Raw genomic sequence first — 56,652 nt, forward strand, 5'->3', positions numbered from 1 at the left:
CGCTCGGTGCCGTTGATGACGAAGGTGCCCTTGTTCGTCATGAGCGGGAAGTCGCCCATGAAGACCGTCTGGGACTTGATCTCGCCGGTCTCGTTGTTCGTGAACTCAGCGGTGACGAAGAGCGGGGTCAGCGACCGGCGCCGAAGTTCTGCGTCCACCAGGGGCCGCCGTCGCCGAAGTGGACGCCCACGCCCAGCTCCTTGAAGGAGCAGTTGAGTATGTTCGCGCGGTGCCCGGGGCTGTTCATCCAGGACTTCATCACCGAGGCGGCGTCCGCCTGACCCTGGGCTATGTTCTCGCCCAGGGTCGACCACTTGTACCCTGCGGCCTCGACCCGGGTCGTCATCGTCGAGCCGTCGGGGCCGGTGTGGGACATCACGCCGCTGCTCGCCATGACGTCGCTGTAGTCGTCGGCGGCCCGGGTGAGCCGGTCGTTCGCCGTGACCGGCGAGCAACCCGCCGCGGCCCGCTCCTTGTTGACCAGCGCGAGCACCTGCGCCTCGGGCCCGCCATCGGACTGCGAACCCGACCCCGAGTCCGACCCGTTGCTGCCCGGCCGCGTGCCGCCGGAACCGCTCGCCGACCCGCCGCCGCTGCTCTTCGCCGTCGTCCCCGCGGAAGCCTTCGACGCGGCGGCGGTCGTCTTCGGCGCACGGGGAGTGGGACTCGCCGACTTCTTCCGCTTCTCCTTCGGCTTCGCGCTCGGCGAGCTGCTCGCCGTGGTGCTCGGGCTCGCCGAAGCGGAGGCGAGCGGTGCCGCACCGCCGGCGGCGTCCCCGGCGCCCGGCGTTCTGTCCGTGCTGTTCGCGACCACCCGGTCCGACGCGTCGCCGTCCTCGCCGCTGACGACGGCCACGGTGATCCCGACGCCGGCGATCGCAGCGACGGCGCCCATGGCCAGCGCGGGACCACGCCTCTTCGCCCCGCTGCGGGGGCGGGCGTGGAAGCGGGACGGGCGAGCGGCTCGGCGGGAACCCATGCAGGACACCTCGGTTTGTCGGTCGGCTGACTCGGCCCCCGCGCCCGGTGGCCGCGAGATCGCGGCCACCGGACCTGTGGGGGGTGCTCGAGAGCCTAGGACCCGGCCGGGGCGGAAACCTGTGTTCGAAGGTCATCTTCAAGAAGCCTTAAGAGAGCCGCCAAAGTCCGCTGAGGAACGGCCGGAAGCATCCCGGCCCGGCCTGTCACGCGCCGGCCTGGTCTTCACCGTCTGCTCAACCAGGACCTCACCTGTCTGCGCAAGCCCTCACGCAACGGAGCCGCGGCATGGCCCGCCTGGTCAGCGCCAAGAGGTGGCCGAACTGTCCCGTAGGGCGGCGGCGCTGCGGAAGCGGCGGGTCGCCGCCCTCAGCTCTTGGACGCGAGGTATGAGGTCTCTTTGTCAGGCCGCACCACTACTGGCGGCTTGGGGCAGGAGCGGTCGGTGACTGAACTGGAGGTCGGGAAACCCAGCGCGGGCACAGGCGACGTCCGCCCTCCACCGGGCCGAGGACCTCGATGGGGGTGAGGCTTGGCACGGGCTAGTGGGCGACCGACCCGTTCCGGGCGTCGGACGCGGACTGCCACGCCCGTACACCCGCTCGGGACGCCTCCTTGGCCTGCTGCCACTTCGCGGCCGCCTGCTGGGACGGGGGCACGTCCATCTCGCGGATCATGCGCCGACCTGCTGTGAACACGGCGAACGCTCCGATGGCCATGCCGGTCCATGCCGTCACGGCGCCGGCCGCGGTGAGCACGGCACCGATCCTGACGAGCCGCGTGTCGATCTCGATGGTCGGGTGGGACTGCTGGTGGTGCTGGTTCATGACTCCACCATCCAACGGGGGGAAACAGCCTCGCATCCCCGCCGACGGCTCAGGTCGCCCTGAGCGATCAGGCGGACATCGCCGCGATCAATGTCGGCGCGCTCGGGAGTACGCGGTCCACGGACACAGGGCCTCGCTGCAAACCCTGGCTGAGCTGGCTTGCGTCGCCTGTGGAGCCGTAGTGGCCGCGGTGCTCAACCGGCAGGGGCCCGGGTAACGGTCACCTCGTCGACGCCGTCGACGAAGTGAAACGGCGCCTCGGAGCCCCAGCCGTCGGGCTCCGGCCGGTGCTATCGACGACCACGTGGCCCATCCCGCCCGAGGCTTTGCGTCCCAGCCGTCCGTCAGGTCGAAGACGCGGCGGCGACTGCTGCTGACACCGGCTGCCACGCTCAGGTCGCCGATTGCCACCGTCTCGCCGGTCCCTGCGATGACGCGGCTCGTACGGCAGCCCAGCTCCAGACCGGCGGTCTCGTGCAGCCGTCGCCTTAGCTCCTCCTCCCCCTAGCTCCTCCTCCAGCAGCGTCAGCATCTCGTGCGGTCCGTTCGAGCAACGCCCGGCGGGCGGTCGGGGCCCGCACCGCCTGCGCTGCGCAGCGCCGTTCAGTAGCTTGGCCGTCGTCCTCCGAGCGCCGGCGCCCCCCAGGTGGGACTGGGTATCGCCGCACCACGGAGGGTCGGGTTCCCGACGAACTTCACGCCCGTGGTGTGGGGCTCGACCCACGGGCGGGCGCTGTGCCAGAGTCACTGCCCTGACACATGCGGCGCCCGCCCGTCGGGGCCGCCGCGGGTCGGCGACCGGTCGCCGACCCCGGCACCAAGGGAGAGGTGAGGGCCATGGAGGAGACGAGGAGCGTCAGCGAGGCACGGGTCGGAACGGCGGCGCCGGGCGAGGCAGGGCTCGCGAACTGCGGGCAGCCGTCGAGCACCCCAGAGCCGCGGAACCAGGGGATTGTCCCGGAGCCGGAGGTCGCATCGGAGGGCTCGCCCCTGGCGGAGCCCGTGGCGCGCACCGCCAAGGCCCCGGGCGGCGAAGGGACGACGCTGTCACCGGGTCTCGACCTCGCGATACGGGACACTGCGGCGGACATCGCCGCCCTGCTACGCGGCGCGACCGACACCGGCCGTTCCGTGCCGGGCCTCACCTGGACGGTGGGGGAGACCGCCGCCCATCTGGCCCAGGCAAACGTGTTGATGGCGGACGTGGCCGCGGGCCGGGAGCGGGTCCACGGGGACGGCACGCCAGGGGGCATCGCCGAGGCCAACGCCCGCGTGCTCGCCACGTACGGCGAACGGGCCGCCGGGCCGCTCGCCGACCTGATCGAGGCCGGAGCGACGAGCTTCCTCGCTGCCCTGGCGGAACGGCGACCGGACGAGACGCTCCGCACCCCCATGGGGCCCATGGACCCTGCGACGCTCGCCTCGTACCTTCTCACCCACATGCTGGGGCACGGCTACGACCTGGCCCGGGCCCAGGGCCGGCCCCACATGATCGACCGGGGGCGGGTGGAACTCACGCTGCCTTTCATGAAGACGGTCATGCCGCGCGTCGTCGCACCTGCCGCCGTCGCCGGACTGACCGCGCGCTTCACCGTCCGATTGTGGGGCGGCGCCGCGTTCGGTGTCACGGTGGCGGACGGCGGCGTGACGGTGCATGACCGGCCCGAGGCGGGGGCGGACTGCACGATCCTCACCGAGCCCGCCGCCTTCCTGCTGATGGCCCTGGGCCGCGGCGGACCCTGGGGCGCCATCGCCCGGGGGCGGGCGCTTGCATGGGGCCGCAAGCCGTGGCTGGCGCCCCGCTTCCCGACGTTGTTCACCGCCCCGTAGGGTCTTCGACGCGCTCGGCCGCGAGACCTCGTCCTTCTCCGTCTGGGGCGCCATCGAGCATCTGCTCGTGGACGAGTCCGGCCATATCTGGGTCGGGCACCTCGATGAGAATCCGGTCGCAATCCGCCGCTGGAGCGCCACGGGGCCTACGTCCAGGCCACGACGTTCACCGCGTGGGGCGTTTTCGACCACGGGCCGATCACCGGTCATGCCGGCAGCGGGGTAGGTCAGCGGTGGCCGCCGTCGAGACGGTGGCCAAGGAGGCGTTGTCGAAGAAGCGGCCGCGGTAGTTGACCATGCGTCACCACCCACCCCACGGACCACTCCTCAACGCAAGGTAGGGGCGAAGCCACTCCTGAGCGCCGATCACATGGAAGTACCGGGCGGCGGTGCGGCGCCGCGACCAGCGCTGCGCCCCCGTCGTCTACACGGCATCGCGTAACGCATACGGCCTTCGTCGGCGACGGTGTGGGTCATCGGTCGGTGGTGCGTGCCGAGCCCCAGGTGCTTCCGCGCGCCGTGTTGCCGGCCCTTGCCCGCACCTCCTGTCGGGGGAAGAGTCGGGGCCCGCAATCGGACGTCGCGCATCCGCGACCGTCCGTTCAGCGTCCCCGTGAGGAGTCGCACCATGAAACGACCGCGCCCCAGAGCCTGGCTCCTGGCCGTCTTCACGTCCGTGCTGACTGCAGCACTGGCGTTATCGCCCGCACAGCCGGCGGCTTCCGACCCCATCGGCGTCCTGCGCACCCTCGACTGGGAACAGGCCGCCGACCGCACGCTCCCAGCCACCGCCCCCGCCAACTTCCTCAAGCAGTGGGGAACTTCATACGGCGCCACCAACGTCACCGGCCCCACGCGCGACGGCTCCCACGCGGCCCGTTTCGAGCTGCGCAAGACCGATCCGATCGTCTCCAGCAGCAAACGGGCGGAGATATCGCAGCGTGATGAGCAGCCGGCGAACGCCGAGCGGTGGTACGGCTTCAGCATCAATCTGGCGTCGAGCTGGGCCTACGACACCTCGGCCGAGATCGTGAGCCAGTGGCACCAGTGCGACACCGCCTGCCCGGGCGGCTCACCGCCCCTGGCGCTCCTGACCGACGAAGGGCGCTGGAAGATCGACTTCCGCGGCCAGTTCCTCGATCTGGGTGCATACACCACCGGTGTCTGGGTGGACTGGGTCTTCCACGTCACCTGGCGCACCGACAGCAGCGGTGTACTGCAGGTCTGGAAGAACGGCGAACGTGTCGTGACCCGCACCGGCGCCACCCACGACGGCGGCCCGCGCTCGCCCTACTTCAAGTTCGGCATCTACAAGTGGGACTGGAACACCGGTGCCCCCTCCAGCACCACCCAGCGCGTGATGTACTACGACGCCCTGCGCCTGGGCGATGAGCGCACCGCCCACAAGGACGTCGCACCGCAACGGACCTGCACACGCGCCGCACCGGTTACCTCCGCGACCGCCACCACCCACGAGGCGGCGAACCCGCCCGCCAACGCCGTCGACGGCGATCTGACGACCCGCTGGTCCGGCCAGGGCTTCGGCGCCGCCCTGATCCTGGACACCGGCGCGACACGCCACCTGTGCGGCGCGACGGTGGCCTGGCACCGCGGCGACCTGCGCTGGAACGACTACACCATCCACGCCTCGCCGGACGGCGTCTCCTACACCAAGGTATGGGAAGGCCGCAGCTCGGGAACGACCACCGCGCCCGAGACGGTTCTCTTCACCACCGGCCCCCTGGACGTCCGCTATCTGAAGATTTCCTTCTGGGCGAACCCCGAGAACGACTGGGCGAGCATCACCGAAACCAGCCCCCTCAGCCTCTGATCGGGGTCAGATCCACCTGGCGGCACGCACCCCCTTCGCAGACGCGAAGCGGAGCGGACGCCCACCGAGGCGGCCTCGCCCCAGGCGGTGGCCGACTCGGTGGCCGGATCGAGAGGGGTAACAGACCGCGCGGGGCGTTGCCCTACCGCGCGGCTCGATGAGCGCCGGCGTCGCCTCCACCACACGGAGAGCGGTGGGGAACATCTTGCCGTCCGGCACGCGTGCCCGCGGAAGCTCCCGCGGAGTTGCGACCGACTCGGCAACCGCCCTTGCTGAGTGCAGATGCCCGGCGAAGGCGTGGGGGAGCGCGACGCCTCTCGCCCTCGCCGCGTCACCACAGCCGGGTGCCCGGGGCGCCCTTGAACGGTCCCCGCACCTCGGTGGTGATCCAGCCGCCGTAGAAGTCGCCCTCCTGCGCCGTGACCTCCTCTCCGTCGACCGTGCAGCGGTCCACGCGGCTCGGGTAGAAGGCGAAGAAGCCGGCGAGGGAGGCGTAGGCGGGCTCGGGACGGGGATAGCTCCAAGCGGCACGAGCGCGTACGTCGTCTCCCACGATGACGTCCCAGTACCGGGCAGAGCCCTTCCATTCGCACCAGGTCCGGCCCGCGACCGCCGGGAGCAGCAGCTTCGTACGGACGTCCTGCGCGGGGATGTAGAACACGGGGGGATGGCTGGTCTCCAGTACCCGGACGGCTCCGCGGGTCTCGGCCACCACCTGGCCGGCGCACTCCACCCGCACGCGACGGTCGTCCTCCCGCACGACGGGCGGCCGCGGGTAGTCCCAGACCGACTCGGGCGACCGCGGGGCGGAACGCGGCACCGGCTCTTCCAGCGGGTCCAGATACAACTCGTCCTCGTAGCACCAGGCCCATTCCCTCCCATGTGCCAGGGTGCGTGCCACCGGGTGGGCGCTGGATTCGAAGTGGACCGTGGCGTGAGCGCCGGGGGAGCTATCGCTGCAGCCCACGTGTCCGCAGGTCAGGCACAGCAGCAGGCCGGCCGGTGCGTGTCCGGGCGCCGTGCAGGACACGCACGTCTCACTCAGTGGGGGAGGGTCCGCCGTCCAGGTGTGAGAGCAGTCTTTCCCCGAGGGCCGCCCGCCATCGGGCCGGGGCGTCCATCTCGTCATCGGTGATCACCGGCCTGTCCCGTCGACCTCACGCTTCTTGGCAGCACTGCGCCCCGGCCGACGCCCGTGCCGGTCACGCTCTCTCCTCCCTGGTCCTTGTTCTCCACCTGCTTCGCCCCGGCACCGCGCGAGGGATGCAGACCACCGGGGGCCTTTCTCACATCCCACTTGCCATGGAGTGCGCTCGAAGTCATAGCGTCGAGGACAACGGCGCACGAGGCCGTGTCAGTGCCCGCTCCTCCTGGGATGCCGGGCGACGGCATCTGTGCCTGGATGGACGGGAGGCTTCATGCCGCCCGAAGGACGATCAAGCGTGCAGGGAAGGCTGGAACACAGCATGCAGAAGCGTAGTCTGCGGGAATTGCAGGTATCAGCCATCGGGCTGGGGTGCATGGGCATGTCGGCCTTCTACGGAACCGCCGACGAGGCGGAGGGCATCGCGACGATCCGGCACGCCCTCGACCTCGGGGTGAACTTCCTCGACACCGCGCAGATGTACGGCCCGCTCACCAACGAGTCCCTCGTCGGCGAGGCGATCCGGGGGCGCCGCGACGAGTATGTGATCGCGACGAAGTTCAACTACCGGATGGACGACGCCGTACCGGGCGACATCAGCACGGTCGGTCCGCAGGACGGCTCGGCCGAACACGTCCGCAGCTCCGTCCACGGCTCGCTGAAGCGACTGGGAACCGACCACATCGACCTGTACTACCAGCACCGGGTCGACCCGAACGTGCCCATCGAGGAGACGGTCGGCGCGCTGGGCGAACTGGTCGCCGAGGGCAAGGTGCGCCACATCGGGCTGAGCGAGGCGAGCGCCCAGACCATCCGGCGGGCGCACGCCGTGCACCCGGTCACGGCCGTGCAGAGCGAGTACTCGCTGTGGTCGCGGGACGTGGAGGCCGAGGTGCTGCCGGCCTGCAGGGAGCTGGGCATCGGCTTCGTACCGTACTCACCCCTCGGCCGTGGCTTCCTCGCCGGGCGGTTCACCTCGCCGGACGACCTGGACGCCAACGACTGGCGCCGACAGAACCCGCGCTTCCAGGACGCCAATCTGGAGGCGAACCTGCGGCTGGCGGCGAAGGTGAAGGAGATCGCCGCCGAGAAGGACGTGACGCCGGCTCAGCTGGCCATCGCGTGGGTGCTGGCCCAGGGCGAGGACCTGGTGCCGATCCCGGGCACCAAGCGCCGCACCTACCTGGAGCAGAACGCCGCCGCCGTGGACATCGAGCTGACGAAGGACGACCTGGCCCGCATCGACGCGGAGCTGCCCGAGGCGGCCGGTGAGCGATACGACGAGGCAGGGATGCGGTCCGTCAACCGGTAGGCGGAGGGACGCACACACCACACGGGGGCTCGCAGGAGCGCGGGGTGGTCATCGACCTCCTGACCGCCGGAGGAGGCGACCGTCCGCTGTGCACGGCCGACTCCGAGCCGGCCGTGCAGGCAGCGGGTTCAGCGCGGGGCGAGTTCCTGGCGCAGGTGAGTGGCAGGCCGGTGATGCCTTCGCGGCGCGAGTCACAGCACGTCAGGGCCAAGGGTGCGACGATCGGTCCTGGTCACCGTCACCGACACCCTCGGCCTGCGCGTCGCGGTCTGGTCGTCGCCGCCATCGTCCAGGACCGGGACTGCGCCCGGAACGAGATAGTGATCCGCCGGGCGACGATCAGCGCTCCGCGAGGTTGTCCAGGTGTGGGCGCACAGACCGGCCGGGTCGGTCCCCTGCACTGCGGTATGCCGCTGTCCGAGGCCGAGGCTCTCCTCGGACCAGGGCGCCCGCACCCGGATTCGGATGAGGGGGCCGGACCTCGATGGCTACCCCCGGGTCGAGGCGACTACATGCCCCATCGTGAGCACCACTATTTTGGCGTCATCTACAAACACACCGTGTGACATCGTCGATGCCACGAGGGGGAGCGATATGAGCTCGGCGCTCGGCACGATCGGGCGGATATGGCGGTACCCCATCAAGTCCACCGGCGGTGAGTCGTTGGACGAAGCCGCCGTCGACGCCCGGGGCCTTGTCGGTGACCGGCTCTACGCGGTGCGGGACGCCGAGGGCAAGTTCGGTTCGGGTAAGAACACACGCCGCTTCCAGCGCATGCCCGGGCTGTTGCAGCTGCGGTCCCGGTACCCCGGAGGAGTGGTCACGAAGGGGCCCGAGCTGCTGGACCCGGACGGCGTGCCGGTGCCGGACCCCAGCGTCTACGTGCGGTGATACCTGGACCGCGACGACGTCGAAGTGGCACGCGAGGACACCGTCTCGCACTTCGACCAGCTCCCGCTCAGCCTCCTGACCACTGCCACCCTCGACTGGGTCCGCGCAGCCGTTCCCGGTGTGCCCGTCGACGAGCGCCGGTTCCGGCCGAACCTGCTGGTGCGGACACCGCCTGGCACGCCTGCGTTCGTGGAGGACGAGTGGTTCGGCGGTACCGCCCGCATCGGCGACACCCTGCGTATACGGTTCGAGCGCTCCAGCGAGCGGTGCGTGATGACCAACGAGGCCCAGCAGGATCTGCCGCATTCGCCGCTGATCCTTCGAGCCGTCGCGCAGGCACACGACATGCGGCTGGACGCGCTGGCCACGGTCGCACAGCCGGGATGCGTACGACTCGGCGACACCCTTGAGCTGTCCTGATACACAGGCCGAGACCAGCCCCCGACGATTCCACCTCGACTTCGCGGTCCAGGAAGTGGACGACGAGGCCGAGCCCCGGCTGCTGCAGCCGGGGCTCGGCCGGGCGTTACTCGGTGCGCAGGGCCGTGACCGTACGTGCCCTGGCGGCCCGCCCTGCCGGGATCAGCGCGCCCAGCATGGCGATCAGGACCCCGCCGCCCCCGAGCAGGAGCAGCTGGAGGAAGGGCCCGTACACATCGAGGACGAGCGACGGCAGGCCGGTGCCCACGGCACGCCCCATCATCGGCATGACGACGTGGTGGAGCGCGTATCCCGCAGGGACGCCGAGCAGCCCGCCGATCACGCCGATCAAGGCCACCGAGGCGAGCACGAGGCTCAGGGTCTGCCGCGGCGACATGCCGATCGCCTTGCAGACGCCCAAGTCGTGGATGCGTTCCCGGGTGTCGAGTACCACGGAGTTGAGCACGCCGAGACCTGCCACGGTGATCAGCATGAGGGTGAGCAGCACCGCCATCGCCGCCATGATGAGGATGACGCCGTCCTGCCCCGACTCGGAGGCGGTCGTGGCATCGCCCCCCAGCGGTTGTACGACCGCGGCGACGTTCCGGGCGTACTCGTCCGCGGAGACACCGGGCTTCGTCTCGACGAGGAAGGTGCTGGGCTCGGCCGACCTGAAGTCGCCCATGTCCGCGTGGACCTCCAGCCGGCTGCCCCCCCTGGCAGACCTGAAGAAGCAGAACGGCAAGCTGGTCATCGGCGCGGCGCCGGAGGTGAAGAAGCGCCAGGTGGGTGTGGTCGGCCTCAAGGAGGTCTACGGGGTGGAGTTCAAGGAGTTCAAGTCCCTCGACTCCTCCGGTCCCCTGGTCAAGGGCGCCCTGAAGAAGGGCGACGTCGATGTGGCGAACCTGTTCACCACGGACACCGACATCCGGGCCAACGACTGGGTGGTGCTGACGGACCCCGAGAACCTCATCCCCGGCCAGCACGTCGTCCCGCTCATCGCCGACCGCAAGGCCGACTCCGCGGTCCGCAAGGCCCTGGCCCGTCTCGGCAACGTCCTCACCACGGCCCAGCTCACCGAGCTCAACCGCCAGGTCGACAAGGACAAGAAGGACCCGGAAGACGTGGCGAACACATACGCGAAGCAGCACGGGCTGGCCTGAGACGGTGTCCTACGTGGTGAGGCGGACGTATCGCTTGCAGCGGCACAGGGCGGCTGCGAGGCCGAGAAGGGCCAGGTAGTTGCTTGGACGGCGTTCGTAGCGGGGGCTGAGTCTGCGACAGCCGGACAGCCACGAGATCGTCCGCTCGATCACCCACCTGCGGCGGCCCGGCCGTTCGCTGGACTCGATGCCTTTGCGGGCGGTGCGTACGCCGATGCCGCTTGCCCGGTGACTATCTCCGCAGGTGGGGGAGGTCTATGCCTCGTCGGCGTGCAGGCGCTGAGGTTTGAAGTGGCGGCCGCTGAGGGGCAGTCCGTTCGCGTCCGACAGGACGTGCATCTTGGAACCCGGCTTGCCCCGGTCCAGGCCGGGGAGAGCGAGGGGCGGGCGCTACGGACGTGACTGACAGATCTGACATCGGCGTCCACCTGGGGCCGGATTGGCCGCAAGGGTGAACACCACGCCACCCGAGGAGAGCAGCACGGGGCGCGGTGCACGCTCGACTCCGTCATGCGGGTGGCAACGGGTCCGACCGGACCGAAATCCGACCGACCCTGCTCAGCGGATCCAGAATCCACCCGATGACGGAACCGGACGGCTGCACCAGGTACCCATGCGCCTACGCTGCTGTCCAGATCACGTTCCGTTGCACCTGCGTGCGCGGTGCTCCACCACCGGTGAACAGGGGCGTCCCGGCGCCCAGCACGACGGGCGCGAGGTGCAGCGTCAGCACGTCGACCAGCCCGGCGCCGAGCGCCGAGCCGACGGTGGCGCCACCGCCCATGAGGACGACGTCGAGGTCCTTGCCACTGTCCGACGACGCCGCCTCGGCTCTCTCGCGCGGCGGTGACGGCGTCGGGCAAACCGGTGGGGACGAACGTCCAGTCGAGGTCGGTGACCCGCATCGTCACCGGCGGTGAACTGACCGCCGAGACTCTCACCGTCACCTCACCGGCGCCGGGCACTTGTTCTGGCCGCCGACCACCGCTGCTGCGCGCGCCGGCCCCGTCTCACCAATGTGGGATTACGGTCTCAGGGCGCTGCGGGGTCTGCGGCGTCGATGATCTTCTTCACGATGTCCTGGTGAAAGCCGCGCACATGTGCCTCCACCAGATCGCCGGCCGCCTCCGTGTCTCCGGCCGCGATGGCTTCGTAGATCGCGTGATGTTCCGCCCGCAGCCGGGAGGCGACCTTCTCCCAGTCGTCGAGCTTGTTGAACACAGTGAGCAGGGTGTGCCGCACCGCATTGCGGACCGCGATGGTCATGTCAGCGATCAGCCGGTTGCCCCCGGCCTCGGCGATGGCAACGTGGAAGTCCGTGTCGCAGTCGTTGAACTGCTCTCGGGGCAGACTTGCGTCGTCCATCCGGAGCAGGGGATCGCGGATGCGCTCGAGACCGTCCTTCGTGACGAGTTCCGCGGCCAGGCGAGCGCTGGCCCGCTCCAGCGTGGCGCGGGCCTCGACGACGTCGCCCATCGGAAAGTTCGCCAGCGCGATATGCAGCCGCAGCAACTGGGTGAGACCGGCGTCCGGCATGGCCGCGATCACGGTGCCGGAGGACGGCCCGGTGCCCACGCGTGAGCGCAACACCCCCTGGGCCTCCAGGACGCGCAGCGCCTCGCGCACCGCGGCCCTGCTGACACCGAGCATGTCGACGAGCTCCCGCTCGGGCGGCAACCGGTCACCGACTCGCAGTCGGCCCGCGAGGATCTGCTCTTCGATCCGGGCCAGCACGAGTTCGAAGGTGCGCGAGCGGGGCACTGGCTCCCAGGCAGCAGCCATGTCAGCCATAGAAAGCCCTTTCCCGCGTCTCAACTCCCTGAGTGTTGATCATAGCTTGAGCGCCCCGCTCTTTGGTCCGACCAAGCCGTAATTCGGTCGTTCGAAGCTCTGGACAAGCCCGCTGTCCGCTGCCTAGCGTGAGAAACCAAGTAATGGTCTGACCAAGCCCCCAATGTGAGGGTTCATGTACAAGCCAGATCTCTCTCCCGTGGCCGACAGCCTCGCGCTCTCGTCCCTCGTTGCCGTCCTGCCGCTGCTCACGCTCTTCGTCCTGCTCGGCGGCCTGAGGATGAAGGCTCACTGGGCCGGACTCGCCTCACTGGCCGTTGCGATTGCGGTGGCCGTGACCGCTTACGGCATGCCTGCCGACCTCGCCCTGCTCTCGGCGAGCGAAGGAGCGGCTTTCGGGCTGTTCCCGATCATGTGGATCGTCGTCACTGCCATCTGGGTCTACCAGCTCACCGTCGTCAGCGGCCGCTTCGCGGACCTGCGCCGGGCCTTCGGCCTGATCAGCGCCGATCCGCGCGTCCAGGCCATCATCATCGCCTTCTGCTTCGGCGGACTGCTCGAGGCCCTGGCCGGGTTCGGCGCGCCGGTGGCAATCACCGGGGTGATGCTGATGGGACTCGGCTTCGCCCCGGTCAGAGCCGCCGTCACCGTGCTGGTCGCCAACACCGCTCCCGTCGCGTTCGGCGCCATCGCCACGCCCATCATCACGGCCGGCAACCTGACGAAGATCCCGTACACGGAGATCGGCGCATACGTCGGCCACCAGACACCACTGGTCGCCTTCTTCGTGCCGCTTCTTCTCGTCGCCCTGGTCGACGGCCGCCGCGGAGTGCGCCAGACCTGGCCGGTCGCCCTGGTGTGCGGCGCGGTGTTCGGACTGGCTCAGTTCGTCAGCGCCACCTACCTCTCGGTGGAGCTGACCGACATCATCGCCTCGCTGCTCGCCCTGGCCGCTGTCGTCCTCTTCCTCCGTGTCTGGCGACCGCAGGGCGGTGAGGAGGCCAGGACCGATCTCCGCAAGGCGGCGGAGAAGGAGCAAGGGGACGGTTCGGCAGGACAGCCGCCGAACCCCGGGCACAGCGACCGGCCCGTGGCGCCGTCCGGAACGCCCACCGCGCCGGACAGCAGTGCCGTGACCGGAACACTCCCGACGGCCGGCACCACTCAGCGGATCGAGGGCCCCAGGATCCTGATGGCCTTCCTGCCCTACCTGATCATCATCGGGGTCTTCTCGCTCGCCAAGCTGTGGACTCCCCTCAAGGAGCTCCTGGCCGCCTCCGACGCGAAGTTCGGCTGGCCCGGACTGGACGGCGAGGTCCTCACCGCCTCCGGCCAGGCGTCGGCCACCACGGTCTACACCTTCCCCTGGCTGTCCTCGCCCGGGACCCTGCTGTTGCTGTCGGGCGTCGTGATCGCCGCCGTCTACCGGGTGACCCCGGCGGCCGCCGCCCGGGAATTCACCGCCACGCTGCACAAGCTGCGCTGGGCGCTGCTGACCGTCGCCGCTGTCCTCGCACTCGCCTATGTGATGAACCTGTCCGGACAGACCATCACCATCGGCACCTGGATCGCCGGAGCCGGTACGGCGTTCGCGTTCCTCTCGCCCGTCCTCGGCTGGCTGGGCACCGCGGTCACCGGATCGGACACCTCCGCCAACGCCCTGTTCGCCACGCTCCAGCAGACCGCCGCGAACAAGGCGGGACTCGATCCGACGCTGCTGGTGGCGGCCAACACCTCTGGCGGTGTCGTCGGCAAGATGATCAGCCCGCAGAACCTGACCATCGCCGCCACCGCGGTGGGCCTCATCGGCCGCGAGTCCCAGCTCTTCCGGGCGGCGATCAAGTGGAGCCTGATGCTCCTGCTGGCCCTGTGCGTGCTGGTGTACCTCCAGTCCAACGTCCTGTCCTGGATGCTGCCATGAGCTTGAAACCCGCACAGAAGCCGTCGCCCGCCGTGCCCTCCACTCACGGAACCATGCGGATCGCACTGTTCATCACCTGCCTCAACGACACGCTCTTCCCAGCCACCGGACGGGCTGTGGTGACGCTGCTGGAGCGGCTGGGCCACCGTGTGGACTTCCCGCCGGAGCAGACCTGCTGCGGCCAGATGCACTTCAACACCGGTTACCAGCGCGACTGTGTGCCGCTCGTCCGGCGCTTCGCCGAGGCTTTCGCCGGTTACGACGCCGTGGTCACGCCGTCCGGCTCGTGCGCCGCCATGGTGCGCGAGCACCACGGGCGGATCGCTGAGGTGTCCGGCGACGACCGGCTGTCCGCCGCGGTCCATGACGCACCGCGTGTCTACGAACTCTCCGAATTCCTCGTCGACGTACTCGGTGTCACCGACGTCGGGGCGTACTTCCCGCACAGGGTCACCTACCACCCCACGTGCCACTCCCTGCGCATGCTCGGCGTCGACGACCGGCCCCTCACCCTGCTGCGCGCCGTCCGCGGCATCGACCTGGTGGAACTCGGTGCGGCCGACCAGTGCTGCGGGTTCGGCGGCACCTTCGCCCTGAAGAACGCCGACACGTCGGTGGCCATGTGCACGGACAAAGTACGGCACGTCCTGGCCACCGGAGCCGACGTGTTGTGCGCCGGTGACAACTCCTGCCTCATGCACATCGGCGGCGCCCTGTCCCGCCTGCGCACCGGAGTGAACGTCATGCACCTCGCCGAGATCCTCGCGTCCACGGAGAAAGCACAAGTACACGGCGCGGCGGAACCCTCACCCGCCTCCTCGCGCGGCACCGAAAGGACGAAGACCTCGTGAACGACGCGACGTTCCTGGGCATGCCGGCCTTCCCGACGGCGGCGGCGAGCGCCCTGCGCGATTCCCAGCTGCGCGGCAATCTGGCCCGTGCCACCGGGACCATCCGCTCCCGGCGTGCGGCGGCCGTCGCAGAGCAGGACGACTGGGAGCAGCTGCGGGAGGCCGGGCGTGCGGTCAAGGAACGCACCCTGCGCCATCTGGACCGGTATCTGCTGCAGGTGGAGGAGAAGGTGACCGCGGCGGGCGGCAAGGTGCACTGGGCGCGCGACGCCGAGGAGGCACGCCGCATCGTCGTCGGCCTGGTGCAGGACACCGGTGAACGGGAGGTCGTCAAGGTCAAGTCGATGGTCACGCAGGAGATCGGGCTCAACGAGGCGCTGGCCGACGCCGGCATCGACGCGTACGAGACCGATCTGGCCGAGCTGATCGTGCAACTCGGCCAGGACCAGCCCTCCCACATCCTGGTCCCGGCCATCCACCGCAACCGGGCGGAGATCCGGGAGATCTTCCTGCGGTCGATGGGCGCGTACGGCACCGCGGCACCGGCCGACCTGGATGACGATCCGAGGCGGCTGGCCGACGCCGCGAGGCGTCATCTGCGGGAGAAGTTCCTGAGGGCCAAGGTTGCCGTCTCCGGTGTCAACTTCCTGGTTGCGGAGACCGGGACGGCGGTCGTGGTCGAGTCCGAGGGCAACGGGCGGATGTGCCTGACGCTGCCCGAGACGCTCATCTCGGTGGCGGGGATCGAGAAGGTCGTACCCACCTGGCAGGACCTCGAGGTCTTCCTGCAGCTGCTGCCGCGCTCCTCCACGGGGGAACGGATGAACCCCTACACCTCGACCTGGACCGGCACGACCGCCGACGACGGCCCCCGCGCCTTCCATCTGGTGCTGGTCGACGGAGGCCGCACCGATGCGCTCGCCGACCCGGTCGGCCGGCAGGTACTCAACTGCATCCGCTGCTCCGCCTGCCTCAACGTGTGCCCCGTGTACGAGAGGGTGGGCGGACACGCCTACGGATCGGTCTACCCCGGCCCGATCGGCGCCGTCCTCAGTCCCCAACTGCGGGGCACCAGCTCGGACGTGGACCGTGCCCTGCCGTACGCCTCGTCGCTGTGCGGGGCGTGCTACGAGGTCTGCCCCGTCAAGATCGACATTCCCGAGGTCCTGGTGCATCTGCGGGCCCGGATCGTCGAGGAGGGGCGCGGGCGGCTCGTGCCGAAACCGGAGCGCCTGGCGATGGCCGCCGCACGCTGGGTGCTCTCCCGTCCCTCGCGTCTGACGGCCGCGCAGCGAGCGGGAGCCCTGGCCGCACGGCTGGTGGCCCGGCGCGGGCGAGTGGGCCGGCTGCCTGGCCCGCTGTCCCGCTGGACCGACTCCCGCGACGCCCCTGTCCCGCCCGCGGAGACCTTCAGCGCCTGGTGGAAAAGGACGCATCGATGACCGTACGCCGGAAGGAGGCAGAGATGAACGCGCGCACCGAAGTGCTGGACCGGATCAGACGTGCCCTGGACGACGTGCCCGCGAGTGAGGGTCCACAGGACGTCCCGGTGCCCCGCCAGTACTCTCGCGGCGGCCAGCAGCCGGCCGGGTCGGCGGCGGCCGTGGAACTGCTCGCCGAACGACTCGCCGAGTACGGGGCGTCGGTGCACCTCGTGTCCACGCAGGACGTCGGCTCCCGCGTGGGGCAGTTGGTGGCCGGCCTTGGCACCGGTTCCGTCGTGGTACCCCGTGGCTTCCCGCCCGAGTGGCGGTCCGCGCTGGACCCCGACAGGGTGCTGACCGACGAGCCCCGACTTCCGGTCGCCGAACTGGACCGGGCCCGAGCGGTGGTGACGACCGTGGCCGCCGCCATCGCCACGACCGGAACCCTTGTCCTGGACGGCGGCCCCGGCCAGGGCCGGCGCGCCCTGACGCTGGTGCCTGACGTCCATGTGTGCGTCGTACGCGCCGGACAGGTCGTGGCGTCCGTGCCGGAGGTGTTTTCCGCCCTGGATCCGGTGCGTCCACTGACCTTCGTCTCCGGGCCGTCGGCCACCAGTGACATCGAACTCGACCGGGTCGAGGGCGTGCACGGTCCGCGCACGCTGGAAGCCCTCATCGTCGTCTGAGAGTCCGAGCATCTCGTCCTCATAGGAAGAGAGTTGAGCAGTGAAGCCCGCCCTTCACCCAGTACCGCACCGGCATGCGGCAGCACCGACGGCGCCTCACTCGGTCCCCCTGCCCGACACCCCCTCGGCATCGGCGAGCTGCACGCTCCCCGCCGAGAAGCGTGCGGTAGCGGCAGCCAGGGCGTTCGCCCGGGACCGGCTGACGGCATGGCGCCTCGGGGACGAAACGGCCGAAGCGGCGAGCGTCGTGGTGTCGGAGTACGTCACCAACAGCGTTCAGCACAGCGGCGCCCACCACGTCACGCTGCGACTGGCATGCTGCGCGTCCCACTTGTGGATCGAGGTCGTCGACGCCGGTGTGTGGCAGAACCGCACGGGGCCCGAGGACAACGGCCTGGCCGAGTGCGGCCGGGGCTTCTGGCTGGTCGAGGCACTGTCCCTGCGGTCCGGAGTGCACCACACCCAGCACGGCACCACCGCCTGGGCGCTGCTGCCCCACGCCCCCGCCACATGCAAGCGCCCCGACCGCTCGTTAGCCGGGCGCACCGATACGGGGACCGGCTCGCGCCGCTCACCCGCACACCGCTCGGTCCTTCGCCTCCCCGGTTGAGCCGCACACGGCAGGGGCCGGCAGGGCGCAGCGCGCACCGGTTGTGTGTCAGAGGCGCAGGTCTGCGGAGTGGAGCGGCGGCCGCTCTCGGTCCCTGTTCAACCGGATGTGCCGGTGGTGTCGGCAGCGCATCTGAGCCGATCCGCCCAATCGCCGGCGTAGCGCGGCCAATTGAGATGCATACTGGGCGCCGTCAGCTCGCTTCGACCCGGCCTGACACCACACGCGGGCGGATTCGGAGGATCGCGATGAAGGTCCGGCTGCTCTGGGGTGCCGCTGCGGGAGCCGTCATTGCCATCGCGGCGCGGGCAGCGGCCGGCTGGATCGAACGCCAGCCCGACCCCGTCCCCTACGAACGGCTCCGCCGCGAACCCGAGGGCGAGGAAGCGTTCCTTCCCCGCCCCGACGGGACGGTGCTGCGCACCATCGTCGCGGGCGAAGGCCCACCAGTGGTACTGGCCCACGGATACGGTGCCTCGCTCCTGGAGTGGAATCTGGTGCAGGCCACCCTGGTGGCCAGCGGTCACCGTGTCATCGTCTTCGACCAGCGCGGCCACGGAGGGTCGACGCTGGGTGCGGACGGCATCGGCTCCGGCCCCATGGCGCAGGACTACGTGGCGGTCATGGAGCACTTCGACGTACGCGACGCAGTGCTCGTCGGGCATTCCATGGGCGGGTTCCTCGCCCTTCGAGCCGTGCTCGACCACCCCGCCGTCGCCCGGAGGCTGCGCGGCCTGGTGCTGTTCGCGACCTGGGCGGGCCGCATCTACGACGGAGCACCGCACAACCGGCTGCAGATCCCGCTGCTGGAGATGGGCATCCTCCAGCGGCTGGCCCGCACCCGCACATGCGGAATCCTCTTCGGAGCCGCCCAGTGCGGCAAACGCCCCTCTCCCGCGATGATCGAGGTTTTCCTCGAGGTCTTCCTGCAGCAGGCCCATGCCTCGCTCGTACCGATCGTGCGGGCGTTCGCCCGCGAAGACCGCTATCCACGCCTGGCCGAGATCGCGGTCCCCACCGTCGTCATGGTCGGCTCGGCCGATCGCAGCACGCCGTCCAGCCACGCCCGGCGCCTTGCCTCCGGCATACCGGGCGCACGACTGATCACCGTGCCGGACGCCGGACATATGTTGAACTGGGAGGACCCCCACGCCCTGGTGCAGGCCGTCAGCTCCCTGCATGATGGTCGTCGCCCCCCTGACGCGTAGCGATCTCCGCGCGCGCCGCTGTGACGGGAAGTGTGGGGTCGGCTCAGGGCTCGGTTCTCGGCCGGAGGCGAACCTGCTCGGGCAATTGGCCGGTAGCGCGGTGTGATCCGCCCTCGAATGCGGCTTAGGTGAAAGGGACGAGGAGCCGTGTCGGGCGAGGGGGACAGGTGTACGACTACATCATCGTGGGTGCCGGATCGGCGGGGTGCGTGCTGGCGAGCCGACTCAGCGAGGACGAGACCACGCGCGTTCTGCTCATCGAGGCGGGACCCGTGGACGACGCCCCTGAAATCCGCATCCCGGCAGCGTTCAGCAAGCTCTTCCAGACCAAGTACGACTGGAGTTACCTCACCGAGTGCGAACCGGGACTGGACGGCCGCCGTCGCTATCTGCCCCGCGGCCGGATGCTCGGCGGCTGCTCGTCCATGAACGCGATGATCTACATACGTGGCAATCGCCGTGACTACGACGCCTGGGCGGCCGGCGGCGCCGACGGGTGGAGCTGGCAGGATGTCCTGCCCTACTTCCTTCGCGCCGAAGACTTCGGGGGCGCCCCGTCGCCCTGGCACTCCACCGGCGGGCCTCTCACGGTCAGCGAGGGCCGTTCCCGGCATCCGTTGGCGGACGCCTATGTCACGGCAGCACAGGAGGCGGGCTACCCCTACACGAGCGACTTCAACGGCCCAGAGCAGGACGGCGTCGGCTATTACCACCTCACCCAGCGAGGCGGTCTGCGCTGCAGCACGGCCGACGCCTATCTGCGGCCGGCCCTGTCCCGGCCCAATCTCGAGGTGCTGACCGGCGTCACGTGCACCCGCGTACTCCTGGACGGCGACCGTGCGACCGGTGTCGAGGTGGAACGGGACGGCGAACTGCTGCCCTTACGAGCCGAACGGGAAGTCGTGCTGTCGGCCGGCGCCTACAACTCCCCGCAGCTGCTCATGCTCTCCGGCATCGGCCCGGGCAGCGAACTCGCTTCCCACGGCATCACGCCCCGCGTCGACCTCCCGGTGGGGGAAAACCTGCAGGACCATCCGCATGTCGGTCTGTGCTACCTGACCGAGACCGAGTCGTTGTTCACCGCCGAGACACCGGAAAACGTCCGCCTACTGGAGACCGAGGGCCGCGGTCCCCTCACCTCGAACGTCGGCGAGGCCGGCGGATTTCACCGCACCCGTGAGGGACTGGACGCTCCCGACATCCAGGTGCACGCCACCCCGGTGATGTTCCACGAGGAGGGCATCAGCCCCGTGGCCGACCACGCTTTCATGGTCGGCGCGGTCGTCCTCGCCCCCACGAGCCGGGGCAAGGTCTCCCTGCGGTCGGCCCTGCCCAGCGCCAAACCGCGCGTTCTGCACAACTACCTGGCCACCGAGGAGGATCGCGCCACGATGATCCGGGCACTGCGGATGTTGCTCGACATCGCCGCTCAGCCCAGCCTGGCCAAGCACCGGCGTGCCGACTTCCGCGTGCCGCGCTCCACGGACGACGCCGGCCTGCTCGACTTCGCCCGGCGCGACTTGCAGACTCTTTACCACCCGGCGAGCAGTTGCTCCATCGGCCCCGTCGTGGACTCCCGGCTCAGGGTGCACGGCGTGAGCGGCCTGCGGGTGGTGGATGCCTCGGTGATGCCCACCGTGGTGCGGGGCAACACCAACGCCCCGACGATCATGATCGCGGAGAAGGGCGCAGACATGATCCGCGGTCTTTGATCCCCAAACAGGGCAGGAGCAGGACTCCGTTGGGCCCGCCAGACAGCCCGGACAGGGCGCGTCACACGGTCGGTGCGGCAGGGATGCCGTGGGGGAGCGGTCACAATCCGCGGTCGTGGCCGAGGACTTCTCTTCTTCTATTGAGCCGACCCAGGCCCTGGCGGCTCGGACGCCTCGAAGCCGAGAGATGCGGCGATCACCCGCCAAAGGATTGAGACAACGCCACGCCGAGTGCGTATGGCTCGACAAGGAAACCGTAGGCACACGTCCGCGGTCCGGCTCAGCAGCAGACGATATCGCCCGATCTCCGGCGTTGACCGGCCAGTTCAGCAGACCACTGGAGTGGCCGGCGCGCGTTCCACGGAGCGCTACGCGGGGCCGTGGTGGCGCCCCGCCCCGGACCTGTTTGGTCGAGGAGGACTACCGATGGGATTCGACGAGGCCGAACCGCCACGGGCTCTCAACTGGGGGCGCGAGTCCGCCCAAGAGATCCAGGATTCATTTCAGGCAGTTCTGAACGCCCTGGATGCCGCTCGCGCCGATCTTTACGCGGTGAAGGAGCACCAAGGGCTCGAAAGCCCGTCACCGTCCTTGGACCGCCCCAGCGCAACAGCCGGATACGGCAGCCCCACCCATCCCGTCCCGTCCCTGTCGCCACCGCAGCCAGGGACGCAGGGCCCGGGATCCCGGCCCGACCTGGTTCCGGTCCGTCCGCAAGGCCTCCCACCGTCTGCCGACGCGCCTCAACCCGCTTGGGACCGGCCGGCCGCCGGGAACGCCGTGGTCGAGCCGCTGTGGTCACGCGGGGTGCGGCAGGAGGCGGTCGCACCACGGGAGGCGGGACAGCCACCCACTGCGCGCGGCGGGGGCCCGGCGCAGGCCGAACCGCCGGCAGCTTTCCCGCCGCCCCCAGTCGCTCTGCAGGACCGTGCGCGCCGATGGACCGACTCAACTGAGGACTCGACCTACCCATCGCGGGCCGCGCAGCCGAACCGCTTCGCCGCCCCGCCCTCCCAGACGCCACCGCGCCCAGAACCGGTCCGCCCCCCTGGGCCCGGGGGAAGCCCAGGACATCGCCGCTTCACCGACCGGCGACACAGCCGGCTCGCCGGAGTCTTCGGCCTGGGCGCCGTGAGCGGATTGGTCCTCGCCTCTTCGCTGCTCAGCAACGGCGACTCCGCACCGGCGACGCCGCCCGCGTACTTGGAGCAGCCGGACCGGCCATTGCCAGAGAATCCGGCACCTGCAGCCCCGTCCCCACCGAACGGGCAACCGAACCAGCCGGCTCCCGGCAACGCCTCGCTGCCCGAGACCCCGGGCACCGGACTACTGCGCCCAGGCGACACCGGCCACGGTGTGTACGAGTTGCAGGTACGTCTGCTCCAGATCCCTCACATCTATGACGGAGGCGCCATCAACGGCCGCTACGACACGGAGGTCCGGCGGGCAGTGGCCCGATTCCAGAATGCATACGGCATCCGCGGAGACGAGACCGGCGTCTACGGGGACAACACCCGACACGCCCTCATGCTGCGGACGAAATAGTCGCCACAGCCACATGCCAGATCCTGCGACGACTGCACGGCCTGCTGAAGTCACCTCAATTGTCCTACTCGACTCCGCCCGCGGGGACCTCGGCGCCCCCGGCAGCACACCCGCCCAGCGGCCGTACGACGTGCTGCGGGAGATGCGTGCCTTGTTGCGGGGCTGTCCCTACAGGGCGAGTATCCGATCGATCCAAAAGTCGGCGAAACCGTCCCGTGCCTCGGCGAAATCCCTAGCATCTGACAATGCGCACAACTCCTACGCTGCTGCGGGCCTTTCGTCCTTCTGTCCAAGAGCGTCTCTACGACTTCTACGACGAGCTGCGAAGTGCCGACGAACTCTTCTTCGACCGCCATCTGGACGCCTGGATCGCGACCTCGCACGCACTGGTCAGCAGCGCCGCGGCCGATCCGAGGCTGTCGTCGGTGCGCTACCCCGACATCGGTGCCGTCTGCGAGGAACTGCGCCCGCTGGCTGGAGTCCTGAGCCGGCAGATGCTCTACAGCGACGCTCCCGACCACACCCGGCTGCGGTCCCTGATCGGCAAGTCGTTCACACCCCGGGCGGTGGCGTCGCTGCGCCCCCGGATCGAGGAAGCAGTCGACCGGCTCCTCCTGCAGGCCGCGCCCACTGGCCGGATGGACGTCATGGCCGACCTGGCCCGCCCTCTGCCTCTCACCGTGATCTGCGACCTGATCGGCGTGCCTGAGCAGGACCGCCCCGCCCTCGCCGCGTGGTCGGCCCCGATCGCCGAGGCCATCGGCAACTCCCGCCTCGACGCCGACGCCCATCGCACGGCCTCGCAGAGCATGGCGTCCACACTCGACTACCTCCGCACTCTCCTCTCACACCAGGACACCTCCACTCCGCACACCCTGGGCCGACTGCTGACCGCACAGGCGCAGCACACCGGCCAGGACCTCGACGAACTCCTCGCCAACTGTGCCCTGCTCCTCATCGCCGGCCACGAGACCACCACCCACTTCATCGGCAACTCGACCCTCGCTCTGCTGCGCCACCCGCACGCCGCCGACCGGTTGCGCACGCGCCCCGACCTGATGCCCGCCGCCGTTGAGGAACTTCTGCGCTACGACGCCCCGGTGCATCTGCTGCTCCGACGGGCGCGCCATGACCTCGAGCTGGCTGGACGCACCATCGCTGCGGGGCAGACCGTGCTCCTTGTGTGCGGCGCCGCCAACCGCGACCCCGCCGCCTTTCCGGACCCTCACGTACTGGATCTCGAACGGTCCGGCACACGGCACATCGCATTCGGACACGGCCCTCACTTCTGCCTCGGCGCGGCGCTGGCCCGGCTCGAAGGCGAGGTCGCGCTCGGCGCACTGCTCACCCGGTTCCCCGGCCTTCGCCTCGACGGCCCCGAACCGCAGTGGCAGCGCAGTCTCAACTTCCGTGGCCTCACGCGCCTGGACGTCCGCTTCACCCCGGCAGGTGGATGAGCGCAGCACCGGCCGCAGGACCGACCCGCCGAGGCGCCCTGCGCACGCCCGTGACCACGCGGCGCGATCCAGCAGCCGTCCCGTCGGGACCCAGCTGCCCCCGCCGTCCGCCGCAGCGCTGGGGCGTCCAGCCTCTGCCTCGCTCCAGGGTTCCTGGAGGCTCAGCGGCCCACGTGCGGCGCTTCGGCGGGGGTGCGCCGGTCGGCGGGAGAGGTACCACACCAATGATCACCGGAGTCACCAGGGGGCCCGCAGCATCGGTATGGCAACGGGCTTCTCAGACATCCCCACACGATGATCTCTTCGCTGAGCACCGGCCGAGCCGTTTCTCCGCCGATACGAGGCGTTGTCGCTCCTGATCGACAGACAGTGCCCCGGCCGGGGGACCGTGCCGGATTGGTTCCGCGCCTTTGACATCCTGGGCGCATGACGCCAGCGTTCGGCACCGCCGAGGAGTTCACCTCCCACCGCCCCCGCGTGTTCGGCCTCGCCTACCGACTGCTTGGTTCCGCCGAGGACGCGGAGGATACCTCCAGGAGGCGTACCTGCGCTGGCGTAGCGCCGACCGTGCGGCGATCGGACACCCTGGGGCCTGGCTCGCCAAGGTCGTCACCAACCTCTGCCTCAACCGACTCACCTCGGCCCGTGTGCAGCGCGAGCGGTATGTGGGGTCGTGGCTGCCGGAGCCCGTGTTCACCGAGGACGGGACGCTTGGCCCGCTGGAGTCCGCGGAGCAGCGTGACGCCGTGTCGGCAGCCCTGCTCATGCTGCTGGAGCGACTGACGCCGACTGAGCGCGCGGTCTACGTCCTGCGTGAGGCATTCGCCTACAGCCACCGGGACATCGCCGAAGTGCTCGATCTGGGTGAGGCCAACTGCCGCCAGCTGTACCGCAGGGCGGTGCAGCACGTAGCGGCGGCGCGCACCCGCTTCGAGCCCACGCTCGGGCGGCAGCGCGCGCTCGTCGAGTCCTTCGTGTCGGCGGCTCGTGAGGGAGACCTGGCCGGACTGGAGAGACTGCTCGCCTAAGACGCTATCTGGTGGAGCGACGGCGGCGGCAAGGTCAGCGCGGCCCTGCGTCCCATCGTCGGCCGGGAAAGGTCATGCGCTTCCTGGGCGGCGTGCAACGGTTCGCAGGCGGCTTGGCCCTCACCGTCGCCGAGGTCAACGGCGCGTCGGCGTTGGTGGTGCACGCGGCGCGGCGGCTCGTCGCCGTCGCGTCCTTCGCGTTGCGCGACAGCGGCATAGTCCAGGTGCACGTCGTCGTGAACCCGGACAAACTCGTGTTCGCGGGCCGGCAGTTCGCCGCGATGTCTCCCGGGGGGTGACCCGCGGGGGAGTGGGATCACCGGGGAGCTGTCACATCTGCGGGCGGTCGTCGGTTCCCAGCGGATGACGTGCGCTCCACCGGGGAGCGCACGCCCACCGAAGGGACACCAACTGCGATGACCACGATCCTGGTGACTGGCGGCACTGGAACGCTCGGCAGGCTCCTCACCGAGCGGCTGCGCGCGGAGGGGCACGAGGTGCGAGTGCTGAGCCGGCACTCCCAGCCGTATGCCGTGGACCTTCGTGAGGGCACAGGCTTGGCCGCGGCTGTCGCGGGCGTGGACACGATCGTGCACTGTGCGACGTCGCCGCGCGGCGGTGACGAGCGGGCGGCCCGCAATCTGATCGAGGCGGCCCGCCAGGCCGGGGTGCCGCATCTGGTGTACATCTCGATCGTCGGCGTCGACCGTGTGCCGTTCGGCTACTACCGAACCAAGCTCGCCGTCGAACGGCTGATCGAGGAGTCGGGTCTCGGGTGGAGCGTGCTACGGACGACGCAGTTCCACGACCTGGTGCTGCGGCTCCTGCAGGGCTTGGCCAAACTGCCGGTCCTGCTGCTCCCGGCGGGAGTCGCCGACCAGCCGATCGAGGCGGCGGAGGTCGCTGCCCGGCTGGCCGAGATCGCCACCGGGGAGCCCACGGGGCGGGTGCCGGACATGGGCGGCCCCGAGGTCCGTACTTTTCCGGAGCTGGCTCAGGCCTATCTGCGCGCGAGCGGACGGCGCCGTCCCATGCTGAACGTGCGCCTGGCCGGCACGGCCTACCACGGGTTCCGCGCGGGTGGGCATCTCGCGCCGGAGCGGGCCGTGGGCAAGGTCACGTTCGAGCAGTTCCTGGCGAGCCGTTTCCCTGAGCAGGACTGACGCCTGGATCGGAGGTCTGATCGTACGTCGGACTTCCGCTACCTGGGGGTTGTTCCGGCCGGGATGGGCCTGTCCGGCCATCGGCTCCACCGGCCCGTCCTGACCCGGTCAGGACACGTCACGGACCCCGGGCAAAGCCCAGCGAAGACCTTGGGTACCTGCGCTCTCGACGCATGGGAACGCGAACTCGCCGACATCATTTGGCCGGTGCCAGGGGACTGGGGTCCCTCTTCAAACGGATCTTGCCCAGAGCAGGACCGACGCGAGACTGACCGCTGCCTCGTATGAGGTGGCGGTCTTTTCGTATCCGGTGGCGATCCCGCGGAAGCCCTTGAGCCGGTTGAAGCAGCGCTCGACGATGCGCCTGCGGGGTCCGCCCGGGCCTGGATCTGTCGCAGGGCCCGAGCGACCACGCCGTCCACGGCGTAGCTGCGGAAACGGGTGTGGACCGTCCGCCACGGCCAGTAGCGTTTGGGCAGGTCACGCCAGGAGATTCCTGTCCGGATCTTGTGGACCATCCCGTTGACGACCTGCCGGTCCGACACCCGCGGCCGACCCGTGGCGGCCCTCGGTATCAGCGGAACGAGCAACTCCCACTGCTGATCCGTTAGTTCATCACGGCGTACCACGACACCATGATCTACCATCCGATGATCTTTGAAGGCGGACCCTAGAAGGCGGAGTTGATGAACCAGTGCGTCAGCAGGTCCTTGTCTCCGTCGTGTGTGAAGGCCGTCGCGTCGTGGTGCAGGCGGCCGTAGAGGAGGAGCAGCAGATCGGCTGCGGTTCCGTGGATGGTTGCGTCGGCGGTGTCGGTCGAGGCGGGGCTCGCCTCGAGTCCGAAGCCGTCGGGCCTCAGGCGGACGGACCAGTCGCCGTCACCGTCGTTCGCCTGGAAGCGGATGGCCTTGTCGGGAGCGCGCAGGTTGGCGACGTCGGGTGCGAAGAAGGTGGCGAAGGGGAGGTTGACGAGGAACTCGTCGATACCGTCGACCGCCAGAGGGCGGTCGATCGTGGGCCGGCGACCGAGTGCCAGGTCGGCGTCGACCCGGTGCAACAGCGTCTCGAAGAGCATCCGGCGCACCCAGAAACGGGCGTGCTGGTCGACGCCCCATGCCCACATGGGGAGTTCCGGGTCGGTGGCGGCGAAGGCCTGGGCGGCCACGGTCGCGCTCTCAGCCAGCCATTCGGCATACTCCTCCTGCCGGTCCGGGAGCCGCAGGTCCACCTCCCGCTTGCGCGGGGGTTCCTGAACGCGTGCGTGCAGGAGGCTCGAGAACCAGCGCTGGACGCTGCCGGTGTGCCTTACCAGGTCGGCCAGTGTCCAGTCGGGGCAGCTCGGAACCGGGGTCGTCAGGTCGGCGTCCTCGAGCGCCGCGACGAATCGGGTGGTCTCCACCGCGATCGCGGCGCGGTGGTCGACCGTTGCGGCTCCGTGTGCCGGGCGGTCCAGGGGCTTCATCGTGGGTGCCTTTCCAGGGGTGAGGGATGGAGGTGACGGCGGGTCGGACCGCCGTCATACGGGGGGAGTTGCGTTCTGCCGGTGCTGCGCGACCGGGGGAGCTGGTCTTCTCCGGGCCTCGTAGCCCGTCCTGCGGGAGAGGGGTTCGGATCCGGCAGGTATCAACCACCTCGCCCGGTCAGGGCTCGAGCAGCCTGCCGTTCACGCTGACTTGGCCCGGGACTTGGCCCCCGCGAGCTCCGCCGTCTCGGATGTGGCGAGCTTGCGCATCACGGGAGTGCGAGGCGTGGATGGCGTCCTGAGCCCGATGAGAGCGACAGCGGTGACCAGGATGAACGCGGCTCCGGCGAGGGCGAAGCTCAGCGTGAACTGGCTTTCCTGGGGAAGGGCGGGCATGCCGGCCGGCAGCGGGACGGACTTCGACGCCAGGAGCGATGTGATCACCGCGCTCGCGACAGCGCTGCCGACGGAGCGGGAGATCGAGTTGATGCCGTTGGCGATGCCGGTCTGGTGGGCCGGGACGCCGGCGACGATGAGCGCGGGCATGGAGGCGTAGCCGAAGCTGATCGCCAGACCGATGATCACGCCCGCGCCGATGACCGAGGCAGTGGTGTCGTGTGCGGTGGTCAGCCAGGTGAAGCCGAGCAACCCGAAGCAGGCCCCGGCGGCCAGCGTGAAGCGTGCGCCGAGCCTGCCCACCAGTACGCCGCCGAACTGGGCGCCGACGAGGGAAACGAGCGTGGTCGGCAGCAGGTAGACGACGGAGGCGGCGAGGACGGACGCGCCGAAGCCGTAGCCGACGAGGTCTTCGGGCATCTGCACGAGGTACGAGACGCCGATGAAGTGCGTGAACATCGCGAAGCCCAGCAGCAGGCCCGCCAGGTTGGTGAACAGAACGGGCCGGTGGACGAACATCTTCATGTCCACCATCGGGTCCTTGACCCGGCTTTCGGTGAGGACCCACACACCCGTCATGACGACCGCACCGGCGAAGGCGCCGAGCGTACGGCCGGACGTCCAGCCCCACTCGTGCCCCTGCGAGATTGGCAGCAGCAGAAGCACCAGCAGCATTCCCAGGGTCAGCGCGCCCAGCCAGTCCGTGCGTCCGCCGGCTTTCGTCCGGGAGGCGGGCACCGTGATCAGTACGCCTGCCAGGGCCACCACGGCGAGTACGGCGGCCAGCCAGAAGACCCGGTGGTAGTCGGGGTCGGAGCCCCGGGTGAGGAGGCCCGCACCGACCAGGGCGAATCCACTGCCGAACGCGAGGGTTCCGCTGACCAGCGCCATCGCTCCGTGCAGTTTCTCCGGCCGGATCTCCTCACGCAGCACGGAGAGGGCGAGCGGGAAGATCGCGGTCGCCGCACCCTGCATCACCCGCCCGACGATCAGCCACGTCAGCGAGGTCGTGGTGGCGGCGAGCACTGACCCGGCGATCATCACGATCAGCACGCCGACGAGCGTGGGCTTCTTGCCGTGCTGGTCGCCGAAGCGGCCGAGCAGCGGGGTGAACACGGCGGCCGACAGCAGGGTGGCCGTGGTCACCCAGCTCACGTTCGCCGTGGTGGCCTTCAGGTCGCTCTGGATGATGCCCAGGATCGGGACCACCAGGGTCTGCATCATCGAGACGACCATCGCGGCGAGCCCGAGGACCAGGACGATCCCGGTGTGCCCGGAGGGCCTCGTCGACGCTGCGTGCGTTGCGTGGGACACGGAAGCTCTGGCCTAACTGTTTGAGAACCTCGATGCTTGACAACTTCAAGCAATGGGCCAGACCGTATCCCGCGATATTTGAGATGGTCAAGCTTCCTGGCTTAGGGTGACTCACATGACAGGAACCCGCGGTGTCGACACGGCGCAGCTCATGGAGCTGCTCTCGGTGTCGCTCGGTGCCTACTACGGCGATTTCACGGTGGCCGCGGCGAGCGAGAACCTCACGGCCAGCCAGGGCAAGACGCTCAACGTCCTGCGCCGCGGTCCCGCCGCGATGCGCGTCCTGGCTTCCATCCTGAGCTGCGACGCGTCCAACATGACCGGGATCGTCGACCGGCTGGAGAAGCGCGGTCTGGTGCGCCGTGAGCCCAGCCTCACCGACCGTCGCGTCAAGAACGTCGTCCTCACCGGCGAGGGCGAACGCACCATCGACCTGATCCGCGGCAAGATGCACACCACGCGCGCCGGCCTGGACAACCTCAGCGCCGAGGAGCAGGCCACCCTCTATGCCCTCCTGGAGCGCGCTTTCACCCCGCAGCCCACCCGCGTCTGACCGCGCGCCACCGGTCCCGGCTGCGGCGTGTCGGGCCGTGCCCATCAGCGCTGCGCATGGTTGCCGTGAGCGGCCGTACGGCGTCCACGACGAACATGCTTGTTCACTAGCCCCACGACAGGCCAGGAGCAGGGCTTTCACAGGCTCACCTCGCACGACGCTCTCGGCCGTGCCCGTATGCAGATCCTGGACCGTGACTGGAAGGTCTGCTCCCAGGAGCCGGCCGCCGACGCGAAGGTCTCCACGGACACGGAGCTCGACTTCGGGGCGGTGAAGCTTAAGGAGGGCTGCCCTGCCGAGGACCAAGCGGAGCCCAGCGCCGTGGGTGGGACGATGCCGAACTTTGCGGGCAAGAGTGTGAAGGCCGCTCGCCACACGCTCGACTCCAGCACATCGATCACCGTCACCGACGCGTCCGGCGACGCCCGCTTCATCCTCGTCGAGTCCAACTGGCAGGTCTGCAACCAGGCTCCGAATGCCAGTACGAACAGGAAGAGGCTGCCCGTCGAGTTCGGTGCGGTCAAGTTCGGGAAAAAGTGCCCCTGATCCCCTCGCGGAACGGGCTGTTCTGGGTGCAGGAACTGTCCGTCCCGGGATGGGCAGCCGTCGCGGCCGGACACACCGCGGCGACAGCCGGCACAGTGAGGGACTCATCACCGCGGGGATCGGCAAGGCGCGGAAGCTGATCCTGGGCGGTGGGGCTCCGATAGCCGTCCAAACGGCCTTCACCTGTCCGGAGCTCACCTTGCGACGGCGGGGTGGCACGGGGCGAAGGTGTCGAACAGGTCCGGGATCGCCTGCCGGTTGCCTTCGTCGTTCCACTGCAGCAGGACGGGGAGCTCATTCGCCGATGTCGAAGCTCGACCATTTCCCTGCCTCGAATGCGGCAATTCAGGAAAAGGCGGTGTTCATATGGCCCAAATTGCCATGACGGCACATGTCGGCTTGCGAAGCCGTCAGAATCCGCTGGGTGATGCGTCTTCCGGAACACGAGCAGCGACAGCGCGCCGGCAAGCTACTTCTCGTTCTGCTCGGTGTGATGTCCCTGGGGGTCTTCGCCTGGATAGGTGTTTCCAGCAGCGATACCGCAGGTCAGATTACAGGCGTGGCCGGACTGGCTGTGTCCGTCGCGGGGCTGGCGCTCGCGTTGGCCCCGTTCTTGCAGCCACCCCCTCCGACGAGCGAGAGAGAACTGGCAGACATCCTCGCCGAGACGCTCCGGGGCCAATGGGACGACGAGGTGGGGGCCCGCAGACTGCGTGACCCGTCGGTGATCCCACTGGTGTGGTCTGCCACCGAGCGGTCCGTCGCGGACACCCCGAACTCCATCGCGGGTTCCAGCGGCACCCGGATCCGGACCCAGGCCCTCGAAGGCCGCCTCCACGGCAGCTTCGACGAGGCGATTCGTCGACTGGGTGACGGATACCGGCAGATCCCCAGCGGACGTCTTGTGGTACTCGGCGAGCCCGGAGCGGGCAAGACCGTGCTGGCCATCATGCTTGTGCTGGGCCTTCTGGGAAACCGTGAGAGCGGCGTCGCGGTACCCGTTCTGTTGTCGGTCTCGAGCTGGGACCCGGTGAGCGAGTCGTTGGACGACTGGATCGTGCAGTCGCTCGCCACGGCCTACTACAACGGTCGTCCCGAGGTCCCACGCCGTCTGCTCGACCGACGCCTGCTGCTGCCGGTGCTGGACGGCTTGGACGAGATGCCCGAGTCGGCACGACGCAGCGCCGTCCGCGGCATCAATCTCGCGTGTGGTGACGGGCGGGGGGTCGTGGTGACCTGTCGATCGACAGAGTACGAGGACGTGATCGCGGGCGGTGCGCCGGTCCTGCGTCGGGCGCCGGTGGTGGAGGTCCGGCCGGTTCCCGCGTCGGACGCTCGCGCCTACCTGAGTGCCGTCGACTGGCCGGAGGCCACCGACTGGAGCGAGGTCTACGAGCGACTGGAGACGGAGCCCGACAGCGCTGTGTCCACAGCGCTGTCGACCCCGCTGATGCTGTCCCTGGCCCGGACCGTCTACCAGCACTGCCCCGAGGCGCCGGCCGGTCTGCTGGACCACGGCAGTAGACACGAGGTGGAGGACCACCTCGTCGACCGCGTGATCGTCGCGGCCTACGCGCCCCGGCAGGCACCGGGCGAGCTGTCCAGTGCCGGGCCGGACTGGCGAGTTCAGGCCGATGAGGCAGAGCGCTGGCTCACGTACCTGGCCAGGTACCTGCACCAGTACCGCGAACGCGACCTCACCTGGTGGCTGATGAGCGGCCGCCTGCTGTCCCTTTGGGCCGGACCCGCCATCGGTATCGGGCTGGGAATGATCGTGTTGCTCGGGGCCAGCGCCATGGCCGCCCTCATGCCGACGACCACGGCCGAAGACGTCCTCGCCACCGGTGCCGGTACCGGAGGCGGGTTCGCCGTCCTGGCCATGTTCACCTGGTTCGCAGCCCCCGAACGGCCCCCCGGTCGGCTGTCGTTCGCGGTACGCGGATCCTTGGGCCGACTGCGCCGCGGTTACGCCACTGGACTCGCGCTGACCGCGATTCCCGCCCTGCCCCTGATGGCCGCGGGCGCCGTGACCATCTCGATCGACACCGGGTGGTCCGCCGACGCGGTACGGAACTATTTCAGCGGGATCAGCACGCTGCTGGCGGTCGCCTCGTCGATCGGTCTGGCGCTGGCCGTGCATAACTGGCTCGACGCGCCCCCCGAACGCTCGAGCCGGGCCGACCCACTGGACTTCCTCGTCCAGGACCGCAAGTCGTCCCTGACCGCGGCGCTGTGTGCCGGAACGACGCTGTCCCTCTCGGCGGTCCCCCTGCTGGCGATCGTGGTGTCGGCGGACCTCGTCATCGTGGCGGTCGCCACCGGTTGGTCCCACGAGCCGATCATCGAGGAGGCCGTCGCCGGCCTGGCGTTCGACGACCTGGGCGGCCTGCTCGTGACGATGTGTCTGTGCGGAGCCGGAACTGTCCTCGCGCTTCTGGTCCTGCTGACGAGGGCCTGGCCGCGGTTCCTTCTGACGCGTCTGGTTCTCGCAGCGCAGCGCCGGCTTCCGTGGCGTCTGATGGGATTTCTCGCCGACGCGAGGCTACGGCAGCTGCTGCGCCAGTCCGGTGGGACCTATCAGTTCAGGCATGTCCGTCTGCAGGAGCGGTTGGCGAGCCGGTCGCTCGCCGAGGATCGTGAGCCGCCCGATCCGAGCGTCGTCACCCGGCGGCGGCGTCGGCTGACCGTGACGGTCGCCGTGGTCATCGTGGCGCTGTGCCTGATACTGAGCAAGGCACTGCCCAGCGACACCTCGCAGGCGACTTCGATCACCGGTGACATCGACGGCATGGTGCTCAGCCCGGACGGCTCGACCGCGATCACCCTCGCGAGCGGGGAAGTGACCCGCTGGAAGACTGAGACGGGGGTGCGGACGGGAGCGCGGCACCACCCACGGCTGCCGTCGGCGGAAGGACCCTCGAGCCTCACGCAGACAGCCGCCGGCCGAATCGTGGCCTACCAAGAGGGCACGATTCACGCATGGGACGCCGACACCGGCGAGCATCTCGGACACCCGAAGCCTGTTCACCTTCACGACTACCAAGACAGAAGTCACCGCTGTGAGTACGACATCGAGCAATCCGTCACCCTCAGCGGCGACGGCACGCGCCTGGCCCTTGAGGGTAGACGCTGCCTGCTGGTCTGGGACGTCGTCAAAGACGCTCCCGTCGCCCTGGCGTGGCTGCCCGACGAGCAGTTCGAACGGCACATCGCGCTGAACGAGGACGGCACTCGGCTGACCGTATGCAGCCCGGGCGGCCTGGCATCACGCGCTGTCCTCGTCAGACGGTGGGACCTCGCAGGTGCCGTCGACGCGGACGACGTCCCGACCATCGACGCATCGGGGCGGTCCCACATCGATCTGCAGGACTACTTCCGGATCACACTCAGTGGCGACGGTACCCGTCTCGCAGCCAGCCGGAACAACGAGGTACGGGTGTGGGACACAGGCCTGGTCCCGGGGACTGGCCGGGGAAGGAAAGTAGCGGATCTCACCGGCCACGTCGCGGACGTAAACCACCTCGCACTCAGTGAGGACGGAAGCACACTGGCCGCAACGGCTGAGGGCACCGCCCGCTTCTGGACCGCCGAATCCTGGCGATGATCCATCAAGGCCCTGACAGGGCGCGTCCGGAAGGGCGACGACGCGGCGTCGAAGCGGCGAGGGCGGCCAGCTTGATCCCTAACCTGTGCGGCGTGGTCGTGGGGTTGTTGACTTCTTCGTTCGCTGTTTCGTAGTGCCTGGGTTGCGGACTGTGTGCACGTCGTGGCGCGAGGCGGGCCGGTGTGCTTTCGTCCGGGTGGTCGTCCGGGCCGGGGCGGGAGGGTTTCGGTGCTCTGGCGGGGCAGGCGGTCTGCGGGCGGAGGTGCCGAAAGTCGCGGCGAACGCGAGCAGGGGTGAGTCTGTCCGGCGGGCTCGGTTTCACGGCCGGCGCAGGTCGGCGGCCAGCGGCCGGGCCAGCCGCGGCTGGGTGTAGACGGCGAGGATCAGCCAGGTCCACCGGTCAGCCGCTTCAAGAGTGCGGAGCTTCGGGCAGGTCCAGCCCAGCGTCTGCTTGAGCAGCGGGAAGGTGTGCTCGATGTCGAAGCGCCGCACGAAGACCTGCCAGAGCAGGGCGACCTGGAGGCGGTGGCATCGGTGCCCGACCACCACAGCCACACCGGCTTCGGGGTCGCGCCGCCGGGCAGGTACTCGACCTGCAGACGGATCACGGTGCCCTCGATGACGGGCAGAGGGCCGAGCTGGAAGACCCATGCAGAGCGGTGGGTCAGCCTGGGGTGGAGTCGGTCCCAGGCCCGGACGGTGGCCGTGCCATACAGACGGGTCTCGGTCATGGTCGCCGCATCAGGACCGTTCCAGGTGGCCGGGTCGCCGAAGACGAAGTCGCCGCCGTGGCGCGGTGGGCGGTCGCGGGTGCCAGGTTCGCGGTGCGGTGCCGCCCGGCGCAGGACACGGTCCGAGCGCATCCTGCCCAGCACCTGCACCGGCAGATCTGCCAGCAGGTGGGCCAGCCGGGGCAGGTCGTATCCCGCATCCACCACGATGAGGATGTGCGGTTCGCCGTCCGTCCACTCTCCGGCCTTGATCACCCGCATCCACCACGATGAGGATGTGCGGTTCGCCGTCCGTCCACTGTCCGGCCTTGATCAGCCGCTCGGTCAGCTCGCGCATCTGCCGGACGGTGACCGTGGCGGCGTCGTTCCCCGGCAGCAGACGCAGGGCGTCCAGCGGTGCGGTCCAGGAACTGCGGCCTGGTCCGTTACGCGCTGACTCCCCTTCCCGCCTCCCGGTCCCGCTCCGCGCGCTGGAGTCACCCGGTCGGGTGAAGACGCCGGCGGGGAAGAACCTTCCACCGAGGTTCGCACGTGGTGGCGTACGCGGGGTCGGGTTGCAAGTGGGGAGGGGCCGAGTTGCCGCGGCAGACACCAGATTCTCTGTTCCTGGGCAGGCAGGAGGAACTGAGCAGGATGACGGGCCGACTGGAGGCGGCGGCCCGCGGCGCGCCCCAGGTCGTGCTCGTCGACGGCCCCGCCGGCATCGGCAAGACCTCACTGGCCCGCCGTTTCCTGTCCGATGCCGCCGCGGAGTGCTGCGTGGTCAGGGCCAGCGGTGAGGAGCTGGAGACGGAGCTCGCCTACGGTCTCGTCGCACAGCTCGTACCGCAACTGCCCGACGTGCCGGAAGGTCTGAGTGAGCCGTCCCTCGGCACGCGCGCCGCTACGGCGGACCCGATCGCCGTCGGTGCCCTGCTCCTGGAGGCCCTGGGCCAGGCCCAGAGCCGTGCCCCGGTGGTGGTACTGATCGACGACGTCCACTGGGCCGACACCCCCTCACTGCACGCTCTCACCTTCGCGTTGCGGCGGCTGCGCAGGGACCGGCTGCTGGCGGTGCTGCTGACACGGGACGCCCATGACCCCAGGATGCCCCACGGACTGCACCGCATCCTCCACGACGACACCACGCTGAAGCTGACGCTGAAGGGCCTTGCCCTACAGGACATCGTCGCGCTCCACGCGGCCACCGGAGCGTCCGCCCTGCCTCGCTGGGCGATCGCCCGGCTGCGCGAGCACACGCACGGAAACCCGCTACACACCAAGGCACTGCTGCAGCAGGTCCCCGCGGACGTTCTCGGTGGTCACACCGTCCTGCCTGCTCCCCGCCGGTATGAGCGGCTCGTCTCCGCACGGCTCGCCCACTGCGGTGCCGCCGCACGCCACCTGGTCGAGGCCGCCAGCGTCCTCGGCCTGTCCTGCGCCCTGCACCAGGCGGCACAGGTGGGAGCGGTGCCGGACCCGATGGGCGCGCTGACGGAGGCAATGACGTACGACCTCTTGGAGGAGGCTCCCGCCGACGCGGTGCTCAGGGTCGCCTTCCCTCATCCGCTGCTGCGGGCGGCCGTCTACCGGGGGCTGGGGCCAGCCGAACGCTCCCGCCTGCACCACCGGGCGGCCGCCTGCTCCGAGGACAGGTACGCCGCACTGCAGCACCGGGTGCACGCCGCCGTCGCACCGGACGGGGAGCTCACGGACGAACTCATCCGCCTCGCCACGGAGGAGGCCGAGAAGGGTGCCTGGGCGGCGGCCGCAGCGGCGGCGATCGCCGCCGCCAGGGTCTCACCCCAGGGCGACCTCCGTGAGCGATGGCTGATCCAGGCGGTCGAGTACCGTCTGCTCGCCGGGGATGTCAGTCAAGCCGCCGAACTCGAGCAGACGGTCCGCGACATGGCACCCGATGTCGAGCAGCAGTACGTGCTCGGGCATCTCGCCCTCACCACGGGGCGCCTGGAGGAAGCACGCCGAAGGCTCGCAGCGTGCTGGGAGAGCTGCGACGCGGCCACCGGAGCCGAAACCCTGCGCAAGGCCGCCGAGCAGATGGCCTGGCTGTGCCTCATCCAGGGGGACGCACCGAACATCGTGAAGTGGGCGCGGCTCGGGCTGGAACTCCCGCGGGGCAGCCGGTCGTCCTTCCTGCAGGACTCCCTCGCCATCGGATTGGCGCTCTCCGGCCGGTACGAGGAAGGCATCGGGTCCCTTGCCCACCTTCCCCGTTCGGGGCCCCGCCAGACCCCCGGACAACAGGACGGTCTGCTCGCGCGGGGCATGCTGCAGCTGTGGAACGGACAACTGCCGGAAGCACGCCGGGATCTGCGGGAGGCGTTCGCCGCGCACCGCCGTGGCGGGCTGCCCTACGCGGCTCTCGTGGCGCTGGGCTTCCTCACCGACACCGAATACCGGTCCGGGCTGTGGGACGAAGCCGTCGCGAACGGCACTCAGGCCGTGTCCCTGGCCGAGGACACCGACCAGATATCCATCCTGGCGGTCGTCCATGCCTTCACCGCGTTCCCCCTGGCCGGCAGGGGCGACTACGAGGCCGCCGAGGCACACGCCAGAGCCGCGACGCAGCACGCCCGGACCCTGGCCGACGTCAACGACGGTGCGTTCGCGGCGACAGCGCTCGCGCTGGTGCACACCGCACGAGGCGACGACGAGCGCACTGTGGCCGAGCTGAGTCCCTTCCTGAGTGAGAAGATCGCCCACCGCAGCGGCCTGGAGGAGGTCGGCATCGTCCCCTGGCGTCCGCTACTGTCGGAAGCCCTGACACGCCTCGGGCGCACGGAGGAAGCCCTGGACGTGCTCATCCCGTACGAGAACGGCGCGACCGCGCGAGGCCGATGGCTGGAACAGGCCACCGCAGCGCGGTGCCGGGGCCTGTTGGAAGAGTCGTACGGCCATCGGGAGGCCGCGGACCGGGCGTTCCGGCAAGGGTTGCGGCTCTGCGGGCAGGGGACACCGTGCTGGGAAGAAGCACTGCTGCACCTCTCCTACGGCACGTTCCTGCGCCGCACGGGCCGGCGCAGGAAAGCGGTGGCCGAACTGGAGGCCGCTCATCAGAAGCTCCTGCGTCTGCGGGCCACGCCGTATCTGGAGCGGTGCACCCGCGAACTTGCCGCCTGTGGCCGCGTGACAGCACGTCCCGGCGGTGTCCGGCATGCGGAGCTCACCGCGCAGGAGCTGACCGTGGCCAGGCTGGCCAGGCGGGGCATGTCGAACCGGGAGATCGCACGGGAACTGGTCCTCAGCGTCAAGACGATCGAGTACCACCTCGGCAACGCCTACACGAAGCTCGGTATCAGCTCGCGGATGGGGCTGATCGCCAAGCTGGACGAGGAAGGCTGACGGGTGGGTCACCGGCCGGCCGCCCCCTGTTCCTCCCAACCCCGGGCCCGCCCCCGGAAACCCAGGGGACGACCCCGGGGAATCACCGAGGCGGGCGGAGCCGCGCCTGCCTAGCGTGCGGAGCGGATGGACTCCACGTCGGACACGTGCTCCGACCTGCAAAGGGGGAAAATGGTGCCTTCAGCGCCGTCCAGGGCCTACAGGTTCTGCTGCGCCCTGATACTGGGCCTCGTTCTCGTAACGGCGAGCGGCTGCTCCGAGCCTTCGGAACCGCCTGACCCGGACCCGGTGATCTACACACCGGACGAGACGACTCCGGAGCCCGACCCGACAACACCCGAACCCGATCCGACGACTCCGGATCCTGAGCCGACGACTCCGGAGCCCGACCCGACAACACCCGAACCCGCTTCGACGACGCCTGACCCCGACCCCGAACCCTACGAAGAGCCGGTGAAATGGTCTGTTCCCGACAATGTGGTCGGCGTCTGGTGCGGCGGCGCGAACGACCAGCCGGACGGCCACTGGACGTACGCCTTCACCGAGGAGGGTGCGTTCGCGGCAGAGAACGAGCGCTACAGCTACTACGGGTATGTGGTCACCGAGGGAGACGTCATGACCTTCTACATGGAGGGGGCGGATCCGTACCAGTCGACCTGGGCGGTGGGCTACGAGGACGCGCTCAGCGTCGATCTTCTCTACCTCGACGGCTACAGCTACTACCCGGGCAGCTGTGACTCCTGAGGCCCCGGTGCGCAGGCCGACCCGGTCCGGCGGCGGCCGCGCGAATGTGTCCGGCACGGCACCCGGGGCGCACCACCCGTCGATGCCCGGCACTCTCGCGTGCACTCGGTGCACCGCACTCGCTGTTCCGCACGGTGCACGCACCGTCGATCGACCCCTTCCTCGGCTTCGATGACGGCCTCGAAGAGCCTGCCCCGATCGATGTGCTCCGGGGGGCATTGGAGTGGCGGGTGAACGGCCTGGTGGCGTGGCTCCCGCACCGGCGCGCGGCGCTTCCTAGGGTCGGTGAGGGGTACGGCACGGGGCCGATCGTTGGAGCACACAGGCGGGTGAGTCATGGAACGGATGACGGCCGGATCGGCGACGAGCGGCCGCGGGCCGGCCCGGAGGTGGTCCCGGAGGCTGGCCGCCGCGCTGGGACTGGTCCTGCTCTGCGCGCTGCCCGCCGGGGCGACGGAGACCGTCCGGGCCGGTGACGCCCGCACGCCCGTCGGCCCGGCCCCGTACGTGTCCGACTACGGCGGTAACCGGGTGCTGACCCTGTCCGCGTACAGCGGTGATCAGGTCACCGTCCCCCTCGACGGCCTGGTGCGTCCGACCGGCATGGCCTTCGACGCCGCCGGCCGGCTCTACGTCTCCGACACCGGCAACAACCGGGTCGTCGTCCTGCCTCCGGACGGCGGGGAGCAGTCGGTCGTACCGGCGGGCGATCTGTCGCGCCCGCTGGGGCTCGCACTCGACCCGGCCGGGAACCTGTACATCGCCGACAGCTTCAACGACCGGATCGTGAGGGTGGCCGCCGACGGCGGGGGCCGGTCGGTGCTGGCCACGCAGGGACTGCTGCACCCCTGGGGGCTGGCCTGGGCACCCGACGGGCATCTGTACGTCTCCGACTTCGTCAACGACCGGGTCGTCCAGGTCGCGGTGGATGGCGGCGGCCAGCAGACCGTGCCCACGACGGGCCTCTCCCAGCCGACCGGGCTGGCACTCGGCACCGGCGGCGACCTGTACGTCGCCGACAGTGGCAACAACCGCGTGGTGAAGGTCGCCACCACAAGCGGCCGGCAGAGCACCGTTGCCGTCACCGGTCTGAACTCCCCGCTCGGACTCGCCCTCGACGGCAACGGCCACCTGTACGTGGCCGACGGGTTCAACAACCGCGTGGTGCGCGTCCGCGAGACAGGAGGAGAACAGATGACACTGGGCTTCACGGGCCCCAGCACACCGACGGGTCTGGCTTTCCCCCCTGCCCCGGACAGCCCGGGGTACGGACAGGACTGACAGGGCTCGAGCCGCCGGTTCGCGCGCTTCGGTCCGTGGCAGACGATCTATGAACGGTTCGCCCGCTGGGAGGCGGACGGATCGGGGCCCGTCTACTCGGGGAGGTCCAGATCCACGACGAATCGATCGGAGCGGTGGAGTGGACCGGGTCGGTCGATTCCACGGTCACCGTGCTCACCAGCACGCTGCCGGCGCCCGCAGAAGTGGGGTACCGGCGGGGACGAACTGGGAGAGCCGACTGACCAGGTGCTGGGCCGGTGCCGCGGCGGGCTGACCACCACGGTTCACCTGGCCTGCGTGGACGCCAGCCGTCGAACCCGACGGCGACATTCGCGACGGCGCCTGGGTCGCCGAACTCGCCGGCGACTGCCTGACGGGCTGGCCGAAGGGGCAACGGCTGATCGTGCGAAGGGAACGACCGCACCCTGGCGCGCAGTTGCGCTTCACCGACGCCGACGGCATGCGGCTGACCTGCTTCGCCACCAACACAGCGGGCGAGGCGATCGCCGCCCTAGAACTGCGCCACCGGCAGCGGGCCCGGGCCGAGGACCGCATCCGTGCTGCCCGCGCCACCGGCTTGCGCAACCTCCCCCTCCACGACACTGCACAGAACCAGATCTGGCTGGAGATCATCCAGATGGCGCTCGACCTGCTTGCCTGGATGCCCCTGCTCGCGCTGACCGGCAAAGCCCGACTCTGGGAACCCCGCCGACTGCGGCTTCGGCTGTTCTCCACCGCCGCCCAGCTCATCACTACCGGCCGCCGCGGCTACCTCCGCCTCGCGGCGCACTGGCCCTGGACCGACGTGATCACCGATGCCCTGGACCGGCTCCACGCTCTCCCGAACCCCGGCGGACCAGCACCTTCCCGTCCCTACGAACAGCACCACCCCACCGGAGCCGTGGAACCCGGCGCCCACCCGGCACGACAGCCGGGCCATCAGCCTGCCCACAGGCAGAAATCTCCGCCCCGAACGAGCAGAAAGAGTCTGTCAGCAAGCTGACGGGCCCTCATGCAAGATCGAGGTTAGACCGGCCCACCCCGGCCCGCGGGTGAGAACAGGGCCATCGTGCCCAACGGACCCACCGGCTCCGTCTCGGGCTCTGAATCGCTACTGAACTTGATTGGGTGATGTCGGAGCCGTTCGCCTGACGGTTGTAGGACCGTTCCGGTAGTCCAGGTCTGTGAGTTACGCGCAGGGCGGCGGGCTGACCGACGCCGAGAGGGCCGCGCGCGAGCGGGTTCGGTTGCAGGCCGTGGAACGCTTCGAGGGCGGGCAGAAGAACCGGGAGATCGCTGCCACGCTGCGGGTTAGCGAGTGGTCGGTGGAGCGATGGCGTCGCCAGTGGCGCGAGCGTGGCCAGGCCGGCGTCCTGTCGAAGGGATCCCCGGGCCGACCGAGGCTCAGTGAGACACAGATCGCCAGACTGGAAAGGGAGTTAGAGCGAGGACCGCTCGTCCACGGCTGGGCGGACCAGCGTTGGACCCTGGCTCGGATCAAGACGCTGATTGGTCGCCTGTTCCACGTCTCGTACACGGTCGAGGGCACATGGCTGCTGCTCAAGCGGCATGGCTGGTCGTGGCAACAGCCTGCCCGGAGAGCCATCGAGCGTGACGACACCTCGGTCGAAGTCTGGAAGAAGGAGACCTGGCCGCGGGTAAAAGCATCGCGGCGGAGCGCGGGGCCTGGATCGTCTTTGAAGACGAGGCCGGGCAGTCGATGACTCCGCCGCGTGCCAGAACCTGGGGCCGCCGGGGCTGCGCGCCGGTCGTGCGGCTGCGTGGCCGCGGTTCCGGGCGAGTGTCGATGGCGGGCATGACCTGCTACAAGCCTGGTGAGCGGACCCGGCTGTTCTATGCGGTCCGGGAGTACACCGGGCGCAAGGACCAGCCGAAGGGCTTCGGCTGGCGCGACTTCCGTGACCTGATCGTCCGGGCCCGCATCCAGCTGGGCGGGCCGATCGTGCTGGTCTGGGACAACGTCCGACTACACCTGACGAAGCCGCTGCGCGAGTTCATCGACGCGAACGCCGAATGGCTCACGGTCGTTCAGCTACCCACCTACGCGCCCGACCTCAACCCAACCGAGGGCGTGTGGTCCCTGGTCAAGCGCGACATCGGCAACCTCGCCGCCGCCGCCAGCCTCAGCCAAGTAGCCCGCGCGGTCAAGCGTCGGCTCAAGCAGCTCCGGTACCGGCCGGACGTGATCGACGGCTGTCCTGCCGGCACCGGCTTGGCCCTGGGCACTTGACTCTCCAGGCCTGGGCCTGACTGTGTCGCTCGTCCGCCGGTAGGAGACGATGCAGCCCACACCAGCGCACGAAAGCGAGCAACTTCATGACGGAACCCGCTCCGATGGACCTGATCCACCTCGCCGATCCGGACGGGAATCGCTGCATCGTGCGCGTCACGGGACGGTCCCAGCCGGGCACGCTGGCCGGCTACGACATCCTGCACGCGGACGTACTCGCCTCCGCGAGCTTCGTGGACGCCCGGCTCGACCTTTACCTCTTCCAGCACGACCTGGACTCCTGGGAGCAGGAGCTGTCCAGCCTGGGACCAGGCCAAACAGCCAGCATCGGCGGAGGCCGCGGCCTGAGCCTTGACATTTACGTGCACGAAGACGGCTGGCTGTCGATCCAGGTCAGCGACCCGGACCGTCTTACGACGGTCCTGGGAACCCGACCCCAGGGAGACTGGATCGCGGAGCACCGCTGGCGCCTGGAACAGGTCCGGCAGACCTGGCCCCGCGAAGTCATCGAGACGGCACCAGGAACCTACGAGTGGAGCCCCAACCGCAAGCGGTGACCACCTGATCCCAGCAACGGACATGACGCATTCAAGTTCAGTAGCGCAGGCGGCGGATGGCTTGGGCCTCGGCCCGTTCCACAGCGAAGCGGCCATGTGTGTGCACCAGGGCCAGGTGGAAGAGTGCAGGGGTGACCGGGGCCCAGCGACGGATGCGGTCCGGGCGCAGGAGGTGGCGAACCACGTCCGCCGGGCGGAACGGCACGTACTCGATGCTCTGGTGCTCCCACCGGTCCGCGACGCCGCGTGCGATGCGCGACCGCAGGGCCTGGCCGGTCAGGCTAGTGAGGTGTGCGGTGAAGTGGGCGCTCCACTGCCGGCGTTCGACGTCCAGGACGAAGGCCAGCATCGTGAGCGTGTACTCGTGCGGCTCCAGGGAGAGTTCCTCGCGCATGCCGCGCCGCGCGACGTCGTGCAGGTCGGGCGCGTTGCGGCCGGCCGAGTCGATGTGCCGGGAGAGGCCTTCGTTCACCGAAGATCCCCATAGGCCGGGCCCGGAGCGGACGTGGTCGGCTCGTCGGCTGACGACGAGCAGGTGGTCGGCGGTGACCACGGCGATGTTGACGCCGAAGCTGCACTGCAGGAATGCGGGGGCGTCCAGGGGGCGGTCGGGGTCGAGGTAGCGCTCCCGGGGGGTGGCCCCGTCGGGCAGCCTGCGGTCGAGCTGCTGCGCAGCGAGGAAGGTGAAGTAGTCCGTGGGGCGCAGCCGGAGCCGGACGTCCGCGTGTTCTTCGAGTGTGGTGCGGGAGATCTCCAGGCCCTCGACGGCGTATCGGGGGCCGTTCCAGATGCGCACCCGGGTGCCGGATGTCTCGGCCTGCTGTTCTGCCGCCTCGATCTCTGCTCGCCACGGCACCATGTCGTCAGGCAGTGCCACCTCCCCCTCCAGCACCTGGACCCGGACCGACTCCGGCGCAATGGCCTGTTCGCCGTCCCCCTCGACGACGAGCGCCGACGTGTGCAGCGGCCCGATTGAGAAGGTCGTCCAGGTGGAGAGCGGGGAACTGCCCGGACGATACGTCAGGCTGCGCACTGTGGTGGCGGAGCGGCGCCGGATCCTGAACCAGGCATCCTGGAGCGGCTGTTGGAACAGTATGGCGAAGGTCATGCCGAAGACGGCCCCGACTATCCCGTTGACAAGATCGATTTCGCTCACAGGTCCGCAGCGTATAGGGTCACCGGCTGCCGTGGCGGTCTCGCCTGCCCTGCGGTGAATGACATCCCCGCGGTGCACCGGCAGGGACCTGGCGCCTTTGGACGGGCGGTTCGTGCGCGCTGGTGCTGCCCCGGCCGGGATCCGGCTCGTACGATTCGGCGTCATGGCTGATTAGGGGTGGGGTGCGGAGTCAGAACGGTGGGTTTTCGGAGTAGCCGCCTGTCCCTTCGGTCGCTCTCCAGGAATCACGTTCCGCTGTGAAACGGGCGTAGCGCTCGCGGGTTGCCAGGATGCTCTGCGAGGGGGAGCGCAGCTATCAGGGCCGCGTCGCGTACGCCCGCGTTGTCGTGGCTGAGAAGCGGATGAACGCCGGAGAAGATCGCCGGGCGCAGGTCCCGGAACTCGTGCATCTCCCCGTACTCGTCGAGGAACCCCTTGCCGAAGTAGCGCTCGCCGATGGCGGCGCACTTGTCGTCGGCATCATACGCGGTGTCGCTGAGCCACTTGAGCAGTCTCACAAGGGTGGGGCGGTGCGGTCGATTGTTGGCATCGTGGCCACAGTTGGCTGCCGCGATGACCGGGTGGCTGAGGATGGCGGCGACGTAGAGCGCCATGGGCACGGTGGCTTCGTAGATGGTGTTCTGGTGGGTCACCGCCCTGAGCGCACTATCGGTGGCGGCCGTCCTGACGGCCGGTCCTCACGGATGGTCTCCTGCCGACGTGCGTCGTTCGCGCACCGGCAGGACGGTGTTGAGGCCCAGCCCAGACGCCGGGGCGGTGCTCACTGCGGGCGCAGGGGGAGGGCTACCGCACTCGGCTCGCCGTGCGCGAGGACGGGCGGGTACTGCCGCGTTCTTGGCGAGGGAAGGTGACAGACAGCATCGGCGAGGTGGCCCGACGGCTTGGCCGGTCAGCGGGACAGGCGCTCGACCGACTCGTTCGACCATCGGGCATATCTCAACCTCCCGGCGTGCTGTCACCACACGTAGCGGGCAAGCTCCCATGGGTCGTGTGCGGAGAAGAGCTCGACTCGGTCACTGTGGTCGCGTACCAGTTCGCGCAACCGAGCTTGGGTCCCGAGCCGCAGATCACGGTGCACCTGCGAGCGCGTTTGGACGATGTCCAGTAGCGGGTGGGTCTCACTCGGGTTCTCGATCTCGCGATGGTAGTAGTAGGCGTCGCCGCAGTGGAGGAGCCATTGGTCACCGTTTTGTACGGCGACTCCGGTGTGGCCGGCGGTGTGACCGCCGAGGGGGATGAGCTGGATCTCTGGCGGCAGCCCCTTCGGCTGTACCGCGGTGAAACCGAACCACTGCTCGCCCGGTTCGACGCCGTAGGTGACCCATCGGGGCCCGTGTGCCCAATGAGCAGATCGGTAGCGGAAGTTGGGTGCTTCGGCGTGTGCCGCGTCCAGTTCGGCGGCGAGCACATGGACCTGGGCGCCGGGGAAGTCGGGAAGGCCGCCGCTGTGATCGACGTCCAGGTGGGTCACGATGATGTGGCGCACGTCGGATGGCGCGTGCCCCAGCCGGGCGACCTGCCGGACGGCTGTCTCCTCCTCGTCGAGCACGGGTTGTGTCAGCTCCACCCAGTCGGTGCCGAGGGTGCCGTGCGGGTCCTGGACGTTGCCGAGGCCCAGTCCGGTCTCGACCAGGACCAAACCGTCGTCGTCGGTTTCCACCAGCAGACAGTGGTTCACTGCGGGGGCGGGTGGCGGACCGTCGTAGGTGGCCTCGATCGTCCGCACCGTTCCGCAGTTCAAGTGATGGATCTTCATGACGACTAGGCTGCGACTTGAACCGCGGATCAAGTCAAGGAGACATCGATGGATGATGCGTTGCTGGACATCGCCGAAGTCGCACGGCATTGCGGTCTGGCGCCTTCGGCCCTGCGGTTCTACGAGAAGAAAGGCCTGATTGCCCCTGCGGGCCGCAACGGGCTGCGCCGCGCTTACAACCCGGACGTACTGGAACGCCTGGCGTTGATCACGTGCGCACGCAGTGCCGGATTCTCGATCGCCGAGATCAGCCGGTTCATCGTGGCGCAGCCGTCCGACGCGCACCTGCGCGTCCGCATGGCTGCCAAAGCCGGCGACCTCGACGAGCAGATCGGCCGACTCTCGCGGCTCCGTGACAGCCTCCAGCACGCGGCCGTCTGCGACTACGAGCCGATCGTCGACTGTCCCGACTTCAAGCGGGCCGTCGGCAATGTGTCGGAACCGGCGATCACCCCAAGCAAATGAGTGTGTTGACTACCGTCGAGCAGGCGGGCGCAGTGGATAGCCGGGAGACACAACGGAAATCCGATCCGGTAGTGGAAGACGATGCCGACGTCGCCCGCGACGTCGGCATCGTCTTCCACTACCGGATACGAACCCCGTTGGTGGTCATGAGGGGATTGTTCCAGCGTGACGACTACCTCCAGCGTGCCGCGTGACATGACGCTTTCTGTCCTGCGCGTCAGGCGTGCTCACCCCGGCCTGAACGGTCGGCACCAGCTCGCCTGCGGTCCGGGGCTCGAGGGCCGACGGCCAGTCGGGAGCGACCGATGCCCAGCCCTCAGCGCTGCGCGCCATGAGCTCCTCGGCGTAGGGAAACTGGTGCAGCACGCTCCCGTCCCCGCTCGCGAGCACCATGTTCAGGAACGCTGCCGGGTCAGGACGGGCAACTGGTAGGCGGTGGCGACATCGTGGGGTCTCCGAACGAGGGCGACGTCGTCTGCGCGGGCAGCCGTGGCGATGTTCGCGAGTTCCGCGGTTCCGGTGAACGCATCCTGGCCGACCGTGTGCGGGCGTATCCAGACCATCCCGACCGGCTCGCCTAGCCAACGGCGTGATGGCCGGGCGGGGCACGGTTCACTACCCCAAGCCTGCGGTGTACGCCTCCTTCACCATGCTGACCAGTGCGTCCTACGTCTGCGAGTCCACGGAGCCTCTCAACTCGACGGTTCGTGATCACAGCCGACCCTGCTACGTCGAGTGCGGTGTCAGGACGATGATCAGCCGGCCCCTTCGAGCGAGTGGGGGGAGCGGCACCTCAGCGAAAGGGCGCCACGCCAGACAGCGTGGTGTGACGCGAATCACAGGCGATGTCGGGAGAATGAGTGTCGGATCAACTCTCTCCCGTCGCAGGTAGGTGAACAGACTCACTCAAACAACAAAGGAGGCTCGAGATGCCTGCGGATTCAACGCTGGACTCGGCACCTGAGAACGCTTCTCAGCAGCCTGCCGCAGAACCGACCGAAGCACGACTCGCTCCCTCATCGAAAGAACACGGCCTGCCCGAAACCTGGGCTCTCGGCGAATCGGGCGACGGCGGACTCGCGGCGCCGATGGACACGCTCGACTTGGACCGCGGAGTCTTCCCGCTGCTTGACGACGGTGTCTTGGACTCCGGCAGCCGGGCGGCCGTCGTGGACACGGCTTGCTTCGTGTCCGGCATCAGCGACTGTCTCGACGAGCCGCTGGCCTACCTCGGCACGAGGCGGGCGAACTTCGGCCTGGCCCCGGTCATCGAGGGCATCGATCTGCTGGTGCCCTGGCTTCCCAATATTGGAGAGATGGTCGGCACGTCCGTACTGGACGAAGTGGGTGACCACAATGCCGTGCTGTCGGCGCTGGCCGTCGTGCAGCAGGACGCAGCGCAGGGGCAGCACATCCGACGCAAGCTGAGGAGCGTCGCCAAGGCGTGGAGCAGGCTTGAGAACAACCGCCGGGAGCTTCCGTGAGTACGCCGTCCGACCGGTCGCAGGAGCCACTGATGACCGTACGGGCCGCGGTCATCTTGATGCTGGCAATGCAGATTGCGGTTGCCGCTGGCGTGTTGACCATGCTGGCAGGGAACGCATGGGCTGTCGCGGTGCTGGCTGCTGGGGGCTCCTTCGCCGGCACCGTCGCCTTCGCCCGGTCCGTGATCGGCTGAACCGGTCCCAGGAGAATGGCGTCCGGGCAGACGCCGTGATCACACCGACGTACGCCGGTGAAGGCCCGTCGCGGCGGGTGGCGACCAGGCCCCGCTCGCCGCCCAGGGCTTCCGTTCGCCGTCGATACAGCGTGTCGATGAGGCTTCATCACGGGCCAGGGCAGCCATGAAGGCGACGATGACGCTGTAGTAGGCGTAGTCGCCGTTCCGGGTGCTCGCGCGCAGCCGAGGTATCGTCGCGGCCGCTTGGCCATCAACGTCAAGAGCACGGGCGAACCCGGGACCTGCACGGCGTAGAGGTCCTTCCCGACGGGGGAGTTGTCGCCGCGTTCGCCGGAGGCAATGGCTTCCCCGGCAAGATCGAGCTGTACACCAGGGCGCAGGGCACGCCGGGCAACTGTAGCGGTGCGCCGAAGCAGACGATCCCGCTGAACTCCGCACATGAGGTCGTGTACAGACCCGTACGGCGGGTATGTCTGGGCCCTCGGCGGCCTGGAACTGGTCAGGTTCACGTACGACACCGGCACCAAGCAACTCGCCGATCCCACACGTTTCGCACTGCCCAAGCAGCCGGGCGGGGCGGCGCTTGGGGCCATGACCTGACCCCGGTCTACGGGAACCCGGACCGTCTCCGGGTGGGCGCCAACGGAGGCGTCACTCAGCGGGGTGAACAAGCCCATCTGGCACTGGGGGTCCCGCACCAGCGCCCGCCCTGAGGACGCCGACCGATGCTGGCAGGCCTTCCTGCGAACGTTCGACGTGGAGCACACGTTCCGCATGCTCAAGCAGACGCTCGGCTGGACCCGACCCAAGCTCCGGGGCTCTGCCGCGGCCGACCGGTGGACCTGGCTCGTCTGGCCGCCCACGCCCAACTCCGGCTCGCCCGGCCACTCGCGCGCGACCTCCCTCGCCCGTGGGAACGGCCAGCGGAACCGAACAGACTCACCCCCGCCCGAGTCCGTCCGGGGTTCAGGAACCTCCGAGCGAAGACGGGCATTCCAGCCCATGCACCGAAACCCACCCGACCGGGCCCCGGCCGCCCACCCGGCTCGGAGAACCGGAGACCCGCCACCCGATACGACGTCGGACGCGTCCTCGCCACAGGCGAGTCATACACCCGATCGGCACATCACAAGGTCGGCAGCAAACCTCGACGAATCGGATAGCCGGCAGGCTCAGGCGTTCCACCACTCGTCAGTGCCACATCCGACCTCGTAGTGCCACCATCCCTCTGTCTGTCTGCCCTTGTGCCAGGAGAGACTTGATCCCGGCGAAGTCCGCGCTGCCGGTGCATCGTCGCCGAGCAGCCTGCGCAGTATCCGTATGCTCCCGGTCATGAGATTCTTACGACGGCGGGGCCGAAGCGACGCCCAACGAATGACGGGGACGCCTGTGGCGGAGGCCAAAGCCCTTTACGGAGCTGGGCGTTATGCCGACGCGGAGGCCGAAGCCCGCGCCGTGGCCGGATCGCGGCCGCGCGACGACGAGTACGCAGCTGTGGCGGTGAACATTGCCGCGCTCGCGACGGGCGCCCAAGGCCGCCACGCCGAGGCACTGGCCACCTACGACGAGGCGCTGCCTGCCTTCAGCAGGATATTCGGAGCCGATCACTGGCTGACCCTGAAGCTGCGCTCGGACCGCGCCCAGCAGTTGACCTCGCTCGGCCAGTACACCGAGTGCGAAACAGAATGTGCGGCCGTCGCCGAGGCCGCGGCCCGCGGCCTCGGCCCGGAGATGTCATTCCTTGCAGCGGCCGCCCGCAATGGGCTGGTCTTCGCCCTCAATGCGCAGGGGCGCCACCAGGAGGCCGAAGCAGTCGCCCGCGAGGCCCTGGCCGCCCATTGCGAACGTGACCGGGCGTCCGTCGTCCTGCGACTCGGCCTGGCTCGCAGCCTCAACGGCCAAGCCCGCCATGAAGAGGCCCTCACCGAGGCGCAGGGCGCTGACAAGCTGTATCGCGCTCTGCCCGGTGAGCAGCGCAATCCAGATGCGGGCGCCGTCGAACTGGTCTTTGCCAATGCCCTCTTGGGGCTGCGCCGCGCTTCCGATGCCCGTCGTAAGGCTGCGGCCGCTCATGATGCCTGCCTGGCCTCCTTCGGTCCGGATCACAGCCGCACCGTCGAAGCCCGAACGCTGCTCGAGCGCATCGACGGCGCTCGACCGTAAGCGCAGCGCACCCGCTCGGGGCGAGTCCCAGGCTCTCCCTGGCAGCTCATCCAGCTATCGCAACGCGCCGGACTATGAGGTCATCTCATTGGGTGACGTGGCCACGAGCACGATCGCGAGCCGGCTTGGGAGACCGAGACCATGCACGCCCACGGCTGGTCCCGCGCCGAACGACCCGCTACCCCCGCCTGCTCGCCGGCCCTGCCCGGCCTCGCACCTCTCTCTGCGGCTACGCGGCTGTCCGCTCCAGCCCGAGGGCGGCCAGCTGTTGTGTCCAGGTGCGGTTGCTGTGATCAGAAGTGGGTGGGCTGGCCTGGACTGATCAAGTTGGTGTGGGAAGCGCGGTGAAGGGGGGCGCGAGGACTGGGTGGTGGGCTCAAGTGCGAGGGCGGAGCTTGGCACGGGGTCTGATCTGGGCTCTTTCAGGTAGCAGGTAGCAGGTAGCAGGTAGTGGTGATCAGGTCTTGTCATCTTGGTTGGTGGGCCAAGGATCATGTTCAGTGATCGCTGGTATCGCTCAGAGGCGCGCCGCGCCACATTCCAGGCCTCCCGGTCCACCGAATCCGCCCGGTCTTGTCCGTTCACATTCCCTCCCTGCTTGACAAGGTCCCGGCCGTGGCCGGCGTCGTGGGCTGGCCCAGACGCCGGCCCGACATGCCGTTCGCCGACCGCGGCTACGACCACGACAAGTACCGGCGACTGCTCCGGCGGCGCGGCATTCGCCCCGTCATCGTCGAACGCGGCCGCCAACACGGCACTGGCCTGGGCACCTTCCGCTGGGTCGTGGAACCGACCATCTCCTGGCACATGAAAGAGACGGTGCCGCCCAGCAGGTGGCCCTCGGCGGTGCCGTCGCGGTTCACGGTGAGCAGGACGCGGGCGTATCCGTAGAGCCAGCCCGACAAGGCGAACAGGATCTTCCCGCGCGCCCGCCCGCGCGCCCGCCCGCCCGGGCGTGGGCGAGGAGGGCGGGCGGCACCGGAGACGAACCTCCGCGCCGCCGACGAGCTGGTGGCCGACAGCCTGGGCGAACGACGTCCCGTCCCCGAGCAGATCCCGGAGCCGGTCGTGTCCAGCCCGTGGCGGACCGGGGGACGGGCCCCGGCCACGGGTGACGACCTGGCCGTACAGGAAGGGGCCAGTCCTGGCCATGTGGTCACACCGGGCCACGAGGGTGGTAGGCCGTTCTCCTGCCCGATTCGCCTCGCTTCTGAAATCGCCGGCCGCAACGATGGCTTCGATCAATGTGGCCGTGCGGGCGGAACGTGGGGGCACAGCTGCGCGGCCCGGCCACGATTCTCGGAAACGACGTCGTCATGTCCGTGTTCCGCCCGGAGCGCAGACGGCCGCCCGGCGGATCCGTACGGGGCTCAGGACATGCTGCCCCGGCACACCGTCCCCGGGGCCGGTGTGCGGCCCGTGCGGAGGTATTGGTCGACCGCCCCCTTGACGCAGCGGTTCTGCGGGTATGTGCCGTGGCCCTCCTCCTCAGCCGTCAGGAGCACGCCGACACCGTCGCCCAGGGCGTGGGCCATGTGGCGGGCGCCGGGGTATGGGGTAGTCGGATCGCCGGTACCGCCGACCACAAGGATGGGGGCCGCGCCGTCGGCGTTCACCTGGAGTGTGGCGCGCTCGCCGTCGAACGGCCAGTCGTAACAGAGGTAGACGCCGGTGGACCAGGCCGCGCCGAAGACGGGTGAGGCGGCTTTGATGCGGGCCTCGTCCCTGTCGAGGCGTTCGAAGCCGGGGCGCAGGCTGGAGTCCGCGCAAGTGATCGCGGTCTGGGCGATACGGCTGTTGTCGCGCGGGGTCGCCGCGCGGTCGGCCGAGCCGATGCTGTCCGCGCCCTCGCTCAGCGGACGGCCGTCGTTGTAGTCGATCAGCGCGGTGAGGGCCTTGGCGAGCGGCGACCAGCCGTCTGTGCCGAGGACGAGGTGATCGCTGACCGTGAGCGCGAGGCCGTCGGCGTCGAGGTTCCTTCCGCGACCGGCTGGGGCGGGCTTCTTGTCCAAGCGGTCGGCCAGGCGCGCCATGCGTCGCGCGGCCTCCTCGGGGCCGTCGCCGGTCGGGCAGTGGCGGATACGGGCCGCGCAGTGCGCAGCGAACCGGTCGAACGCCGCTTGGACCGCCTTGACCTGCGACAGCTGCTCCTCGTTAAGGTCCTCGGTCGGATCGACAGGCGCTTCGAGGACTAGCCGTCCGACGTGCGTTGGGTACAGGTGGGCGTAGACCGCGCCGAGCGCCGTTCCGTACGAGACGCCGAAGTAGTGCAACCGCTCGTCGCCGAGGAGGTAGCGCATCAGGTCGAGATCGCGCGCCGTGTGCGAGGTGCCGATGTACGGCAGGAGCGCCCCGGAGTGCTTGGCGCAGGCGTCGGGCCCGGCGTAGCCGGTACCGGCCGCGGTTTTCCCGCAGCGCGCGGGGATGGTCGCGCCGACGCCGCGCGGGTCGAAGGAGACCAGAGTAGGTCGCCCGCCGTCGGGGCCTGGGCTCCCGGTCGGGGTCCTTGTGCCGTCCGCCGTGCTCGGCCCACTGTCGGCCTGGGTGGGGCTGGAGGTTGAGCGGTCCGAACTCGTCCAGGCATAAGACGACTTCGGGCTCGCCGTCCTCGGGTATGACGTCCCCGTCGGCGATCGCGTAGAGGTGCTCGACGCGGGCCTTCTTGGCGGCATAGTCAGGGTCGCGGGAGGTCTTCCAGGTCTTTATGCGTTGAAACGACACGCCCTCCTCGCGGAGCAGGACCCGAAGGCCCTCGTGGCTGATGTCGTCGACCACCCCCTCGGCGACCAGGAAGTCGGCCAGCTTGGCCAGGCTCCAGGCCGAGAACGGCAGACTGTGCTCGGCCGGCCTGGACTTGGCGATCTTCTTGATCTCGCGCCGCTCGGGCAGGGTGAACGTCCTGGGCCGACCGCCTTTGTACTTCGGGTAGAGGCAGTCGAAGCCGTCGGCGTTGAAGTTGTGGATCACATCCCGGACCCGGTCCGCGCTGGTGAACGTCACTTCGGCGATCTTCGCCACGGGCATGCCCTGCGCGGACAGCAGCACCATCTGCGCCCGCCGCCAGGTCACCACCGACCCGCTGCCCCGGCGGATGATCCGCAGCAGGCGCTGCCCCTCGTCGTCATCGATCTCGCGGCCACGTACTCGCTCAGCCACCAGCACAGCTTCCCTGCTGCACGCGGCCAGCGATGGTCATTCCGGCGGCGTGCCGATCCGCAGCCGGTTGCCGTCAGGGTCACGCAGCTCAATCTCACGCGCCCACGGAGCATCCTTCGCCTGCACACCGAACTCGGAGGCGATGGCCTCGACATCACGAACGCGGAGGTAGACCAACGTGTCGGGACGGGCATCGCCCTTGTGCTCCGACAAGAACAACCGCACCCCGCCCCGAGCGACCTCGACGAAGGCGGGAAGTCCCGGTTCGAAGCGGTGTTCCCACTGCTTGGCGAAGCCCAGCCGCTCGTACCAAGCGACCGCCGCCGCAGCGTCCTCGACGCGAAGAATGGGGATGACTTCTTCGTCCATGGAGTCATCGTCGCAGACCGCCCAGGGCGAACGTTGCCTGATGCGGCACTAGACCAGAGGCGGCAGGCCCAGCAGCGTCGCTCCGCTCGCGGCAAGCGCTGCCATGATGGTGGCGGGCCAGTTGTGGGTCTGAGCGAACGTCAGCAGCCCCGCGATGAGCCCTGCCACGATCGCGGCCAAAAAGATGAGCGCCCAGCGCAGCGACAATCGCTCCGGCGAGGCCGGGCCCGGTGGGGGTGCAGGCTCGGGCAAGGGTGGAGGCGAAGCCGGTTCGGGCATGGAGCCCTCCTGTGGTGGTGTGAAGAGACGGAGAGGGGGGCGGCAGCCCTTGACCGGCCGCCGCGCGCTGCTTCCGGTGCGGTGACGCAATGCCTTTTCACCCGGGTCGGTGACTTGGCGAATCTCCGGAGGCACCTCGGAATGTGTGAACACGATAGGCCTCAGAGTCATATCAGAGAAGCATCTTGATATGCCGTGAGAGGGGGGAGGGGAGGTGTGAAAGGGCGGAGAGTGCGCCTCGCGCGCCCCTCGGCGCGCCTGTGCGGCGCGCTGCGCTTCCTCTTGCCGTGCTCGTACAGCTGACCAGACCTAGCGCTGTGATTTAGCGTTGCTCGCATGACTGGTCCCACAGAAGACCTGCCCGAAGGTTCCGAGGACGCGTCGCGGGGGTCCACCGCCAAGGTGGTGAAACTTTTGGGCTGCCAGATCGTCGAAGGCGGCAAGCCCCGCGATCAGCACCTGACGGTCGACACGGTCGTCCAGGAGTTCGGCACCACTCGGCCCATGGCCCGTGAGGCCCTGCAAGCGCTGCATCACAAGGGCCTGGTCAATCTGCAGCCGCGGATCGGCGCCACCGTGGAGCCGCTGGAGAACTGGGACCTGCTCGACCGTGACGTGATCGCGTGGCGCCTGGAGGTGGCGCCCGACAGCCAGATGCGGTCGCTCACCGAGTTGCGGGAAGTGATCGAACCCCGGGCGGCTCGGCTGGCCGCGCTGAGCCGGTCCGCCGGCACCTGCCACGACCTCACCAACCGCGCCCGTACACTCCTCGCTCTCAGTGAGCACCCCGACTTCGGGCGGACGGTGGAGGGGGTACCGGTCCGGCGGCGTTTCCGGGACGCGGACGCTGCGTTCCACCGGACCCTGCTGGCCGGCTCGCGCAACGAACTGTTCGTACGTCTCTCCGATCCGGTCGTCATGGCGATGAACCACAGGCTCGACAGGGACTGGGCGGGAGCGCACGAGGAAACCGTCGTCACGCCCCGGCCGGCCGTCGTCGGCACCGGTACCGTCCAGAAGTACCCCACCCGGCCCGAGCCCATCGCCATGTGGCTGCACATGGCCCTGGCCTACGCCGTCGACCAGGGCCTGCCGACGGCCGCGGAGACCTTCGCGGAAGCCCTCCTCGCCGAGATCCGCAGCGGACGGCTGCTCGATCCCGGCATCCGCGAACGGCTGCGGGCGGCTCTGGAGGAGTTCAACACGAACGGCCTGCCCAGCGCTTACCGAGCCGGGTTCCGGGACGCCATGGCCACGTTCTTCCACGCTCGGCGCGCTCCCGTCGTCGTCATGGGGGTCTGCGGAAGCGGCAAGTCCACCGTCGGCCGGTACCTGGCGGAATCGCTACGGGCGCCTTTCGAGGAGGGGGACGACTTCCACCCCGTGCGCAACGTGGAGTCCCTCAGACGCGGCGAACGGCTAGACGACCGCAGCCGCAGCTCGTGGCTGGCCGCCATCGGGGTCCGCCTGCGGCAGGCGGACCCGGAGGAGGGGCTGGTGGTCGCTTGCTCCTCGCTGAAACGCATCTACCGCGAACTGCTGCGCATGGCACGGCCCGACACGTTCTTCGTGCATCTGGTGCTCGACGAGGACACGGCGAAGGCGCGCGTGGCCACCAGGAAGGAGCACTACATGCCCGCCTCCCTGGTGGCATCGCAGTTCGAGGACCTCGAACCGCTGGAGAAGGACGAGGAGGGTATGCCGGTCGACGCGACCCTGGAGGTCGAACGCATCGTCGCCGAGATCCAGACCAAGCTGGCCGGCCAGGCCCGCACACGCTGACCCGGGCCGCAGCCCGGCCCGCCGGCCCCGGCGGCTCCATCGGCAGGCCACGTCGGCCACGAGCGCGACGGGCGCCCGACCACCATCGCCAGCCCATTCAGCGCCGCATCGCACCACACAACGCATCAGCACCGCTGTGCCGCCCCGCCGGAAATTGAAGCAACGCACCGGGCAGAACCGCAGAGAGCCACACAGATGGGGGGACCCTCATGCGTATCAAGTCCGCCGAAGTCAACGTGACCAGTCCCGGACGCAACTTCGTCACCCTGCGCATCACCACTGAGGACGGTGTCACCGGTCTCGGTGACGCCACGCTCAACGGCCGCGAACTGGCCGTACGGGCCTACCTCGACGATCACGTCGTACCCCTCCTGCTGGGGGAAGACGCCGCCCGCATCGAGGACACCTGGCAGTACCTCTACCGCGGCGCGTACTGGCGGCGCGGCCCCGTGACCATGGCGGCGATCGCGGCCGTCGACACCGCACTGTGGGACATCAAGGCCCAGTACGCCGGAATGCCCCTGTACCAGCTCCTCGGGGGCGCGTGCCGCACCGGCGCCCTGGCCTACGGACACGCCTCCGGCCGCGACGTACCGGAACTGCTTGACTCGGTACGCGCCCACTTGGCCCTGGGCTACCGCGCGATCCGTATCCAGACGGGGATCCCGGGCCTGGACTCGGTGTACGGAGTCGCCGCGTCGAGCCCGGGCGGCGGGGAGCGCTACGACTACGAGCCGGCGCGCCGTGTCACGGGCGGCGGTAGGCTACGGCCCACCGTGGAGATCTGGGACACCCGCGCTTACATGCGGCACGTACCCGCCGTCTTCGAGGCTGTACGGTCGGAATTCGGCCCCGAACTGCCGCTCCTGCACGACGCCCACCACCGGATGACACCCATTCAGGCCGCCCGGCTTGGCCGGGACCTGGAGCCGTACGACCTGTTCTGGCTGGAGGACGCCACTCCAGCGGAGGACCAGGAGGCCCTGCGCCTGATTCGGCACCACACGACGACCCCCCTGGCCATCGGCGAGGTCTTCAACTCCGTGCACGACTACACCACGCTGCTCAGCGGGCGGCTCATCGACTATGTGCGCTCCGCCGTCACCCACACCGGCGGGGTGACCGCGATGAAGAAGCTGCTCGACCTCGCCGCCGTCTACGGCATCCGCTCCGGCATGCACGGCCCCACCGACATTTCCCCGGTCGGCATGGCCGCCGCGCTCCACCTCGACCTTGCCGTGCACAACTTCG

At 69.4% G+C, this 56,652-nt stretch carries 47 protein-coding genes and 12 pseudogenes (1 of these 59 only partly in view); 39 read left to right on the forward strand and 20 right to left on the reverse strand.

All coding sequences use genetic code 11. The features are described 5' to 3' along the window. Nucleotides 1-127 precede the first annotated feature (127 nt). The 3 genes and pseudogenes from K4G64_RS08480 to K4G64_RS41330 form a co-directional block, all read right to left on the reverse strand. Nucleotides 128-979 (reverse strand): CAP domain-containing protein, encoded by an 852-nt coding sequence (locus K4G64_RS08480; RefSeq protein WP_221755414.1) that lies wholly within the window; start codon nt 977-979, stop codon nt 128-130. Between the two features lie 541 nt (nt 980-1,520). Beyond that, on the reverse strand, nt 1,521-1,805 hold the full coding sequence (locus K4G64_RS08485) for a hypothetical protein (protein ID WP_221755415.1): 285 nt from the start codon (nt 1,803-1,805) through the stop codon (nt 1,521-1,523). Between the two features lie 206 nt (nt 1,806-2,011). Next, nucleotides 2,012-2,186 (reverse strand): annotated as a pseudogene (locus tag K4G64_RS41330) (dihydrofolate reductase); the annotation flags it as partial. 456 nt (nt 2,187-2,642) lie between these two features. Between K4G64_RS41330 and K4G64_RS08490 the strand changes: the two are divergent. Both K4G64_RS08490 and K4G64_RS08495 read left to right on the forward strand, forming a co-directional pair. After that, entirely contained in the window at nt 2,643-3,635 is a 993-nt protein-coding gene (locus tag K4G64_RS08490) for a maleylpyruvate isomerase family mycothiol-dependent enzyme (protein ID WP_221755416.1), read from the forward strand. A 628-nt stretch (nt 3,636-4,263) separates the two neighbouring features. Next, nucleotides 4,264-5,466: a heparin lyase I family protein gene (locus K4G64_RS08495; protein WP_221755417.1), complete on the forward strand. Its 1,203-nt coding sequence runs from the start codon at nt 4,264-4,266 to the stop codon at nt 5,464-5,466. 331 nt (nt 5,467-5,797) lie between these two features. Here the strand turns inward: K4G64_RS08495 and K4G64_RS40980 are convergent, their stop codons facing one another. Then, nucleotides 5,798-6,595, reverse strand: a complete 798-nt coding sequence (locus K4G64_RS40980) for a DUF427 domain-containing protein (RefSeq protein WP_221755418.1) — start codon at nt 6,593-6,595, stop codon at nt 5,798-5,800. A gap of 337 nt (nt 6,596-6,932) precedes the next feature. Between K4G64_RS40980 and K4G64_RS08505 the strand changes: the two genes are divergently transcribed. From K4G64_RS08505 to K4G64_RS39960, 3 genes are all read left to right on the forward strand, one after another. Further along, on the forward strand, nt 6,933-7,922 hold the full coding sequence (locus K4G64_RS08505; protein WP_221755419.1) for an aldo/keto reductase: 990 nt from the start codon (nt 6,933-6,935) through the stop codon (nt 7,920-7,922). A gap of 594 nt (nt 7,923-8,516) precedes the next feature. Then, complete coding sequence (locus tag K4G64_RS39955) at nt 8,517-8,813, forward strand: MOSC domain-containing protein (RefSeq protein ID WP_260460185.1); 297 nt, start codon at nt 8,517-8,519, stop codon at nt 8,811-8,813. Between the two features lie 24 nt (nt 8,814-8,837). Next, nucleotides 8,838-9,233, forward strand: coding sequence for an MOSC domain-containing protein (locus K4G64_RS39960; protein WP_308122282.1), 396 nt, complete (start codon nt 8,838-8,840; stop codon nt 9,231-9,233). Between the two features lie 106 nt (nt 9,234-9,339). Here the strand turns inward: K4G64_RS39960 and K4G64_RS08515 are convergent, their stop codons facing one another. Continuing rightward, nucleotides 9,340-9,918: an ABC transporter permease gene (locus tag K4G64_RS08515; RefSeq protein ID WP_260460186.1), complete on the reverse strand. Its 579-nt coding sequence runs from the start codon at nt 9,916-9,918 to the stop codon at nt 9,340-9,342. A gap of 22 nt (nt 9,919-9,940) precedes the next feature. Between K4G64_RS08515 and K4G64_RS08520 the strand changes: the two are divergent. Beyond that, nucleotides 9,941-10,396: pseudogene (locus K4G64_RS08520) on the forward strand (glycine betaine ABC transporter substrate-binding protein); the annotation flags it as partial. 9 nt (nt 10,397-10,405) lie between these two features. On the opposite strand, the pseudogene K4G64_RS08525 reads toward K4G64_RS08520, so the two are convergent. The 3 genes and pseudogenes from K4G64_RS08525 to K4G64_RS08535 all read right to left on the reverse strand — a co-directional run. Then, a pseudogene (locus tag K4G64_RS08525) lies at nt 10,406-10,762 on the reverse strand (transposase); the annotation flags it as partial. A gap of 253 nt (nt 10,763-11,015) precedes the next feature. Further along, nucleotides 11,016-11,355 (reverse strand): annotated as a pseudogene (locus tag K4G64_RS08530) (dihydrofolate reductase family protein); the annotation flags it as partial. A 73-nt stretch (nt 11,356-11,428) separates the two neighbouring features. Continuing rightward, nucleotides 11,429-12,178, reverse strand: a complete 750-nt coding sequence (locus K4G64_RS08535) for a FadR/GntR family transcriptional regulator (protein ID WP_260460187.1) — start codon at nt 12,176-12,178, stop codon at nt 11,429-11,431. Between the two features lie 184 nt (nt 12,179-12,362). Here K4G64_RS08535 and K4G64_RS08540 point away from each other — a divergent pair, with 184 nt between their 5' ends. From K4G64_RS08540 to K4G64_RS08590, 12 genes are all read left to right on the forward strand, one after another. Further along, nucleotides 12,363-14,108 (forward strand): L-lactate permease, encoded by a 1,746-nt coding sequence (locus tag K4G64_RS08540; RefSeq protein WP_221755421.1) that lies wholly within the window; start codon nt 12,363-12,365, stop codon nt 14,106-14,108. Between the two features lie 53 nt (nt 14,109-14,161). Continuing rightward, the gene (locus tag K4G64_RS08545) at nt 14,162-14,959 is read left to right on the forward strand and encodes a (Fe-S)-binding protein (RefSeq protein WP_221755422.1); all 798 of its coding nucleotides are present in this window, start codon (nt 14,162-14,164) and stop codon (nt 14,957-14,959) included. A gap of 20 nt (nt 14,960-14,979) precedes the next feature. Then, nucleotides 14,980-16,401, forward strand: coding sequence for a LutB/LldF family L-lactate oxidation iron-sulfur protein (locus K4G64_RS08550; protein WP_221755460.1), 1,422 nt, complete (start codon nt 14,980-14,982; stop codon nt 16,399-16,401). A gap of 23 nt (nt 16,402-16,424) precedes the next feature. Then, nucleotides 16,425-17,069, forward strand: a complete 645-nt coding sequence (locus K4G64_RS08555) for an LUD domain-containing protein (protein ID WP_221755423.1) — start codon at nt 16,425-16,427, stop codon at nt 17,067-17,069. A gap of 40 nt (nt 17,070-17,109) precedes the next feature. After that, the gene (locus tag K4G64_RS08560) at nt 17,110-17,679 is read left to right on the forward strand and encodes an ATP-binding protein (RefSeq protein WP_221755424.1); all 570 of its coding nucleotides are present in this window, start codon (nt 17,110-17,112) and stop codon (nt 17,677-17,679) included. Nucleotides 17,680-17,927: 248 nt separating this feature from the next. Then, the gene (locus tag K4G64_RS08565; protein ID WP_221755425.1) at nt 17,928-18,887 is read left to right on the forward strand and encodes an alpha/beta fold hydrolase; all 960 of its coding nucleotides are present in this window, start codon (nt 17,928-17,930) and stop codon (nt 18,885-18,887) included. Nucleotides 18,888-19,054: 167 nt separating this feature from the next. Beyond that, entirely contained in the window at nt 19,055-20,599 is a 1,545-nt protein-coding gene (locus K4G64_RS08570) for a GMC family oxidoreductase N-terminal domain-containing protein (RefSeq protein WP_308122283.1), read from the forward strand. A 1,131-nt stretch (nt 20,600-21,730) separates the two neighbouring features. After that, a complete protein-coding gene (locus K4G64_RS39965; RefSeq protein ID WP_308122284.1) occupies nt 21,731-22,144 on the forward strand; it encodes a peptidoglycan-binding domain-containing protein in 414 nt (137 codons plus the stop codon). 245 nt (nt 22,145-22,389) lie between these two features. Beyond that, nucleotides 22,390-23,601 carry a cytochrome P450 gene (locus K4G64_RS08580; protein ID WP_221755428.1) on the forward strand — a complete coding sequence of 404 codons (1,212 nt, stop codon included), beginning with the start codon at nt 22,390-22,392 and terminating at the stop codon, nt 23,599-23,601. A 647-nt stretch (nt 23,602-24,248) separates the two neighbouring features. Further along, nucleotides 24,249-24,629, forward strand: a complete 381-nt coding sequence (locus tag K4G64_RS40985) for a sigma factor-like helix-turn-helix DNA-binding protein (protein WP_308122285.1) — start codon at nt 24,249-24,251, stop codon at nt 24,627-24,629. A gap of 74 nt (nt 24,630-24,703) precedes the next feature. Further along, entirely contained in the window at nt 24,704-24,928 is a 225-nt protein-coding gene (locus K4G64_RS39970; RefSeq protein ID WP_260460189.1) for a hypothetical protein, read from the forward strand. A gap of 117 nt (nt 24,929-25,045) precedes the next feature. Beyond that, entirely contained in the window at nt 25,046-25,792 is a 747-nt protein-coding gene (locus K4G64_RS08590; RefSeq protein WP_221755429.1) for an SDR family oxidoreductase, read from the forward strand. Between the two features lie 231 nt (nt 25,793-26,023). Here K4G64_RS08590 and K4G64_RS41335 read toward each other — a convergent pair. From K4G64_RS41335 to K4G64_RS08605, 3 genes and pseudogenes are all read right to left on the reverse strand, one after another. Continuing rightward, nucleotides 26,024-26,421: pseudogene (locus tag K4G64_RS41335) on the reverse strand (transposase). A 41-nt stretch (nt 26,422-26,462) separates the two neighbouring features. Then, entirely contained in the window at nt 26,463-27,254 is a 792-nt protein-coding gene (locus K4G64_RS08600; protein ID WP_221755431.1) for a maleylpyruvate isomerase family mycothiol-dependent enzyme, read from the reverse strand. 201 nt (nt 27,255-27,455) lie between these two features. Continuing rightward, nucleotides 27,456-28,964, reverse strand: a complete 1,509-nt coding sequence (locus K4G64_RS08605) for an MFS transporter (RefSeq protein WP_221755432.1) — start codon at nt 28,962-28,964, stop codon at nt 27,456-27,458. 115 nt (nt 28,965-29,079) lie between these two features. Here K4G64_RS08605 and K4G64_RS08610 point away from each other — a divergent pair, with 115 nt between their 5' ends. The 3 genes from K4G64_RS08610 (at nt 29,080) to K4G64_RS08620 (ending at nt 33,667) form a co-directional block, all read left to right on the forward strand. After that, the gene (locus K4G64_RS08610; protein ID WP_260460190.1) at nt 29,080-29,517 is read left to right on the forward strand and encodes a MarR family winged helix-turn-helix transcriptional regulator; all 438 of its coding nucleotides are present in this window, start codon (nt 29,080-29,082) and stop codon (nt 29,515-29,517) included. A 177-nt stretch (nt 29,518-29,694) separates the two neighbouring features. Beyond that, entirely contained in the window at nt 29,695-30,063 is a 369-nt protein-coding gene (locus K4G64_RS08615) for a hypothetical protein (RefSeq protein WP_308122286.1), read from the forward strand. 559 nt (nt 30,064-30,622) lie between these two features. Continuing rightward, nucleotides 30,623-33,667: an NACHT domain-containing protein gene (locus K4G64_RS08620; protein WP_221755434.1), complete on the forward strand. Its 3,045-nt coding sequence runs from the start codon at nt 30,623-30,625 to the stop codon at nt 33,665-33,667. A gap of 78 nt (nt 33,668-33,745) precedes the next feature. Here K4G64_RS08620 and K4G64_RS40990 read toward each other — a convergent pair. Next, nucleotides 33,746-34,816 (reverse strand): annotated as a pseudogene (locus K4G64_RS40990) (transposase); the annotation flags it as partial. 116 nt (nt 34,817-34,932) lie between these two features. On the opposite strand from K4G64_RS40990, the gene K4G64_RS08630 reads away from it, so the two are divergent. From K4G64_RS08630 to K4G64_RS08665, 8 genes and pseudogenes are all read left to right on the forward strand, one after another. Next, nucleotides 34,933-37,740: an AAA family ATPase gene (locus K4G64_RS08630; RefSeq protein ID WP_308122287.1), complete on the forward strand. Its 2,808-nt coding sequence runs from the start codon at nt 34,933-34,935 to the stop codon at nt 37,738-37,740. Between the two features lie 453 nt (nt 37,741-38,193). Continuing rightward, nucleotides 38,194-38,484 carry a hypothetical protein gene (locus tag K4G64_RS08635; protein ID WP_221755436.1) on the forward strand — a complete coding sequence of 97 codons (291 nt, stop codon included), beginning with the start codon at nt 38,194-38,196 and terminating at the stop codon, nt 38,482-38,484. Between the two features lie 336 nt (nt 38,485-38,820). Continuing rightward, complete coding sequence (locus K4G64_RS08640; protein WP_221755437.1) at nt 38,821-39,765, forward strand: hypothetical protein; 945 nt, start codon at nt 38,821-38,823, stop codon at nt 39,763-39,765. A 24-nt stretch (nt 39,766-39,789) separates the two neighbouring features. After that, nucleotides 39,790-40,062, forward strand: a pseudogene (locus tag K4G64_RS08645) (IS5/IS1182 family transposase); the annotation flags it as partial. After that, nucleotides 40,061-40,618 (forward strand): annotated as a pseudogene (locus K4G64_RS08650) (transposase); the annotation flags it as partial. The pseudogenes K4G64_RS08645 and K4G64_RS08650, both read left to right, overlap by 2 nt. A 331-nt stretch (nt 40,619-40,949) precedes the next feature. After that, nucleotides 40,950-41,489: a winged helix-turn-helix domain-containing protein gene (locus K4G64_RS08655; RefSeq protein ID WP_221755438.1), complete on the forward strand. Its 540-nt coding sequence runs from the start codon at nt 40,950-40,952 to the stop codon at nt 41,487-41,489. Next, nucleotides 41,486-42,016: a transposase gene (locus tag K4G64_RS08660; protein ID WP_260460192.1), complete on the forward strand. Its 531-nt coding sequence runs from the start codon at nt 41,486-41,488 to the stop codon at nt 42,014-42,016. Before K4G64_RS08655 ends, K4G64_RS08660 begins: the two co-directional genes overlap by 4 nt. Nucleotides 42,017-42,102: 86 nt before the next feature. Beyond that, nucleotides 42,103-42,573, forward strand: coding sequence for a DUF5959 family protein (locus K4G64_RS08665; RefSeq protein WP_221755439.1), 471 nt, complete (start codon nt 42,103-42,105; stop codon nt 42,571-42,573). A 37-nt stretch (nt 42,574-42,610) separates the two neighbouring features. On the opposite strand, the gene K4G64_RS08670 is transcribed toward K4G64_RS08665, so the two are convergent. From K4G64_RS08670 to K4G64_RS08680, 3 genes are all read right to left on the reverse strand, one after another. Beyond that, nucleotides 42,611-43,681 carry a hypothetical protein gene (locus K4G64_RS08670; protein WP_260460193.1) on the reverse strand — a complete coding sequence of 357 codons (1,071 nt, stop codon included), beginning with the start codon at nt 43,679-43,681 and terminating at the stop codon, nt 42,611-42,613. Nucleotides 43,682-43,974: 293 nt separating this feature from the next. Beyond that, a complete protein-coding gene (locus K4G64_RS08675) occupies nt 43,975-44,382 on the reverse strand; it encodes a hypothetical protein (protein WP_221755441.1) in 408 nt (135 codons plus the stop codon). Nucleotides 44,383-44,705: 323 nt separating this feature from the next. Beyond that, on the reverse strand, nt 44,706-45,506 hold the full coding sequence (locus tag K4G64_RS08680) for an MBL fold metallo-hydrolase (protein WP_221755442.1): 801 nt from the start codon (nt 45,504-45,506) through the stop codon (nt 44,706-44,708). A 48-nt stretch (nt 45,507-45,554) separates the two neighbouring features. On the opposite strand from K4G64_RS08680, the gene K4G64_RS08685 reads away from it, so the two are divergent. From K4G64_RS08685 to K4G64_RS39985, 8 genes and pseudogenes are all read left to right on the forward strand, one after another. Then, nucleotides 45,555-45,971, forward strand: a complete 417-nt coding sequence (locus tag K4G64_RS08685; protein ID WP_221755443.1) for a MerR family transcriptional regulator — start codon at nt 45,555-45,557, stop codon at nt 45,969-45,971. Beyond that, a complete protein-coding gene (locus tag K4G64_RS08690; protein ID WP_221755444.1) occupies nt 45,968-46,165 on the forward strand; it encodes a hypothetical protein in 198 nt (65 codons plus the stop codon). Before K4G64_RS08685 ends, K4G64_RS08690 begins: the two co-directional genes overlap by 4 nt. A gap of 735 nt (nt 46,166-46,900) precedes the next feature. Next, the gene (locus tag K4G64_RS08695) at nt 46,901-47,455 is read left to right on the forward strand and encodes a hypothetical protein (protein WP_221755445.1); all 555 of its coding nucleotides are present in this window, start codon (nt 46,901-46,903) and stop codon (nt 47,453-47,455) included. Between the two features lie 32 nt (nt 47,456-47,487). After that, the gene (locus K4G64_RS08700) at nt 47,488-47,649 is read left to right on the forward strand and encodes a hypothetical protein (protein WP_260460194.1); all 162 of its coding nucleotides are present in this window, start codon (nt 47,488-47,490) and stop codon (nt 47,647-47,649) included. A gap of 441 nt (nt 47,650-48,090) precedes the next feature. Then, the gene (locus K4G64_RS08705; RefSeq protein ID WP_221755447.1) at nt 48,091-48,252 is read left to right on the forward strand and encodes a hypothetical protein; all 162 of its coding nucleotides are present in this window, start codon (nt 48,091-48,093) and stop codon (nt 48,250-48,252) included. A 69-nt stretch (nt 48,253-48,321) separates the two neighbouring features. After that, nucleotides 48,322-48,815 (forward strand): annotated as a pseudogene (locus K4G64_RS39980) (transposase); the annotation flags it as partial. A gap of 211 nt (nt 48,816-49,026) precedes the next feature. Further along, nucleotides 49,027-49,815 (forward strand): tetratricopeptide repeat protein, encoded by a 789-nt coding sequence (locus K4G64_RS08710; RefSeq protein WP_221755448.1) that lies wholly within the window; start codon nt 49,027-49,029, stop codon nt 49,813-49,815. Nucleotides 49,816-50,409: 594 nt separating this feature from the next. Further along, nucleotides 50,410-50,619 (forward strand): annotated as a pseudogene (locus K4G64_RS39985) (IS5/IS1182 family transposase); the annotation flags it as partial. A 2-nt stretch (nt 50,620-50,621) separates the two neighbouring features. On the opposite strand, the pseudogene K4G64_RS41340 reads toward K4G64_RS39985, so the two are convergent. The 5 genes and pseudogenes from K4G64_RS41340 to K4G64_RS08735 form a co-directional block, all read right to left on the reverse strand. Beyond that, nucleotides 50,622-50,756 (reverse strand): annotated as a pseudogene (locus K4G64_RS41340) (SAM-dependent methyltransferase); the annotation flags it as partial. A 429-nt stretch (nt 50,757-51,185) separates the two neighbouring features. After that, nucleotides 51,186-52,277 carry an alpha/beta hydrolase gene (locus K4G64_RS08720; protein ID WP_308122289.1) on the reverse strand — a complete coding sequence of 364 codons (1,092 nt, stop codon included), beginning with the start codon at nt 52,275-52,277 and terminating at the stop codon, nt 51,186-51,188. Then, a pseudogene (locus K4G64_RS40995) lies at nt 52,276-52,971 on the reverse strand (helix-turn-helix domain-containing protein); the annotation flags it as partial. The gene K4G64_RS08720 and the pseudogene K4G64_RS40995, both read right to left, overlap by 2 nt. A 36-nt stretch (nt 52,972-53,007) precedes the next feature. Continuing rightward, nucleotides 53,008-53,340 carry a glyoxalase superfamily protein gene (locus K4G64_RS08730; protein ID WP_221755450.1) on the reverse strand — a complete coding sequence of 111 codons (333 nt, stop codon included), beginning with the start codon at nt 53,338-53,340 and terminating at the stop codon, nt 53,008-53,010. 48 nt (nt 53,341-53,388) lie between these two features. Next, nucleotides 53,389-53,619 carry a hypothetical protein gene (locus K4G64_RS08735; protein ID WP_221755451.1) on the reverse strand — a complete coding sequence of 77 codons (231 nt, stop codon included), beginning with the start codon at nt 53,617-53,619 and terminating at the stop codon, nt 53,389-53,391. Nucleotides 53,620-53,955: 336 nt separating this feature from the next. On the opposite strand from K4G64_RS08735, the gene K4G64_RS08740 reads away from it, so the two are divergent. Further along, nucleotides 53,956-55,401, forward strand: coding sequence for a gluconokinase, GntK/IdnK-type (locus K4G64_RS08740; RefSeq protein ID WP_221755452.1), 1,446 nt, complete (start codon nt 53,956-53,958; stop codon nt 55,399-55,401). 209 nt (nt 55,402-55,610) lie between these two features. Then, nucleotides 55,611-56,652: the 5' portion of a D-mannonate dehydratase ManD gene (gene manD, locus K4G64_RS08745; protein ID WP_221755453.1), read on the forward strand. It continues 203 nt past the right edge of the window; the window shows 1,042 of its 1,245 coding nt (coding positions 1-1,042); its start codon is at nt 55,611-55,613; the stop codon falls past the right edge of the window.

This window comes from Streptomyces sp. WAC04114, from assembly GCF_019733245.1.
Lineage (GTDB): Bacteria > Actinomycetota > Actinomycetes > Streptomycetales > Streptomycetaceae > Streptomyces > Streptomyces massasporeus_A.

What these genes read in the sequence shown, in the direction of transcription:
- K4G64_RS08480 (WP_221755414.1), bottom strand. Translation starts at nt 979, where the DNA reads ATGGGTTCCCGCCGAGCCGCTCGCCCGTCCCGCTTCCACGCCCGCCCC.
- K4G64_RS08485 (WP_221755415.1), bottom strand. Translation starts at nt 1,805, where the DNA reads ATGAACCAGCACCACCAGCAGTCCCACCCGACCATCGAGATCGACACG.
- K4G64_RS08490 (WP_221755416.1), top strand. Translation starts at nt 2,643, where the DNA reads ATGGAGGAGACGAGGAGCGTCAGCGAGGCACGGGTCGGAACGGCGGCG.
- K4G64_RS08495 (WP_221755417.1), top strand. Translation starts at nt 4,264, where the DNA reads ATGAAACGACCGCGCCCCAGAGCCTGGCTCCTGGCCGTCTTCACGTCC.
- K4G64_RS40980 (WP_221755418.1), bottom strand. Translation starts at nt 6,595, where the DNA reads ATGACGAGATGGACGCCCCGGCCCGATGGCGGGCGGCCCTCGGGGAAA.
- K4G64_RS08505 (WP_221755419.1), top strand. Translation starts at nt 6,933, where the DNA reads ATGCAGAAGCGTAGTCTGCGGGAATTGCAGGTATCAGCCATCGGGCTG.
- K4G64_RS39955 (WP_260460185.1), top strand. Translation starts at nt 8,517, where the DNA reads ATGAGCTCGGCGCTCGGCACGATCGGGCGGATATGGCGGTACCCCATC.
- K4G64_RS08515 (WP_260460186.1), bottom strand. Translation starts at nt 9,918, where the DNA reads ATGGGCGACTTCAGGTCGGCCGAGCCCAGCACCTTCCTCGTCGAGACG.
- K4G64_RS08535 (WP_260460187.1), bottom strand. Translation starts at nt 12,178, where the DNA reads ATGGCTGCTGCCTGGGAGCCAGTGCCCCGCTCGCGCACCTTCGAACTC.
- K4G64_RS08540 (WP_221755421.1), top strand. Translation starts at nt 12,363, where the DNA reads ATGTACAAGCCAGATCTCTCTCCCGTGGCCGACAGCCTCGCGCTCTCG.
- K4G64_RS08545 (WP_221755422.1), top strand. Translation starts at nt 14,162, where the DNA reads ATGCGGATCGCACTGTTCATCACCTGCCTCAACGACACGCTCTTCCCA.
- K4G64_RS08550 (WP_221755460.1), top strand. Translation starts at nt 14,980, where the DNA reads ATGCCGGCCTTCCCGACGGCGGCGGCGAGCGCCCTGCGCGATTCCCAG.
- K4G64_RS08555 (WP_221755423.1), top strand. Translation starts at nt 16,425, where the DNA reads ATGAACGCGCGCACCGAAGTGCTGGACCGGATCAGACGTGCCCTGGAC.
- K4G64_RS08565 (WP_221755425.1), top strand. Translation starts at nt 17,928, where the DNA reads ATGAAGGTCCGGCTGCTCTGGGGTGCCGCTGCGGGAGCCGTCATTGCC.
- K4G64_RS08580 (WP_221755428.1), top strand. Translation starts at nt 22,390, where the DNA reads ATGCGCACAACTCCTACGCTGCTGCGGGCCTTTCGTCCTTCTGTCCAA.
- K4G64_RS39970 (WP_260460189.1), top strand. Translation starts at nt 24,704, where the DNA reads ATGCGCTTCCTGGGCGGCGTGCAACGGTTCGCAGGCGGCTTGGCCCTC.
- K4G64_RS08590 (WP_221755429.1), top strand. Translation starts at nt 25,046, where the DNA reads ATGACCACGATCCTGGTGACTGGCGGCACTGGAACGCTCGGCAGGCTC.
- K4G64_RS08600 (WP_221755431.1), bottom strand. Translation starts at nt 27,254, where the DNA reads ATGAAGCCCCTGGACCGCCCGGCACACGGAGCCGCAACGGTCGACCAC.
- K4G64_RS08610 (WP_260460190.1), top strand. Translation starts at nt 29,080, where the DNA reads ATGACAGGAACCCGCGGTGTCGACACGGCGCAGCTCATGGAGCTGCTC.
- K4G64_RS08615 (WP_308122286.1), top strand. Translation starts at nt 29,695, where the DNA reads ATGCAGATCCTGGACCGTGACTGGAAGGTCTGCTCCCAGGAGCCGGCC.
- K4G64_RS08640 (WP_221755437.1), top strand. Translation starts at nt 38,821, where the DNA reads ATGGAACGGATGACGGCCGGATCGGCGACGAGCGGCCGCGGGCCGGCC.
- K4G64_RS08660 (WP_260460192.1), top strand. Translation starts at nt 41,486, where the DNA reads ATGACTCCGCCGCGTGCCAGAACCTGGGGCCGCCGGGGCTGCGCGCCG.
- K4G64_RS08665 (WP_221755439.1), top strand. Translation starts at nt 42,103, where the DNA reads ATGACGGAACCCGCTCCGATGGACCTGATCCACCTCGCCGATCCGGAC.
- K4G64_RS08670 (WP_260460193.1), bottom strand. Translation starts at nt 43,681, where the DNA reads ATGACCTTCGCCATACTGTTCCAACAGCCGCTCCAGGATGCCTGGTTC.
- K4G64_RS08680 (WP_221755442.1), bottom strand. Translation starts at nt 45,506, where the DNA reads ATGAAGATCCATCACTTGAACTGCGGAACGGTGCGGACGATCGAGGCC.
- K4G64_RS08685 (WP_221755443.1), top strand. Translation starts at nt 45,555, where the DNA reads ATGGATGATGCGTTGCTGGACATCGCCGAAGTCGCACGGCATTGCGGT.
- K4G64_RS08690 (WP_221755444.1), top strand. Translation starts at nt 45,968, where the DNA reads ATGAGTGTGTTGACTACCGTCGAGCAGGCGGGCGCAGTGGATAGCCGG.
- K4G64_RS08695 (WP_221755445.1), top strand. Translation starts at nt 46,901, where the DNA reads ATGCCTGCGGATTCAACGCTGGACTCGGCACCTGAGAACGCTTCTCAG.
- K4G64_RS08700 (WP_260460194.1), top strand. Translation starts at nt 47,488, where the DNA reads ATGACCGTACGGGCCGCGGTCATCTTGATGCTGGCAATGCAGATTGCG.
- K4G64_RS08705 (WP_221755447.1), top strand. Translation starts at nt 48,091, where the DNA reads ATGAGGTCGTGTACAGACCCGTACGGCGGGTATGTCTGGGCCCTCGGC.
- K4G64_RS08710 (WP_221755448.1), top strand. Translation starts at nt 49,027, where the DNA reads ATGACGGGGACGCCTGTGGCGGAGGCCAAAGCCCTTTACGGAGCTGGG.
- K4G64_RS08730 (WP_221755450.1), bottom strand. Translation starts at nt 53,340, where the DNA reads ATGGACGAAGAAGTCATCCCCATTCTTCGCGTCGAGGACGCTGCGGCG.
- K4G64_RS08735 (WP_221755451.1), bottom strand. Translation starts at nt 53,619, where the DNA reads ATGCCCGAACCGGCTTCGCCTCCACCCTTGCCCGAGCCTGCACCCCCA.
- K4G64_RS08740 (WP_221755452.1), top strand. Translation starts at nt 53,956, where the DNA reads ATGACTGGTCCCACAGAAGACCTGCCCGAAGGTTCCGAGGACGCGTCG.